This window comes from Mesorhizobium sp. WSM4816 (assembly GCF_055811535.1).
This window is the reverse complement of sequence record NZ_JBVVQR010000018.1, coordinates 1-56,407: the sequence shown is the minus strand read 5'-3', so window position 1 is coordinate 56,407 and position 56,407 is coordinate 1. Positions and strand designations below refer to the sequence as shown.

At 64.2% G+C, this 56,407-nt stretch carries 52 protein-coding genes, 1 tRNA gene, 1 pseudogene and 1 riboswitch (1 of these 55 cut by a window edge); of the genes and pseudogenes, 28 read left to right on the top strand and 26 right to left on the bottom strand.

The window, feature by feature from the left end:
• The 5 genes in view from AC0L3H_RS19550 to AC0L3H_RS19530 are tightly spaced (at most 9 nt apart) and all read right to left on the bottom strand, a layout consistent with a single transcriptional unit that may run on beyond the window.
• On the bottom strand, positions 1-1,227 hold the 5' portion of the coding sequence (locus tag AC0L3H_RS19550) for an NADH-quinone oxidoreductase subunit E (RefSeq protein ID WP_473586568.1). The gene continues 105 nt to the left of window position 1, outside the view; 1,227 of the gene's 1,332 nt are visible here — the first part of the coding sequence; it begins with the start codon at positions 1,225-1,227; its stop codon lies off the left edge, out of view.
• A complete protein-coding gene (locus AC0L3H_RS19545; RefSeq protein ID WP_473586567.1) occupies positions 1,228-2,418 on the bottom strand; it encodes an NADH-quinone oxidoreductase subunit D in 1,191 nt (396 codons plus the stop codon).
• A gap of 9 nt (positions 2,419-2,427) precedes the next feature.
• A complete protein-coding gene (locus AC0L3H_RS19540) occupies positions 2,428-3,030 on the bottom strand; it encodes an NADH-quinone oxidoreductase subunit C (RefSeq protein WP_473586566.1) in 603 nt (200 codons plus the stop codon).
• 5 nt (positions 3,031-3,035) lie between these two features.
• Positions 3,036-3,617 carry a NuoB/complex I 20 kDa subunit family protein gene (locus tag AC0L3H_RS19535; RefSeq protein WP_027156092.1) on the bottom strand — a complete coding sequence of 194 codons (582 nt, stop codon included), beginning with the start codon at positions 3,615-3,617 and terminating at the stop codon, positions 3,036-3,038.
• A complete protein-coding gene (locus tag AC0L3H_RS19530; RefSeq protein WP_473586565.1) occupies positions 3,608-3,973 on the bottom strand; it encodes an NADH-quinone oxidoreductase subunit A in 366 nt (121 codons plus the stop codon). Before AC0L3H_RS19530 ends, AC0L3H_RS19535 begins: the two co-directional genes overlap by 10 nt.
• Before the next feature lie 335 nt (positions 3,974-4,308).
• On the opposite strand from AC0L3H_RS19530, the gene AC0L3H_RS19525 reads away from it, so the two are divergent.
• From AC0L3H_RS19525 to AC0L3H_RS19490, 8 genes are all read left to right on the top strand, one after another.
• Entirely contained in the window at positions 4,309-5,508 is a 1,200-nt protein-coding gene (locus AC0L3H_RS19525; RefSeq protein WP_473586564.1) for a winged helix-turn-helix domain-containing protein, read from the top strand.
• Between the two features lie 274 nt (positions 5,509-5,782).
• A riboswitch (cobalamin riboswitch) is annotated at positions 5,783-5,984 on the top strand.
• 39 nt (positions 5,985-6,023) lie between these two features.
• Positions 6,024-6,458, top strand: a complete 435-nt coding sequence (locus tag AC0L3H_RS19520) for a DUF1636 family protein (protein ID WP_287056179.1) — start codon at positions 6,024-6,026, stop codon at positions 6,456-6,458.
• Positions 6,455-7,492 carry a cobalamin biosynthesis protein CobW gene (cobW, locus tag AC0L3H_RS19515; RefSeq protein ID WP_473586563.1) on the top strand — a complete coding sequence of 346 codons (1,038 nt, stop codon included), beginning with the start codon at positions 6,455-6,457 and terminating at the stop codon, positions 7,490-7,492. Before AC0L3H_RS19520 ends, cobW begins: the two co-directional genes overlap by 4 nt.
• Before the next feature lie 18 nt (positions 7,493-7,510).
• Positions 7,511-11,275, top strand: coding sequence for a cobaltochelatase subunit CobN (locus AC0L3H_RS19510; RefSeq protein ID WP_473586562.1), 3,765 nt, complete (start codon positions 7,511-7,513; stop codon positions 11,273-11,275).
• Complete coding sequence (gene cobG, locus AC0L3H_RS19505; RefSeq protein ID WP_473586561.1) at positions 11,272-12,771, top strand: precorrin-3B synthase; 1,500 nt, start codon at positions 11,272-11,274, stop codon at positions 12,769-12,771. The genes AC0L3H_RS19510 and cobG overlap by 4 nt, the downstream gene beginning before the upstream one ends.
• The gene (locus AC0L3H_RS19500) at positions 12,768-13,409 is read left to right on the top strand and encodes a precorrin-8X methylmutase (RefSeq protein ID WP_473586560.1); all 642 of its coding nucleotides are present in this window, start codon (positions 12,768-12,770) and stop codon (positions 13,407-13,409) included. Before cobG ends, AC0L3H_RS19500 begins: the two co-directional genes overlap by 4 nt.
• Complete coding sequence (locus AC0L3H_RS19495) at positions 13,406-14,164, top strand: precorrin-2 C(20)-methyltransferase (protein WP_473586559.1); 759 nt, start codon at positions 13,406-13,408, stop codon at positions 14,162-14,164. Before AC0L3H_RS19500 ends, AC0L3H_RS19495 begins: the two co-directional genes overlap by 4 nt.
• Positions 14,161-14,925: a precorrin-3B C(17)-methyltransferase gene (locus AC0L3H_RS19490; protein ID WP_473586558.1), complete on the top strand. Its 765-nt coding sequence runs from the start codon at positions 14,161-14,163 to the stop codon at positions 14,923-14,925. Before AC0L3H_RS19495 ends, AC0L3H_RS19490 begins: the two co-directional genes overlap by 4 nt.
• On the opposite strand, the gene AC0L3H_RS19485 is transcribed toward AC0L3H_RS19490, so the two are convergent.
• Positions 14,889-15,668, bottom strand: coding sequence for a cobalt-precorrin-6A reductase (locus AC0L3H_RS19485; protein WP_473586557.1), 780 nt, complete (start codon positions 15,666-15,668; stop codon positions 14,889-14,891). The genes AC0L3H_RS19490 and AC0L3H_RS19485 overlap by 37 nt on opposite strands.
• A 154-nt stretch (positions 15,669-15,822) precedes the next feature.
• Between AC0L3H_RS19485 and cbiE the strand changes: the two genes are divergently transcribed.
• From cbiE to AC0L3H_RS19445, 8 genes are all read left to right on the top strand, one after another.
• A complete protein-coding gene (cbiE, locus tag AC0L3H_RS19480; protein ID WP_473586556.1) occupies positions 15,823-17,052 on the top strand; it encodes a precorrin-6y C5,15-methyltransferase (decarboxylating) subunit CbiE in 1,230 nt (409 codons plus the stop codon).
• Positions 17,049-17,558, top strand: a complete 510-nt coding sequence (locus AC0L3H_RS19475) for a cobalamin biosynthesis protein (RefSeq protein WP_473586555.1) — start codon at positions 17,049-17,051, stop codon at positions 17,556-17,558. The genes cbiE and AC0L3H_RS19475 overlap by 4 nt, the downstream gene beginning before the upstream one ends.
• On the top strand, positions 17,555-18,319 hold the full coding sequence (gene cobM / locus AC0L3H_RS19470; protein ID WP_473586554.1) for a precorrin-4 C(11)-methyltransferase: 765 nt from the start codon (positions 17,555-17,557) through the stop codon (positions 18,317-18,319). Before AC0L3H_RS19475 ends, cobM begins: the two co-directional genes overlap by 4 nt.
• Positions 18,316-19,134 carry a uroporphyrinogen-III C-methyltransferase gene (cobA, locus tag AC0L3H_RS19465; protein ID WP_473586553.1) on the top strand — a complete coding sequence of 273 codons (819 nt, stop codon included), beginning with the start codon at positions 18,316-18,318 and terminating at the stop codon, positions 19,132-19,134. The genes cobM and cobA overlap by 4 nt, the downstream gene beginning before the upstream one ends.
• Positions 19,131-20,441, top strand: a complete 1,311-nt coding sequence (locus tag AC0L3H_RS19460; RefSeq protein WP_473586552.1) for a cobyrinate a,c-diamide synthase — start codon at positions 19,131-19,133, stop codon at positions 20,439-20,441. Before cobA ends, AC0L3H_RS19460 begins: the two co-directional genes overlap by 4 nt.
• 63 nt (positions 20,442-20,504) lie before the next feature.
• A complete protein-coding gene (locus AC0L3H_RS19455; RefSeq protein WP_473586607.1) occupies positions 20,505-21,284 on the top strand; it encodes an adenosylcobinamide-GDP ribazoletransferase in 780 nt (259 codons plus the stop codon).
• A 24-nt stretch (positions 21,285-21,308) separates the two neighbouring features.
• Complete coding sequence (cobT, locus tag AC0L3H_RS19450; protein ID WP_473586551.1) at positions 21,309-22,319, top strand: nicotinate-nucleotide--dimethylbenzimidazole phosphoribosyltransferase; 1,011 nt, start codon at positions 21,309-21,311, stop codon at positions 22,317-22,319.
• Between the two features lie 80 nt (positions 22,320-22,399).
• A complete protein-coding gene (locus AC0L3H_RS19445; protein ID WP_473586550.1) occupies positions 22,400-22,936 on the top strand; it encodes an MgtC/SapB family protein in 537 nt (178 codons plus the stop codon).
• Between the two features lie 130 nt (positions 22,937-23,066).
• Here AC0L3H_RS19445 and AC0L3H_RS19440 read toward each other — a convergent pair.
• Both AC0L3H_RS19440 and AC0L3H_RS19435 read right to left on the bottom strand, forming a co-directional pair.
• A tRNA-Lys gene (locus tag AC0L3H_RS19440) sits at positions 23,067-23,142 on the bottom strand.
• A 371-nt stretch (positions 23,143-23,513) separates the two neighbouring features.
• Complete coding sequence (locus AC0L3H_RS19435) at positions 23,514-24,425, bottom strand: PhzF family phenazine biosynthesis protein (protein ID WP_473586549.1); 912 nt, start codon at positions 24,423-24,425, stop codon at positions 23,514-23,516.
• 125 nt (positions 24,426-24,550) lie between these two features.
• Here AC0L3H_RS19435 and AC0L3H_RS19430 point away from each other — a divergent pair, with 125 nt between their 5' ends.
• From AC0L3H_RS19430 to AC0L3H_RS19415, 4 genes are all read left to right on the top strand, one after another.
• The gene (locus AC0L3H_RS19430; protein WP_473586548.1) at positions 24,551-25,843 is read left to right on the top strand and encodes an efflux RND transporter periplasmic adaptor subunit; all 1,293 of its coding nucleotides are present in this window, start codon (positions 24,551-24,553) and stop codon (positions 25,841-25,843) included.
• A 4-nt stretch (positions 25,844-25,847) separates the two neighbouring features.
• Positions 25,848-26,552, top strand: coding sequence for an ABC transporter ATP-binding protein (locus AC0L3H_RS19425; protein WP_287138178.1), 705 nt, complete (start codon positions 25,848-25,850; stop codon positions 26,550-26,552).
• Positions 26,553-26,554: 2 nt separating this feature from the next.
• Positions 26,555-27,772 (top strand): ABC transporter permease, encoded by a 1,218-nt coding sequence (locus AC0L3H_RS19420; protein ID WP_473586547.1) that lies wholly within the window; start codon positions 26,555-26,557, stop codon positions 27,770-27,772.
• 124 nt (positions 27,773-27,896) lie between these two features.
• Positions 27,897-28,139: a hypothetical protein gene (locus tag AC0L3H_RS19415; RefSeq protein ID WP_473586546.1), complete on the top strand. Its 243-nt coding sequence runs from the start codon at positions 27,897-27,899 to the stop codon at positions 28,137-28,139.
• A 150-nt stretch (positions 28,140-28,289) separates the two neighbouring features.
• On the opposite strand, the gene AC0L3H_RS19410 is transcribed toward AC0L3H_RS19415, so the two are convergent.
• Both AC0L3H_RS19410 and AC0L3H_RS19405 read right to left on the bottom strand, forming a co-directional pair.
• Entirely contained in the window at positions 28,290-29,006 is a 717-nt protein-coding gene (locus AC0L3H_RS19410; RefSeq protein WP_473586545.1) for a hypothetical protein, read from the bottom strand.
• Between the two features lie 12 nt (positions 29,007-29,018).
• Complete coding sequence (locus AC0L3H_RS19405) at positions 29,019-30,131, bottom strand: endonuclease/exonuclease/phosphatase family protein (RefSeq protein ID WP_473586544.1); 1,113 nt, start codon at positions 30,129-30,131, stop codon at positions 29,019-29,021.
• Between the two features lie 159 nt (positions 30,132-30,290).
• Between AC0L3H_RS19405 and AC0L3H_RS19400 the strand changes: the two genes are divergently transcribed.
• Both AC0L3H_RS19400 and AC0L3H_RS19395 read left to right on the top strand, forming a co-directional pair.
• Complete coding sequence (locus tag AC0L3H_RS19400; RefSeq protein ID WP_473586543.1) at positions 30,291-30,857, top strand: BA14K family protein; 567 nt, start codon at positions 30,291-30,293, stop codon at positions 30,855-30,857.
• 163 nt (positions 30,858-31,020) lie between these two features.
• Complete coding sequence (locus AC0L3H_RS19395) at positions 31,021-31,305, top strand: PilZ domain-containing protein (RefSeq protein ID WP_473586542.1); 285 nt, start codon at positions 31,021-31,023, stop codon at positions 31,303-31,305.
• A gap of 202 nt (positions 31,306-31,507) precedes the next feature.
• On the opposite strand, the gene ilvC is transcribed toward AC0L3H_RS19395, so the two are convergent.
• Together ilvC and AC0L3H_RS19385 are read right to left on the bottom strand one after the other, a co-directional pair.
• Positions 31,508-32,527: a ketol-acid reductoisomerase gene (gene ilvC / locus AC0L3H_RS19390; RefSeq protein WP_023798824.1), complete on the bottom strand. Its 1,020-nt coding sequence runs from the start codon at positions 32,525-32,527 to the stop codon at positions 31,508-31,510.
• Between the two features lie 138 nt (positions 32,528-32,665).
• Positions 32,666-33,319, bottom strand: a complete 654-nt coding sequence (locus tag AC0L3H_RS19385) for a TetR/AcrR family transcriptional regulator (protein WP_473586541.1) — start codon at positions 33,317-33,319, stop codon at positions 32,666-32,668.
• A gap of 178 nt (positions 33,320-33,497) precedes the next feature.
• Between AC0L3H_RS19385 and AC0L3H_RS19380 the strand changes: the two genes are divergently transcribed.
• Positions 33,498-33,926, top strand: a complete 429-nt coding sequence (locus AC0L3H_RS19380; protein WP_473586540.1) for an anthrone oxygenase family protein — start codon at positions 33,498-33,500, stop codon at positions 33,924-33,926.
• A gap of 37 nt (positions 33,927-33,963) precedes the next feature.
• Here AC0L3H_RS19380 and AC0L3H_RS19375 read toward each other — a convergent pair whose 3' ends face one another.
• The gene (locus tag AC0L3H_RS19375) at positions 33,964-34,416 is read right to left on the bottom strand and encodes a MarR family winged helix-turn-helix transcriptional regulator (protein WP_473491202.1); all 453 of its coding nucleotides are present in this window, start codon (positions 34,414-34,416) and stop codon (positions 33,964-33,966) included.
• 98 nt (positions 34,417-34,514) lie between these two features.
• Here AC0L3H_RS19375 and AC0L3H_RS19370 point away from each other — a divergent pair, with 98 nt between their 5' ends.
• The gene (locus AC0L3H_RS19370; RefSeq protein WP_473586539.1) at positions 34,515-35,276 is read left to right on the top strand and encodes a glutathione S-transferase family protein; all 762 of its coding nucleotides are present in this window, start codon (positions 34,515-34,517) and stop codon (positions 35,274-35,276) included.
• Here the strand turns inward: AC0L3H_RS19370 and AC0L3H_RS19365 are convergent.
• Together AC0L3H_RS19365 and AC0L3H_RS19360 are read right to left on the bottom strand one after the other, a co-directional pair.
• Positions 35,239-36,477: pseudogene (locus AC0L3H_RS19365) on the bottom strand (FAD-dependent oxidoreductase). The gene AC0L3H_RS19370 and the pseudogene AC0L3H_RS19365 overlap by 38 nt on opposite strands.
• An 81-nt stretch (positions 36,478-36,558) precedes the next feature.
• On the bottom strand, positions 36,559-36,969 hold the full coding sequence (locus AC0L3H_RS19360) for a winged helix-turn-helix transcriptional regulator (protein ID WP_473491198.1): 411 nt from the start codon (positions 36,967-36,969) through the stop codon (positions 36,559-36,561).
• Between the two features lie 136 nt (positions 36,970-37,105).
• Here AC0L3H_RS19360 and AC0L3H_RS19355 point away from each other — a divergent pair, with 136 nt between their 5' ends.
• The gene (locus AC0L3H_RS19355) at positions 37,106-37,996 is read left to right on the top strand and encodes an SDR family oxidoreductase (protein ID WP_473586538.1); all 891 of its coding nucleotides are present in this window, start codon (positions 37,106-37,108) and stop codon (positions 37,994-37,996) included.
• A 54-nt stretch (positions 37,997-38,050) separates the two neighbouring features.
• Here AC0L3H_RS19355 and AC0L3H_RS19350 read toward each other — a convergent pair whose 3' ends face one another.
• Positions 38,051-39,964 carry a potassium transporter Kup gene (locus tag AC0L3H_RS19350; RefSeq protein ID WP_473586537.1) on the bottom strand — a complete coding sequence of 638 codons (1,914 nt, stop codon included), beginning with the start codon at positions 39,962-39,964 and terminating at the stop codon, positions 38,051-38,053.
• 103 nt (positions 39,965-40,067) lie between these two features.
• Positions 40,068-40,808 (bottom strand): pyridoxine 5'-phosphate synthase, encoded by a 741-nt coding sequence (locus AC0L3H_RS19345; protein ID WP_473516910.1) that lies wholly within the window; start codon positions 40,806-40,808, stop codon positions 40,068-40,070.
• A 112-nt stretch (positions 40,809-40,920) separates the two neighbouring features.
• Here AC0L3H_RS19345 and AC0L3H_RS19340 point away from each other — a divergent pair, with 112 nt between their 5' ends.
• A complete protein-coding gene (locus AC0L3H_RS19340) occupies positions 40,921-41,325 on the top strand; it encodes a SpoIIAA family protein (protein ID WP_473516909.1) in 405 nt (134 codons plus the stop codon).
• Positions 41,326-41,383: 58 nt separating this feature from the next.
• Here AC0L3H_RS19340 and AC0L3H_RS19335 read toward each other — a convergent pair whose 3' ends face one another.
• The 9 genes from AC0L3H_RS19335 to AC0L3H_RS19295 form a co-directional block, all read right to left on the bottom strand.
• Positions 41,384-42,511 carry an ATP-dependent DNA helicase gene (locus AC0L3H_RS19335; RefSeq protein ID WP_473586536.1) on the bottom strand — a complete coding sequence of 376 codons (1,128 nt, stop codon included), beginning with the start codon at positions 42,509-42,511 and terminating at the stop codon, positions 41,384-41,386.
• Positions 42,512-42,645: 134 nt separating this feature from the next.
• Positions 42,646-43,047, bottom strand: a complete 402-nt coding sequence (locus AC0L3H_RS19330) for a nitrile hydratase accessory protein (RefSeq protein WP_473586535.1) — start codon at positions 43,045-43,047, stop codon at positions 42,646-42,648.
• A complete protein-coding gene (gene nthB / locus AC0L3H_RS19325; RefSeq protein WP_473586534.1) occupies positions 43,034-43,693 on the bottom strand; it encodes a nitrile hydratase subunit beta in 660 nt (219 codons plus the stop codon). Before nthB ends, AC0L3H_RS19330 begins: the two co-directional genes overlap by 14 nt.
• Positions 43,690-44,295 carry a nitrile hydratase subunit alpha gene (gene nthA, locus AC0L3H_RS19320; RefSeq protein WP_473586533.1) on the bottom strand — a complete coding sequence of 202 codons (606 nt, stop codon included), beginning with the start codon at positions 44,293-44,295 and terminating at the stop codon, positions 43,690-43,692. The genes nthB and nthA overlap by 4 nt, the downstream gene beginning before the upstream one ends.
• Positions 44,296-44,360: 65 nt before the next feature.
• On the bottom strand, positions 44,361-47,525 hold the full coding sequence (locus AC0L3H_RS19315; RefSeq protein ID WP_473586532.1) for an efflux RND transporter permease subunit: 3,165 nt from the start codon (positions 47,523-47,525) through the stop codon (positions 44,361-44,363).
• The gene (locus AC0L3H_RS19310; protein WP_473586531.1) at positions 47,522-48,754 is read right to left on the bottom strand and encodes an efflux RND transporter periplasmic adaptor subunit; all 1,233 of its coding nucleotides are present in this window, start codon (positions 48,752-48,754) and stop codon (positions 47,522-47,524) included. Before AC0L3H_RS19310 ends, AC0L3H_RS19315 begins: the two co-directional genes overlap by 4 nt.
• Before the next feature lie 166 nt (positions 48,755-48,920).
• On the bottom strand, positions 48,921-49,517 hold the full coding sequence (locus AC0L3H_RS19305; protein WP_091594246.1) for a LysE family translocator: 597 nt from the start codon (positions 49,515-49,517) through the stop codon (positions 48,921-48,923).
• Between the two features lie 83 nt (positions 49,518-49,600).
• Positions 49,601-50,176, bottom strand: a complete 576-nt coding sequence (ilvN, locus tag AC0L3H_RS19300; protein WP_091594244.1) for an acetolactate synthase small subunit — start codon at positions 50,174-50,176, stop codon at positions 49,601-49,603.
• An 89-nt stretch (positions 50,177-50,265) separates the two neighbouring features.
• Positions 50,266-52,047, bottom strand: a complete 1,782-nt coding sequence (locus tag AC0L3H_RS19295; RefSeq protein WP_473586530.1) for an acetolactate synthase 3 large subunit — start codon at positions 52,045-52,047, stop codon at positions 50,266-50,268.
• A gap of 469 nt (positions 52,048-52,516) precedes the next feature.
• Between AC0L3H_RS19295 and AC0L3H_RS19290 the strand changes: the two genes are divergently transcribed.
• Together AC0L3H_RS19290 and AC0L3H_RS19285 are read left to right on the top strand one after the other, a co-directional pair.
• Complete coding sequence (locus tag AC0L3H_RS19290; protein ID WP_473586529.1) at positions 52,517-54,319, top strand: NAD(P)-binding domain-containing protein; 1,803 nt, start codon at positions 52,517-52,519, stop codon at positions 54,317-54,319.
• Between the two features lie 160 nt (positions 54,320-54,479).
• Entirely contained in the window at positions 54,480-56,318 is a 1,839-nt protein-coding gene (locus AC0L3H_RS19285) for an ATP-binding protein (protein ID WP_473586606.1), read from the top strand.
• The last annotated feature ends 89 nt before the right edge of the window (positions 56,319-56,407 follow it).

Genomic DNA, 56,407 nt, shown 5'->3' with positions numbered 1-56,407 from the left:
GCTGAGATAGCCGTCGACCCACGCGCGCTCGGCCTTGGTCCATGACGCGACTTGCACATAGGTGAAGATACCAAGTGAATGCAGGGTGCCTTCGATATTCGGGCCGACGCCCGAGATCAGCTTGAGATCGTCGACCAGTGCCGGCCTGGCGATGCCGGCCGGACGGTTCTTGTCCTCGAGCGAAGGTTTGCCCGTCTTGGCACTGGTCGTCTTGACGGGTTTTTTGCCGGCAGCGCCGATCGGCGCTTCCTTCAACTCCGGCGCCTTGAAAGCAGCCGCTGGCTCAGCCTTGACTATCGGACCGCTGCGCTGTTTCAAAACCTTTTCGACTTCCGGCGCGGCCTTGTTGGCGTTGGCCGCCGAATGCCGCGGTGCTCTGACGCTCGCCGCCTTTTCCGTCTCCGGTGCGACCTTTGCCGGAGAAGGCGTCTCCAGCGCCGGGCTGGTTTCGGGCGCATCGGTCTTCGGCTTGCTGGCTTTCGAAGGCGCAACGGGGGCCGCCGGTGCCTGTACGGCCGGAGCCGCTGGCGTCGCGACAATTGCCGCTGGTGCAGCCGCCCTGGCGGCCTTGGCAGCTGCCTTGGCGTCCCTGTCGCGGGTGGTCTTCAGGATTGCCTTTTCGCTCTTCAGCGTCGTCAGGCCGGTGATCGGCTCGGAGGTGATGCGGCCGTTCTGCGGCCCAGGCGTCACCGAAGCGCCCTTGCCGGCATCATAGAGGTCGATGATCTCGGCAAGCCGCTCCGGTGTCAGATCCTCGAAAGTATCCTTGAAAATCATCACCATCGGCGCGTTGACGCAGGCGCCAAGGCATTCGACCTCTTCCCACGACAGCGTGCCCTTGTCGTTGGTGTGGAACTGGTCGTGATGGATTTTCGAGCGGCACAAATCCATCAGCGCTTCCGAGCCGCGCAGCATGCAGGGCGTGGTGCCGCAGACCTGGATATGCGCGCGGGTGCCGACCGGGTTGAGCTGGTACTGCGTGTAGAAGGTCGCGACCTCGAGCCCCCTGATGTAGGGCATATCGAGCATGTCGGAGATCGTCTCGATCGCCGCTTTGGTCACCCAGCCTTCCTGCTCCTGCGCCAGCATCAGCAACGGGATGATCGCCGACTGCTCGCGGCCCTTCGGATATTTCTTGATCCATTGCTTCGCCGCTGCCGCATTCGCCCGGTTAAAGGCGAAGGAGGCTGGCTGGAGGCTGGCTTCTGCGAGACGGCGGACTGACATTTATCGATCGACCTCACCAAACACGATGTCGAGGGAGCCGAGAACGGCGGTGACGTCGGCCAGCATGTGGCCGCGGCACAAAAAATCCATGGCCTGCAGATGCGCGAAGCCCGGCGCGCGCAGCTTGCAGCGATAGGGTTTGTTGGTGCCGTCCGAGACCAGATAGACGCCGAACTCACCTTTCGGCGCTTCCACCGCCGCATAGACCTCGCCGGCCGGCACGCGATAGCCCTCGGTGTAGAGCTTGAAGTGATGGATCAGCGCTTCCATCGAGCGCTTCATCGCCGCGCGCTTCGGCGGCACCACCTTGCCGTCGAAGTTCGACACCGGTCCCGTGCCCTCCTTGCCGAGCAGCAGGTCGACGCACTGGCGCATGATTTTCGCCGACTGGCGCATCTCTTCCATGCGCACGAGATAACGGTCGTAGCAGTCGCCGTTCTTGCCGATCGGAATGTCGAAATCCATCTCGGCATAGCATTCGTAAGGCTGCGACTTGCGCAGATCCCAAGCGACGCCGGAGCCGCGCACCATGACGCCGGAAAAGCCCCAGGCCCAGGCGTCGGCCAGCGAGACGGTGCCGATGTCGACATTGCGCTGCTTGAAGATGCGGTTGCCGGTGAGCAACGCGTCGAGGTCGTCGAGCGATTTCAGGAACGGGTCGATCCAGTTGCCGATATCCTCGACCAGCTGCTGCGGCAGGTCCTGGTGGACGCCGCCGGGCCGGAAATAGGCGGCATGCATGCGCGAGCCGCTGGCCCGCTCATAAAACACCATCAGCTTTTCGCGCTCGACAAAGCCCCATAGCGGCGGCGTCAGCGCGCCGACATCCATTGCCTGTGTCGTCACATTGAGGATGTGCGACATGATGCGGCCGATCTCGCAATAGAGCACGCGGATCAGCTGGCCGCGCTTCGGCACCTCGATGCCGAGCAACCGCTCGGCGGCCAGCGCAAAGGCATGCTCCTGGTTCATCGGCGCGCAATAGTCGAGCCGGTCGAGATAGGGCACGGCCTGCAAATAGGTCTTGGCTTCGATCAGCTTCTCGGTGCCGCGATGCAACAGCCCGATATGCGGATCGACGCGATCGACGACTTCGCCGTCCAACTCAAGAACCAGCCTCAAAACACCATGCGCTGCAGGGTGTTGAGGTCCAAAGTTGATGTTAAAATTGCGGACGGAGGTTTCAGCCATTCTGGCGTCTCAATTCGTCTTGGCTTTTTCGTCGCCTGGAAGGACGTAATCCGTCCCCTCCCAGGGGCTGAGAAAATCGAAATTGCGGAATTCCTGTTTCAATTCCACCGGCTCGTAGATGACGCGCTTGGCCTCGTCGTCGTAGCGCACCTCGACGAAACCGGTCAGCGGGAAATCCTTGCGCAGCGGATGACCTTCGAAGCCGTAGTCGGTCAGGATCCTGCGCAAATCGGGGTGGCCCGAGAACAGCACGCCATAGAGATCGTAGGTCTCGCGTTCGAACCAGTCGGCGCCCGGAAACACACCGGTGATAGACGGCACCACCGTCTCCTCGTCGGCCTGCACCTTGATGCGGATGCGAATATTCTGCTTCGGCGACAGCAGGTGATAGACGACGTCGAAGCGCTTGGCCCGCGACGGATAATCGGCGCCGCAGACGTCGATGATCGAGATGAACTGGCATTTTGGATCGTCGCGAAGGAAGCGCACCACCTCGATCAGATCGTGCGGCTCGAGCGAGATCGTGAGTTCGCCATAGGCAAGCACCGCATCGCCGATCCGGCCGCTCAGCTTCTCGCCGAGATAGGTCGAGAGTTCATTCAGGCTCATCATCGCGCTCACCGCTCGATCGTGCCGGTGCGGCGGATCTTCTTTTGCAACAGAAGGATGCCGTAGAGCAGCGCTTCCGCACTCGGCGGACAGCCGGGCACATAGATGTCGACCGGCACGACGCGATCGCAGCCGCGCACCACCGAATAGGAATAGTGGTAGTAGCCGCCGCCATTGGCGCAGGAGCCCATCGAGATGACGTAGCGCGGCTCCGGCATCTGGTCGTAGACCTTGCGCAGCGCCGGCGCCATCTTGTTGGTCAGCGTGCCGGCGACGATCATGATGTCGGACTGGCGCGGCGAGGCGCGCGGCGCAACGCCGAACCGCTCCGAGTCATAGCGCGGCATCGAGGTATGGATCATCTCGACCGCGCAGCAGGCAAGACCGAAGGTCATGAACATCAGCGAGCCGCTGCGCGCCCAGGTGATCAGCGCCTCGGTCGAGGTGACGAGAAAGCCCTTGTCGGCAAGCTCGTTGTTGATCTCGAGGAAGAAGGGATCATTCGCCCCCACCGGCTTTCCGGTGCTGGGGTCGAGAATGCCTTTTGGCTTCGGCGCGACGAGCGTGCCGGAATTGTCGCTCAATCCCATTCCAGCGCTCCTTTCTTCCATTCATAGGCAAAGCCGATGGTCAGCATCGCCAGAAACACCATCATCGACCAGAAGCCGAGCATGCCGATCTGGCCGAAAGACACTGCCCACGGAAACAGGAAGGCCACTTCCAGATCGAAGATGATGAACAGGATCGACACCAGGTAGAAGCGGATGTCGAACTTCATGCGGGCATCGTCAAACGAGTTGAAGCCGCATTCATAGGCGGAAAGCTTTTCCGGATCGGGATTGCGGTAGGCCACCAGGAAGGGTGCTGCAAGCAGCGCCAGGCCGACGACCAGCGCCACGCCGATGAACAGGACGATGGGCAGGTACGAACTCAACAATGCGTTCATGCTGCAGCTTTCCGTTGGCGGCCAATCCACTCTGATTACAGCACCGGACCCACTTGCGGAAGCGTGACAGTTTAACCACTGAACCGTGTTAGGGGGCTCTATGCTGCAACGCGGCGAGGGTTAGCGCAGGGCTTTCGGTGAAGCAAGTCAAACCTTGTTCAAAACACGGTGCTCGACGGCATATCCGGAAAAACTGGTCCGATCCGCTCCTGTTTGATTTCCTTCGCTTTTTACTCCACTTTTCTCTCCTGACATGGATGCCGCCAAAACCCTGCTAGCATGGCGCGGAATCATCGCTCCCACCTTTGGTCAAACGCCGACAGAGTGCCGTCTGCATGAAGGAAAAAATCTCGCTCGCCATGGCCCGGCGCATCGCGCTTGCCGCACAGGGGTTTGCCGATCCTCGCCCTAACGGCACGCCCGATCGCCGCCATCTGGCCCGTGTGCTTGGCCGGACCGGTCTGCTGCAGATCGATTCCGTCAGCGCGGTGGTGCGTGCCCATTATATGCCGCTCTATTCGCGGCTTGGCCCCTACCCGCTCGCCCTGCTCGACAACGCCGCCGTGACGCGCAAGCGCAAGGTCTTCGAATATTGGGCGCACGAAGCCTCCTTTCTGCCGGTCGAGACCTATCCGCTGATGCGCTGGCGCATGGAACGGGCCGAACGTGGCGAGGAAATGTACAACGGGCTGGCCAAGTGGGGCCGCGAGCGCGCCGCCTACATTGAAGACATTTATCGCGAGGTCGTCGAACGCGGCCCGATCGCCGCTTCCGCCCTGGAAGGCCAGAAAGGCTCCGGCGGCTGGTGGGGCTGGAGCGACGCCAAGCACGCTTTCGAATGGCTGTTCTGGGCCGGCCGCATCACCACGGCGTCACGTCGTGGCTTCGAGCGGCTTTATGATCTGCCGCAGCGCGTGCTGCCGCCGGAAATACTTGCCCTGCCGGTGCCCTCCCCTGAGGATGCGCACCGCGAATTGCTGCGCATCTCCGCCCGCGCCCACGGCGTCGCGACAGCAGGCGACCTGCGCGACTATTTTCGCCTCTCTCCCGCTGACATCAAAGGCCGCATCGAGGAACTGGTCGACGCCGGCGACCTCTTGCCGGTGACCGTCGAAGGCTGGAGCAAACCCGCCTATCTTCACAAGGACGCTCGTTTTCCGCGCAAGATCGAGGCGCGCGCCTTGCTCGCTCCGTTCGATCCGGTTGTCTTCGAACGGACGCGTACGGAAAGACTGTTCGACTTCCGCTATCGCATCGAGATCTACACCCCTGCCGAAAAGCGCCAATACGGCTATTATGTGCTGCCGTTCCTGCTCGGCGAAAGGATCGTGGCGCGCATCGACCTTAAGGCCGACCGCCCGGCCGGCGTGCTGCGGGCCCATGCCGCCTATGCCGAACCCGGCGCGCCGCCGCAAACCGCCGCCGAACTTTTTGAGGAATTGAAGCTGATGCAGGGTTGGCTCGGCCTCGAACGCATCGAGGTGACGCCTGCGGGGGATCTGGGCCACGCGCTGGCGGAAGTCGCGGTTTCGTAAGGGATTGCCGATGTCGGCGCCGCCCCTCATTGCCCTGCCGGGCATTTCTCCCCGTATAGTGACGGGGAGAAAGGACGACTTGGTTTGGGATTTCGCCAATCTACAGCGTTGTAAGGCTGGGCGCCCAGGTGCGGCCGGCTTTCCTTCTCCCCGTCACTATACGGGGAGAAGGTGCCGGCAGGCGGATGAAGGGCAGCGCCGACTCGAAAATTGCCCCGCAGCGTTTCCCTCGCCGCGTCGTAGACGTGCGTTGACACAACTGCCTCCACAAGCCTAAATCCGGTTCAGACGGTCTCCTCTCGGCAAAGGGAGGAGCCAAGAGGGAATGCGGTGCGAAATCTCGATTTCAAATCCGCGGCTGTCCCCGCAACTGTAAGCGACGAGCCAAGGCCGATAACCACTGGGAAAATCCCGGGAAGGCGGCACCAAGGCGATGACCCGCGAGCCAGGAGACCTGCCGTCTAGCGACATAAAAATCCGATCGCCTGGCGGGTTTTCCGGGCAAGGAGCCTGATTTGGAACGCGACAGCAGTTTTTCGGCTGAGACAGCGGGCGTATTGTCCGGCGATGATGATGCTCTGGCCGACGTCACCGTGATCGTCTGCGCCTCCTGCCGTGACGAGACCGGCTCCGACGGCCATCCTCGCGCCGGCGAATTGTTGGCCGAAGACACGCGCCGCGCCGCCTCTGGCGAAAATATCCGTATCCGCAGCGTCGAATGCCTCGGCAACTGCAAGCGCCGCCTCAGCGCCGCTATCCTGCGCGACGGCTGCTGGAGCTATGTCTTCGGCGACCTGACCGCGACCAGCGGCGCCGATCTCATCACCGGCGCAAAACTGTTCGCCACCTCGACCGACGGCCTCATCCCATGGCGCGGCCGCCCCGATTGCCTGAAGCGCGGCCTCGTTGCCCGCATCCCTCCCCTCGACCTTTTGAAGGACCAGATATGACCACTTCCGTCTCCCGAGTGCCCTGCACCGTCGTCACCGGCTTCCTCGGCGCCGGCAAGACGACGCTGATCCGCCATCTGCTCGAAAACGCCGGCGGCAAGCGGCTGGCCATCATCGTCAACGAGTTCGGCGACATCGGCATTGACGGCGAGATTCTTAAGGGATGCGGCATCGACACCTGCCCTGAGGAAAACATCGTCGAACTGGCCAATGGCTGCATCTGCTGCACCGTCGCCGACGATTTCGTCCCGGCGCTCGACCAGATCCTGTCGCTGACGCCCAGGGTCGACCAGATCCTGATCGAAACCTCCGGGCTGGCGCTGCCCAAGCCGCTGGTCCAGGCCTTCCAGTGGCCGACGGTGAAGAGCCGGGTGACGGTTGACGGCGTCATTGCCGTGGTCGACGGACCGGCGCTGGCCGAAGGCCGCGTTGCCAACGACATGGACGCCCTGCAGGCGCAGCGCGCGCAGGACGAGACGCTCGACCACGACGATCCGGTCGAGGAGGTGTTCGAGGACCAGCTCGCCTGCGCCGACCTGATCATATTGTCGAAGAGCGACCTGATGGACGCCACCGGCTCGGCCCGCGCCAATGCCGTCATCCGCAAGCACGCCGCCCGCGCGGTGAAGATCGTGCCGGCCTCGCAGGGCAAGGTCGATCCCTCCGTGCTGCTCGGCCTCGGCCTTGCCGTCGAGGACGACATCGAGAACCGCAAGACCCACCACGATGACGAGCTCGATCACGAGCATGACGATTTCGACTCGTTCGTCATCGACATTCCGTCGATCGCCAATCCCGAAGAGCTGGCTTTGCGTGTCGCCACGGCGGCGGAAGAAGAAAACGTGCTGCGCGTAAAAGGCTTCGTCGAGGTCGGCGGCAAGCCGATGCGGCTGTTGCTGCAGGCAGTCGGGCCGCGCGTCAACCACTATTACGACCGCGCCTGGACCGCCGCCGACGATCGCCGCTCCCGCCTCGTCGTCATCGGCCTGAAAGGGCTGAACCGCCCGGCGATCGAGCGTATCCTCGCCGGCTGACCTCAGGCACGAGCCGCGATGCACATCCTCACCACCACATCCGCCTCGCTCGACGATCTTGCCGAGCCTGTCGATCTCAGGCAGACGCCTGCGGATGTCGTGGCGCTGTCCTTCACCGACAGCGATCTGGCCGGGCTGGCGGCGGCGTGGCAGGCGGACGCGGATCGCCTGCCGTCGATGCGGTTGGCCACCTTGCGCGATCTGCGCCATCCGATGTCTGTGGATCTGTGGATCGACAGCGTCGCCCGGCACGCCAGGGTTGTTCTGGTTCGCATCCTCGGCGGTTACGACTGGTGGCGCTACGGCTGCGATCAGCTCGCCTCGACCGCCCGCGCGCACGGCATAAAACTGGCGCTGCTGCCCGGCGAATGCCGCGACGAGGATTTGCGTCTGATCGAAGGCTCGACGCTGCCGCGCCAGGAGCTCGACGGCCTGCTTGGCTATTTCCGCGAAGGCGGCCCGGAGAATATGACGGCGCTGGTGCAGAGGCTGGCAAGTCTCGCCGGATCAGATGTGGCGGTCGCGGAGCCGGTTGTCGTGCCGAAGGCGGGATTTTATAAGCCGGGATTGGGCATCGTAGAGAGGCGGGACCTTTCGAATGTCGGCGTTCGGTCACACCCCCCTCTGTCCTACCGGACATCTCCCCCGCAAGGGGGGAGATCTGCCGTCACCAACACCGGCGCATTTCCTACATCGTCGGAGCTATCTTCAATATCCGCGATTGGCGAAAGCATCGATGGCGGCACAATCTCCCCCCTTGCGGGGGAGATGTCCGGCAGGACAGAGGGGGGTGGGACGGAGCTCGACGCCGGCAATACCTACGTGGGCGCCCCCATCATCCCCATCCTCTTCTACCGCTCGATGCTGCTCGCCGCCGACGTCGCGCCGATCGACGCATTGTTTGAAGCGCTGCGGCAGCGCGGCATGGCCCCCGTGCCGATCTTCGTCTCCAGCCTCAAGGACCCGGCCTCGCTCGCCTTTGTCGAAACCGCGCTTGCCACGCTACACCCTGCCGCCATCATCACCGCGACCGCCTTCGCCTCGGGTGCTGAGCCCGGCGTCGAAACCCTGTTCGACCGCGCCGGCGTTCCTGTTTTTCAGGTCATCGTCGCGACGACACGCCGCGATATCTGGCAAGACAACCAGCGCGGCCTGGCGCCCGCCGACCTCGCCATGCATGTCGTCCTCCCCGAACTCGACGGCCGCATTCTCGCCGGCGCCATTTCCTTCAAGGGCGAAAGCGAGGTCGATCCGGCATTGGCTTTCCGCGCCTTCGCCAACCGGCCGGAGCCGGACCGCGTCGCGCAGGTGGCGAACCGTGTCGAGGCGTTCGTGCGCCTGCAGCGCACGCCGCGCGAAAAACGCAAGCTCGCCATCCTGATCCCCGACTATCCAAGCGCGCCCGGCCGCACCGGCTACGCCGTCGGTCTCGACGTGCCGTCCAGCGTGCTGGCGATGCTGCACGACCTGAGCGAACAGGGCTATGTCGTTGAAGGGATTCCGCAAACGCCGCGTGCATTGCTGGATGAGTTGGAGCGTGGTGGCGAAGGCTTGGGGCTGAAGGATTATCTCGACTTCTCGGCGGAATTGCCTGCAGCGGCCATCGCTGAGGTGACGGCCGCATGGGGTAAGGCCGAAGATGAAACAGGTTTGCGCGAGGCACCCCCCTCTGTCCAACCGGACATCTCCCCCGCAAGGGGGGAGATTGGCAGTTCGGACGCCGTCGCTCGTTATACAACGCTGGTAGTTGGCGAAAGCGGGGATGAGAGCTCGATCTCCCCCCTTGCGGGGGAGATGTCCGGTTGGACAGAGGGGGGTGCCTCGCGCCAACATCCGAGTCTGGCAAACAGCAAACGCTTCCCCTTCCGCGCCGCCACCTTCGGCAACATCACCGTAGCACTGGCCCCCGACCGCGGGCGCTCGGTCGACCGTCGCGCCGACTATCACGATCCGACCTTGCCGCCGCGCCATGCGCTGATCGCCTTTGGCCTGTGGCTGCGCAAGTCGCTCGATGTCCATGCCCTCGTCCATGTCGGCGCCCACGGCACACTGGAATGGCTGCCCGGCAAGACAGTGGCGCTCAGCGAATCCTGTTTTCCCGAGATCGTCACCGGGCCCCTGCCCGTCATCTATCCCTTCATCGTCTCCAACCCGGGAGAGGCGGCACAGGCCAAGCGGCGCATTGCCGCCGTCACCCTCGGCCATCTGCCGCCGCCGCTGACCGGCGCCGGTCCGGACAAGAACCAGCAGCAGCTCGAGCGGCTGGTCGACGAATATGCCCAGGCTGAAGGGCTCGACCGCCGCCGCCGCGACCGCCTGGCGAGGCTGATCGTCGAAACAGCTGAAAAGACCGGTCTCGCCTCCGAGGCCGGCGTCGCCGGAACCGACGCGCCCGACGAAGCGCTGCGCCGCATCGACGCCTGGCTCTGCGACCTCAAGGACTTCGCCATCAAGGACGGGTTGCACATCTTTGGCCGCTCGCCCGAGGGCGAGACCGATCCGCTGCGCCAGCAAAGTGCGGCGGCCGAGAAGTCAGCATTGATCGCGGCCCTCGACGGCCGCCATGTCGCTGCCGGTCCTGCCGGCGCACCGGCGCGTGGCCGGCGCGATGTGCTGCCGACTGGCCGCAACCTGTTCACATCGGATCCACGCACCATGCCGACGCCGACATCCTTCGATCTCGGCAGGGCGGCGTCCGACGAGGTCTTGCGCAGCTACATGCAATCGCATGGCGACTGGCCGCGCTCGCTGGTCATCGACCTCTGGGGCTCGGCCTCGCTGCGCACCGGCGGCGAAGAGATCGCGCAAGGCCTGGCGCTGATGGGCTGCCGGCCGCAATGGGATGGCGCCACCGGCCGCGTCACCGGCATCGAGGTGCTGCCGCCGGCCACCCTTGGCCGCCCGCGCGTCGATGTCACCTGGCGCATTTCAGGCCTGTTCCGCGACATGTTCCCGACCCAGATCGCCCTGATCGATGCGGCCGCCAACGCCGTCGCCGCCCGCGACGAGGACGCGACGGAAAACCCGCTCGCCGCAAAAACCCGCGCCGATGGCAAGGTCCGCCCGCGCATTTTCGGCACCTCGCCCGGCACCTACGGCGCCGGTATCGAGGCGTTGCTGTCGAGCGGCGACTGGGCGGCGCGCGAAGAAATCGGTAGAGCCTATCTCGACGCCACCTCGCATGCCTATGGCGGCGCCGAGGGCGAAGGGATTTCGTCGCCCGGCGCGTTCGAGGGTCGCGTCGCCGAGGCCGACCTCCTCGTCCATACCGGAGACGACCCCGGCCGCGACATTTTGGAAGGCTCCGCCGATGTCGCCTTCATCGGCGGTTTTTCGGCGGCGCTTGCAGCGCTTGGCAAGAACGCCGACGTCATCGTCCTCGACACCACGGATCCGCAAAAGCCGAAGCCGCGCTCGCTTGGAGAAGCCGTATCTCGGGTCGTTCGCGCCCGCGCGGTCAACCCGCGCTTCATTGCCGGCCAGATGCGGCACGGGCCGCGCGGCGCTTCGGAATTCGCCGAGACGGTCGACCGTCTCGTCGGTTTCGCCGAGACCACCCATGCCATACCAGGCACGCTGATCGAGGCCGTGCACGACGCCTATCTCGGCGATCCCGAGGTGCGCGCCTTCATCCTGCGCGAAAATCCGGCGGCCGCGAAAATCATCGCCGAGCGTTTTTTGTCGGCGCGGCGGCGCGGTCTCTGGCACCCGCTGCGCAATTCCGTCGACGACGACCTCGCCGCCCTGATCGCCGAAGCCCGCGCGCTGGGGGTGGCGGCATGAACGCCTTCTCCCGACGCGGCGCCTGCCCTGCTTTGTCCGCGCCGATGCAGACCGGCGACGGGCTTCTGGTGCGGCTCAACCCGGTCGCTGGAGGACTCTCGCCGAAATCCTTGATCGGGCTCGGTGAATCCGCCTTGCGGCATGGCAACGGCATCATGGAAGTGACCGCGCGTGGCAGCCTGCAGATCCGCGGCCTGACGCCGGCCAGCGCCCGGCTGCTGGCAATGGAGGTCGACGCGCTCGGCATCGCAGTGCGCACCGGCGTTCCGGTCGAGACCGGACCGCTGGCCGGGCTGGATCCGCAAGAGATCGCCGACCCACGCCCGCTGGCGGAGCGGATTCGAAAAGCGATTGCTGAAGCCGGGCTGGCACAGCGCCTTGGCCCGAAGGTTTCTGTCATTGTCGACGGCGGCGGACGACTTGGCATGGATGTGGTGACAGCCGATGTCAGGTTGGCTGCGGTGCGGATGGACGCGGCAATTCAGTGGAAGATGTCCGTTGCCGGAGACGGTCAGAGTGCGAAATCCCTCATCACGGTCGAGGAGGATTCGGCCCGTGATATCGCCGTCGCTATTCTAAGGATGGTTGCTGAAAAAGACCGCGAAGCCCATGCAAGGGATTTGACGGAGAGGCAGTTAGTATCCCTCGCAAGCTGGCATTCCTTCACACCCCCCTCTGTCCTGCCGGACATCTCCCCCGCAAGGGGGGAGATTGAGCTCTCATCACCGCTTTCGCCAATCACTGGCGTTGCAGGACGAGCGGCGGCGTCGGAACTGCCGATCTCCCCCCTTGCGGGGGAGATGTCCGGCAGGACAGAGGGGGGTGCGCAGGATCGCCTGCCTGTCAAATTGTCCGAACCAATACGTTCGCCGATCGGCCTCTTTCCTCTCGCCAGCAACACGGCCGCCCTCGGCATCGGCCTGCCCTTCGGCAGCATGCCGGCGCAAAAACTCATCGGCCTCACGCAACACGCCCTCACCCTAGGCGCAACCGAAATTCGCCTTGCCCCTGGCCGCGCGCTGCTTTTCCTCGGCCTCTCCCCGACCGCCTGCCATTCGCTCCAGCAGGCCGCCGCCCCCCCCGGCTTCGTTACCGACGCTGCCGACCCGCGCACGAAAATCGCCGCTTGCCCCGGTGCGCCGGCCTGCGCCTCCGGCCGGATCGCCGCGCGCGACATCGCCGAGACCGTCGCCGCCGAGTACCGCGACCTCCTCGATGCCTCCGTCACCCTCCATATCTCTGGCTGTGCCAAGGGCTGCGCCCATCCCGGCCCGGCAGCGCTGACACTGGTCGGCGGCGATAACGGAGCCGGGCTTGTCGTGGACGGGACGGCAAAGGCCCTTCCTGCCGGATACAGGCCAGGCTATGACGCCGCGCGCGGCGTTGGCCGCATTGCCGCAGCGATCCGCGAAGCACGATTTCGAGGCGAGACCACCGCCGCCTGCCTGACAAGGCTTGGCGCGGCCGGTGTCACCGAACCCTACCGACAGGAATGAACATGCCCGCCCCCTACGACTACATCCATGACGGCACGGCGATCTACGAGCGCTCCTTTGCCATCATTCGCGCCGAGGCCGACCTGTCGCGCTTTTCCAATGCCGAAGCCGATGTTGCCGTCCGCATGATTCATGCCTGCGGCCAGGTCGAGGCAAGCAGGCACTTTGTTTTTTCGCAAGCTTTTGTTGCCGCCGCTCGCACGGCGCTGGCTGCCGGCGCGCCGATCTTCTGCGATGCCGAGATGGTCTCGCACGGCGTCACCCGCGCCCGGTTGCCGGCCGGCAACGAGGTGGTCTGCACGTTGCGCGACCCGCGGACGTCCGACATAGCGAAAAAGATCGGCAACACCCGTTCGGCCGCAGCCATCGACCTGTGGGGCGAGCGCATGGCCGGTTCGGTCGTCGCCATCGGCAATGCGCCGACTGCACTTTTCTACCTGCTGGAAAGGCTGCGCGACGGTGCGCCGAAACCGGCTGCTATCATCGGCATGCCGGTCGGTTTCGTCGGTGCTGCCGAATCGAAGGACGCGCTGGCCGAGAATTCCTACGGCGTTCCCTACGCGATCGTGCGGGGCAGGCTGGGCGGCAGCGCCATGACCGCGGCCGCCCTCAACGCATTGGCGAGGCCGGGCCTGTGAACGCGATTGTAAAAGGCAGGCTTGTTGGCGTCGGCACCGGTCCCGGCGACCCCGAATTGCTGACGCTCAAGGCCGTGCGCGCGCTGGCCGAGGCCGACGTCGTTGCGCATTTCGCCAAGCGCGGCAACAACAGCAATGCGCGCGCCATCGTCGGCGCGCATTTTCGTCCTGATTTGATCGAGTTGCCGCTGCTCTATCCCGTGACCACAGAAATCGACAAGGATCACAGCGGTTACCGGTCGCAGATAGCGGATTTCTACGAAGAGTCGGCCGAAAAGGTCGCCGAGCATCTCAGCGCCGGCAGGATGGTCGCGGTGCTCTCGGAAGGCGACCCGCTGTTCTACGGCTCCTACATGCACCTGCATGTCAGGCTGGCGCACCGCTTTCCAACAGAGGTCATTCCCGGCGTCACCGCCATGTCCGGCTGCTGGTCGGCGACCGGAACGCCGATCGTCCAGGGCGACGATGTATTGACCGTGCTGCCGGGCACGATGAGCGAATTCGAGCTGACGCGCCGCCTCGCCGACACCGATGCCGCTGTCATCATGAAGGTTGGCCGCAACCTGCCCAAGATCAGGCGCGCGCTGGCGGCGACCGACAAGCTGGCGCGTGCCGTCTATGTCGAGCGCGGCACCATGCCAGGCGGCGTTTCGATGCGGCTGGCCGACAAGCAGGACGACAACGCGCCCTACTTCGCCATCGTGCTGGTCGCCGGCTGGTCAGGCCGGGCCGCCGCACTGGGAGCCGAAGCATGAGCGGCCGCCTGACCGTTATCGGCCTTGGGCCCGGCAATGCCGACCAGGTGACGCCGGAAGCGAGCCGCGCCGTCGCCGAGGCAAGATTCTTCTTCGGCTACAAACCGTATCTCGACCGGCTCGACCTGCGCCTCGACCAGACCCGCGTCGCCTCCGACAATCGCGAGGAGCTGTCCCGCGCCAAGGACGCGCTGGCAATGGCTGCGCAGGGCCACAATGTCGCCGTTGTCTCGGGCGGCGACCCCGGCGTCTTTGCCATGGCGGCAGCCGTCTGCGAGGCGATCGAGGCCGGCCCGGCCGAATGGCGTGCCGTTGACGTTTCGATGCTGCCCGGCATCACCGCCATGCTCGCGGTCGCGGCCCGGATCGGCGCACCGCTCGGCCATGATTTTTGCGCCATCTCGTTGTCCGACAATCTAAAGCCATGGGATCTCATCGAATTGCGGCTGCTGGCTGCGGCCGGCGCTGGCTTCGTCATCGCGCTCTACAATCCGATCAGCAAGGCACGCCCCTGGCAGCTTGGCCGCGCCTTCGAATGCTTGACCGCGATCCTTCCGGGCACCACGCCGGTCGTCTTCGGCCGCGCTGCCGGCCGTCCCGACGAGCGCATCGAGGTTGTTCTGCTGGCGGACGCCGATGCGGAAAAGGCCGACATGGCGACCTGCATCATCATCGGCTCGCCGGAAACCAGGATCATCAAGCGCGGCGAAAAACCGGCGCTGGTCTATACGCCGCGTTCGGCAGCGGACCCAAGAAAATGACCGACCAGAAAATGATCGACCATCGCGGCAAGGGCTTCGACGGTTTCAGCCGACGCAACGTCCGGCAGCGTCGGCCTGCGGATCATGACCACCTCGACGCCGAGCGCCCGCGCTGCGGCGATCTTGCCGTAGGTCGCCTCGCCGCCGCTGTTCTTGGACACGACGACGTCGATGCGGTGTTCCCGAAGCAGTGCCTGTTCGTCGGCTTCCCGGAACGGCCCGCGCGCCAGGAGATAGGTCGCGTCGGGCACAGCGAGCCTTGGCTCGACCGGATCGACGCTGCGGATCAGATAATGATGCTGGGGCGCCGCCTCGAAGGCGGCGACCTCCTGCCGGCCAAGCGCCAAGAAAACGCGGCGCGGCGCAGTGGCCAGCGCCGTCACCGCGCCGGCAACATTGTCGACCAGCGTCCAGCGGTCGCCTTCGGCAGGCTCCCAGCCCGGGCGCCTGAGCGCAACGATCGGCACGCCGGCCTCTCGCGCCGCTGCCGCGGCATTGGCCGAGATTTGCGCCGCATAGGGATGCGTGGCGTCGACCAGCAGCTCGATGCGGGTCTCGTGAAGAAAAGCAGCCAACCCGTCGGCGCCGCCGAAACCGCCTACCCTCGTCGGCACACCTTGCGCGACGGGATTTTCGGTGCGGCCGGCCAGCGACAGCGTGAGCGAGACATCGGCGCGCGCGGCCAGCTTTCCCGCCAGTTGCCGGGCTTCGGTGGTTCCGCCGAGGATCAGAATGCGCTTCATTGGCACCACGTCAGGCCACGCCGAGCTGCCCCTCACCCTTACCCTCTCCCTGTGAAGGACGGGGAGAGGGGGACGCCAGCGTTGCGGCCAGTTCCCTTCTCCCCGTCACTATACGGGGAGAAGGTGCCGGCAGGCGGATGAGGGGCGGCGCGGCATGTCAAACAATAAACAGCCAACACCAAAATGGCTCACAATCGTCGGCATCGGCGAGGACGGTGTAGCGGGTCTCGGCGACGAGGCCAAGCGGCTGATCGCCGAGGCCGAATTCGTCTTCGGCGGCACGCGCCACCTTGCGCTCGTCGTGTCGCTCGCCAAAGGCGAAGCCCGTGCCTGGCCGACCCCTTTCGATGCCGAGATGCGCGACGTGCTGGCGCTTTCCGGCAGGCGAGTCTGCGTGCTGGCGTCGGGCGATCCGTTCTTCCATGGCGTCGGCGTCACCCTTGCTCGCAAAATTCCTCCCCAGGAGATGCAGGTGATTTCAGCCGCTTCTGCCTTCTCGCTGGCCGCCGCCCGCCTCGGCTGGGCGCTGCAGGATATCGAGACCATTTCGCTGCACGGCCGCTCGCTCGACCTGATCCGGCCGTTGCTGCATCCGGGCAGCCGCATCCTTGCGCTGACCTCGGACGGCGATGCGCCAGCGGCGATTGCGCGCCTGCTGGCCGAACTCGGCTTCGGTGCCTCGCAGCTGACGGCACTTGAGGCGCTGGGCGGCCCGAACGAAAGGTTTCGCTCGGCGCGGGCGGACGCCTTTGACCTGCAAAAAATCAATCCGCTCAATGTGCTGGCGGTCGAAGTTGACTCAACTTCGGAAGCACGCATCCTGCCGCTGACATCGGGCCTTGCCGATCATTTGTTCGAGCATGACGGCCAGATCACCAAGCGCGAAGTGCGCGCCATCACCCTGTCCACCCTCGCCCCCAGGCGCGGCGAGTTGCTGTGGGACATCGGCGCCGGCTCCGGCTCGATCGGCATCGAATGGATGCTCGCCCATCCGACGATGCGCGCCATTGCCATCGAGGCCGATCCAACCCGCGCCGCCCGCATCCGCCGCAACGGTTCCGCCTGCGGCGTTCCCGGTCTTGCCGTCGTCGAAGGCTCGGCGCCGCAGGCGCTCGCCGGATTGGAGACGCCGGACGCGATCTTCATCGGCGGCGGCGGCAGCGATACCGGCGTGCTGGATACTGCCCTCGAGGCCCTGCGTGCTGGCGGCCGGCTGGTCGCCAATGCGGTGACGCTGGAGATGGAGGCGCTGCTTCTCGCCCGCCACGCGTCGCTCGGCGGCGATCTCACCCGCATCGCACTATCCCGCGCTTCGCCGGTTGGCTCGATGCAGGCCTGGCGGCCGGCCATGCCGGTCAGCCAATGGAGCTGGGTCAAGCCATGATGGTCGCGGGCATCGGCAGCCGCAAAGGCGTGAGTGTGCAGGACGTTCTTGCCGCCATAGAAGCCGCGCTTGAAGTTCATGGGCTGGCGATGACGGCACTGTCTGCCTTGGCGACGACCGAATTCAAACGCAGCGAAGTGGCCATTCTTGATGCCGGCCGTAAACTCGATCTCCCGGTCATAGTGGTGGATGTTGCTGGCTCTGAACCGTCGCGCCCCCTCACCCGGCCTCCGCTTCGCTCGGCCGACCTCTCCCCGAGGGGAGAGGAGATCACGCACGCTGGCGCCAGTCTCTTCTCCCCAGCGGGGAGAAGGTGGCCCGAAGGGCCGGATGAGGGGGCCGCTTTGCTCAGCCGTTCCGATCTGTCGCAGGCGCATGCCGGCACGCCGTCGGTTTCCGAAGCCTCGGCGCTTGCCGCCGCGGGCCAAGGCGCAAAACTGCTCGGGCCGCGCACCGTGCTTGGCCCGGTCACCTGCGCCATCGCCATCAGCGGAGACGCCGCATGACCGTTCACTTCATCGGCGCCGGTCCCGGCGCGGCCGACCTCATCACCTTGCGCGGCAGCCGGCTGCTGGCAAGCTGCCCGGTCTGCCTCTATGCCGGCTCGATCGTCGCCCCGGAATTGTTGCAGCACTGTGCGCCCGGCACGAAACTGATCGACACCGCGCCGATGTCGCTCGACGAGATCGAAGCGGAATATGTGGCGGCCCACCAGGCCGGCCACGATGTCTCCCGCCTGCATTCCGGCGACCTGTCGGTGTGGAGCGCCGTCGCCGAGCAGATCCGCCGCCTGGAGAAGCACGGCATCGCCTATACGCTGACGCCGGGCGTGCCCTCCTTCGCGGCTGCTGCGGCAGCGCTGCGCCGCGAGCTGACCATTCCCGAAGTCGCGCAAAGCCTGGTGCTGACCCGCATCTCCGGCCGCGCGTCCAAAATGCCGCCTGGCGAGACGCTGGCCGGCTTCGGCCGCACCGGCGCGACGCTGGCCATCCACCTTGCCATCCACGCCATCGACCGGATCGTCGCCGAGCTGACGCCGTTCTATGGCGCCGATTGCCCGGTAGCGATCGTCTTCCGCGCCTCCTGGCCGGACGAGCGCGTGCTGACCGGCACGCTGGCGACGATCGAGGCGCAATTGGCCGCCGACCCGATGGAGCGCACGGCCATCATCTTCGTCGGCCGCTCGCTGGCGGCGGAAGGCTTTGGCGAGAGTTCACTTTACGACGCCCACTACCAGCGGCGTTTTCGCGGACGGGACGGATTGTGAACGACGGCACCGGAAACAGCGGTGGAAACACCGAGATCGAACAGGCTTTGGCCCGGCTGAACTTCAAGCCGCGCCAGCTTGAGCCGGGCCATGTCTGGCTGGCCGGCGCCGGCCCCGGCGATCCCGGCTGCCTGACGCTGGAAGTGCTGGCCGCACTTGGGCAGTGCGATGCCCTCGTCTACGACGCGCTGGTCTCTCCCGATATCGTCGCCGTCGCCGCGGGCGCCGAGCTGTTTTACGCCGGCAAGCGCGGCGGCCAGCCGTCGATGAAACAGGACGACATCACCGCTTTGCTGGTGCGGCTGGCGCACGAGGGCCGCCGCGTCGTCAGGCTGAAAGGCGGCGATCCCTATATTTTCGGCCGCGGCGGCGAAGAGGCGCTGGCGCTGGCGCGCGAAAACATCCCGTTCCGCGTGCTGTCCGGCCTGACTTCGGGCCTCAGCGCGCTTGCCGGGGCCGGCATCCCGGCCACCATGCGCGGCATCAACAAGGCGGTGATCCTGGCCACCGGCCACGCCGCCGGCACCGACGACGACCTCGACTGGAAAGCAATCGCCCGCACCGGCCAGCCGGTCGTCGTCTATATGGGCATGGCCAATCTGCCGCTGATATCAGCCTCGCTGCTTGGCGGCGGCCTGCCGCCTTCGACGCCTGCTGCGGTGATCGTCGCCGCGACGACGCCGCAGGAGCGCATCGTCGTCGCCACGCTTGCCACCATCGCCGAGGAGGCGGCCGCCGCCGGGTTGACCGCGCCGGCGCTGATCGTCGTCGGCGGCATCGTCGCGATGCGCGCGGCATTGGCGGGCGAGCCATGACCCGCGCGATCATCATCGGCGCGCCGCGCTCGGGCTCGGGCAAGACCAGCGTCACCATCGGGATTTTGCGCGCGCTCGCGCGGCGCGGCCTCAAGGTGCGCGGCGCCAAGTCCGGCCCCGACTATATCGACCCCGGCTTCCACACCGCCGCGACGGGCCTTTCCGGCGTCAATCTCGACAGCTGGGCGATGCCGCCTGCTTTGCTCAACGCGCTGGCCGGCGACGCAACTGAAGATGCCGATTTCATCTTCCTCGAAAGCGCCATGGGCCTGTTCGACGGGATTCCGGCTGCTCCAGGCCGCACCGGCTCGGCGGCCGATCTTGCCCGGCTCTACGGCCTGCCGGTGCTGCTGGTGCTCGACGTTTCCGGACAGTCGACCACGGCGGCGGCCGTCGCCAAGGGTTTTGCCAGCTATGACCCTGATGTGCGCATGGCCGGCGTCGTGCTCAACCGGCTGGGCAGCGAACGTCACCGCCGTCTCTGCGGCGACGCGATCGAGGCGATCGGCCTGCCGGTGGTCGGCGCGATCCTGCGCGATCCCTCGCTCAACCTGCCGGAGCGCCATCTCGGTCTCGTCCAGGCCGGCGAATATGAGAATTTGATGGCGCATCTCGACCGCCTGGCCGACATGGTCGAACGCTCGCTCGACCTCGACGCCATCATGGCGCTGGCGGCGCCATTCGCACCCGCTCCCGGCAGTTTCGACGACGCGCTGCCGCCGCCCGGACAACGCATCGCACTGGCAGAGGATGCCGCCTTCACCTTCCTCTATCCGCATGTCGCCGCGCATTGGCGCAAGGCAGGGGCTGAAATCATCCGCTTCTCGCCGCTTGCCGACGAAGCGCCCGGCGAAAATTGCGATGTCTGCTGGCTGCCCGGCGGCTATCCCGAGCTTCACGCCGGCCGCCTTGCGGCGGCTGCGAATTTCAGGGCCGGCACCGAGGCGTTTGCGGCAACACGGCCGGTGCATGGCGAGTGCGGCGGCTTCATGGTGCTCGGCGAAGCGCTGGAGGACGCATCGGGCGAGACGCACGCGATGCTCGGCCTGCTCGGTCACTCGACCAGCTTTGCCAAGCGAAAGATGAACCTCGGCTACCGCGAGGCGCGGCTGCGCGCCGATTGTCCGCTGGGAGACCGAGGCGCGCTGATCCGCGGCCACGAATTCCACTATGCGCAGATGATTGCCACCGGCAGTGACGAACCCTTGGCCGACCTCGCTGACGGCCAAGGCAATCCGCTCGGCGCCTCCGGCTACCGCCGCGGCCATGTCAGCGGCACGTTCTTCCATGCCATCGGGAGAGGCTAGAGCATGATCCCGAACCGGAGGTCCGCGCCAGCGAAAAGTGGGAACCGGTTTTCGGAATAGATGATGCTCAAACTCGAGAACATGCCCCCTTCGCTTCGCCAGGCGCTCGATGACATCGCGCTCTGCGTCGTCTTCTTCACTCGGCTGCCGCTGCCGGTCGTCGATTTTCGGGACCGCAGCCTTGCTGCCGCGATCTGGGCGGCGCCGGTCGCCGGCCTTGCCGTCGCGCTGATCGGCGGCTTGGTTTACGCGGTCGGGACCTGGCTCGGCCTTGCCGCCGGCCCGGCAGCAGCCCTTGCCCTTGCCGCGACCTTGCTCGCCACCGGCTGCATGCATGAAGACGGGCTATCGGATGTGGCCGACGGCTTTGGCGGCGGCAGGACACGCGAGAAAAAACTGGAGATCATGCGCGACAGCCGCATCGGCGCCTATGGCACCTGCGCGCTCGCCCTGTCGCTGCTTATCCGCTGGAGCGTGCTTTCGGAATTCGCCGGCCCGGCCCAGATGTTCTGGGCTCTGATTGCCGCGCATGCCGCCTCGCGCGGCTTGTTCGGCGCTTTCATGCATCTGTTGCCGCCGGCGCGCAGCGACGGCCTCTCGGCCGATGCAGGCCCCGTCTCGGCCGAAACCGCCATTGCCGGCGCCGCGCTCGGCGCCGTCGCGCTGCTGGCGCTAGGGTTCGGTGGCGCGGTCGCCGCGCTTATCCTGCTCGGCCTGTTGTTTGCCGGCTTCCGTATGCTGTGCCGCAGCCAGATCGGCGGCCAGACCGGCGATACGGTCGGCGCGCTGCAGCAGTCTGGCGAAATCGCAATCCTGCTCGTCGCTTCCGCTTGCCTTTCCTGACTCTGTTTCGGAGATTTTTGCCCCATGCCTTTCAAATCGCTTGATGAATTGCGAGCGGCCTGCCTCGATCTGCCTGCCGGCAGCGACGCCGCGGCAAATGCTGTCGCCCGCCGCCAGGACACGCTGACCAAGCCGCAAGGCAGCCTTGGCCGATTGGAAGCCATAGCCGCATGGCTGGCCCGCTGGCAGGGCCGCGACATGCCGCAGCTCGACCGCGTCAAAGTGTTCGTCTTTGCCGGCAACCACGGCGTCACCGCACAGGGCGTGTCGGCCTTCCCGTCGGAGGTCACCGTGCAGATGGTGGCGAATTTCGCCGGCGGCGGCGCCGCCATCAACCAGCTTGCCCGCATTGCCGGTGCGGAGCTCGATGTCATTCCGCTCGACCTCGATTATCCGACCGGCGATTTCACGCAAGTGCCGGCAATGGACGGCGAAGCCTTCCTCGCTGCCGTCTCGGCCGGCTATGGCGCGGTGACGAGAGACCTCGACCTCGTCTGTTTCGGCGAAATGGGTATCGGCAACACCACGCCGGCGGCGGCCATATCGGCCGCTTTGTTCGGCGGCGGCGCGGAAAAATGGACCGGGCGCGGCACCGGCGTCGACGATGCCGGCCTGGTGCGCAAGATCACCGCCATCGAGGCCGGCCTCAAGCGCCACGCCGAGGTGCTTGCCGACCCGCTGGGGATGGCAGCAGCCCTTGGCGGGCGCGAACTCGCCGCCATCCTTGGCGCGACGCTGGCGGCGCGCCATTCAGGCGTGCCGGTGCTGCTCGACGGCTTCGTCTGCACCGCCGCCGCCGCGCCCTTGGCAAGATTGCACCCCGCCGGCCTCGCCCACACCCTTGCCGCCCATGTCTCGGCCGAATCCGGCCATCGCCGGCTGCTCGAGGCGCTCGGCCTGCCGCCGCTGCTCGACCTCGGCATGCGGCTCGGCGAAGGCTCCGGCGCCTGCCTCGCCGTCAACATCGTCCGCTCGGCGCTCGAATGCCATGCCCGCATGGCAAGCTTTGCCGAGGCCGGTGTTTCAGAGAAGTAATCTCGTCAACCTGGAATCAAGTCTTGCCCTGGGAACCTGGCCGGCCCGAGCACGTTGTGGCCGGTCAGCCCGGGTTACGCATGCAACAGCTTTTCCAGGAATTCGGCCATCCGACATACGTCCCGTTTCCCGTCATTGCGGCGAGGCTTCTGCTGGCGTCGATCTTCGGTGCGGCGATCGGCTTCGAACGCGAATGGCGAAATCGGCCTGCCGGGCTTCGCACCCATATCCTGGTCTGCGTGGCAGCGGCTACCTTCGGTATTCTGACGATTGAAATCATTCACGCGCCGATGTTTCAGCAGGATTCCGTAAGGGTCGATCCGATTCGTGTTGTCGAAGCGGTCACCGCCGGCGTCGCGTTCCTTGCTGCCGGAACGATCTTGTTTTCGAAGGGCGAGGTTCACGGGCTGACGACCGGTGCAGGCATGTGGCTGTCCGGGGCAATTGGCGTGGCCTGCGGGCTCGGTCTGTGGCAAGTGGCAGCACTCGGCACGCTTTTGGTGCTGGTCGCGGCAGGCCTTCTCTACAGTTTTGCCGCCAAGTCCGGAATTGGCGAGAAAGCCGGACCAGAAAAGCCCATGTCGGAAGAAGACGTGTCCAAGCCGCCCAAAGGCTGAGGCTGCAACTGGGGCTGAGGCTGCAACTGGAACCGAACGCGAATTGGAAACCAACCGTCGGGATTGGGAACCACTATGTTCGCCACACTCTTTTCAGGTAGCGAAAAGCGAGTAATATCAACGGATTAAATGGTGGGTGCGACAGGGATCGAACCTGTGACCCGCTGATTAAGAGTCAGCTGCTCTACCAACTGAGCTACGCACCCACTCGCCGGTAAAACCAGCGTCGGCGGGCATATAGCCGCCGCCATCCGCCATGTCCAGCCCTGCCGGATTCATTTCCCGACAAATCGCGCCGGGTTTCGTCATCCTAGGGCGGAGCGAACGCGAAGCGGAGCAGAGGCCCTAGGATCCATGCCGTAACAGTCGCCCAAAATGCAGCGGTGTAGAATGCGCTCCTGCGCACAAGAGCCGCACGGTTTCGATCTGAGAGCCCACCACTGCAGAAGACGGACGGCTGCATGGAAACCTAGCCCGCACCGCCGGAGCACGGCCGCTCGGTTACGGCATGGATCCTAGGGGTCTCCGCGACGTCGCTTCGCTCCTGCTACGCCCTAGGATGACGAAGGATGGTGTGTCAGACGAACAGCTTGCCTTCCGCCACCTTGACGGCATGGCCGCCGATGCGGGCGGCGGCGAGTTTGCCGCCTTCGACATTCAGTTCGAGGCGGATGCGCGAAGGCCGCCCCATCTCCAGCCCTTGTTCGATCCAACGCTGGGAAACACCCTCTCTCGGACCGTCGAAATGCATGATCGCGCCGGCGAAGGCGGCCGCCGCCGAACCGGTCGCCGGATCTTCATAGGATGGATTGCCCGGCACGATCATGCGGACATGAAAGGCGCTGTCGTGGTTCACCGTCTCGCGGCAATAGACATACGGGCTGGCGAGGGCCCAATCGCTCTTGCGGGGCGCCAGTTCCGACCACGCCTGGTTGTCCAGCCTTATCCGGGCCGCCGCCTCCAGATCGGCGACCGGAATGGTCACGTAGGGCACGCCGGCCGACCAGAACGAGACGCGGTGGTTTTCGAAGCCGATTTCGTGCGGCCCCAGGCCAAGTGCCGCCCCGATCGCCTCCGGGTCGGCGGACAATTCCAGCTGCTCCGGCAGTTTGGCCAGGTCGAACTCGGCAAAGCTGGCGCCAGCGTGCTTGCTGACGGCGCAGCGCACCGGGCCGATATTTTCTTCCAGCACAAAAATGCCGGCGGTGTCGCCATCGCCAGCCATTTCGGCAAGCGCAATCGCAGCGCCCACCGTCGGATGGCCGGCGAACGGCATCTCATAGTCGGGTGTGAAGATGCGGATGCGGGCGCGGTGCTTGGAATTGTCGGGCGGCAGCAAGAAAACGGTTTCCGACAGGTTGAACTCGCGCGCGATGGCCTGCATCGCCGCCGTGTCCAGCCCTTTGCTGTCGAGCACGACGGCAAGCGGATTGCCGGCCAGCCGGTCGGTGGTGAACACGTCGTAAAGCAAGTAATTCCGGGTCAGCATTGTAGAAAGCCTTCTGCCTCAATCCAATATGGGCCCAAACATGGGCGAAATTTAATTTGATATTTGAACCATTCGGCCTGATCAGTGCACCGGTTGGGACATCACTGGTATAATAGGGGTCCGGCGTGGACCAGATTGTCAATCTGCCAAAGACGGAATCCACTTCCGACATAAAGACGGCACTCGGGCTCGACCGCCTGGGTCTGAAGAAGAAACGGCGTCGCGGCTGGCTTTATGGCCTGCTTGTGCTGGTCGTCGTCGCCGCAAGCCTGGCGGGGTACCAATGGTATGCCGCGTCTCCCGCCAAGATCGACTATACCACTGTGCCGGCCGCCGTCGCCGATCTCACGGTCGAAGTATCGGCGACCGGCACGCTGCAGCCCCTCACCCAGGTCGACATTTCGAGCGAACTGTCCGGCGTCGTCCGCTCGGTCGCGGTCAACGAGAACCAGCAGGTGAAGAAGGGCGATGTGCTGGCGGCGCTCGACACCGCCAAGCTGGAGGTGCAGATCGAGCGCGCCGAGGCTTCCGCCAAGGCGGCGGCCGCCAATGTCGAGACCGCCACCGTAACCCTCACCGAAAACGAAAGGGCGGTTGTGCGTGCGGCGGCGCTCACCAAGCGCGGCATGGCGACGGACCAGTCGCTTGAAGCGGCGACAGCGACGCGCGACCGCTCAAAGGCAGCGCTCGACAGCGCCAAAGCCAATCTGGCCATCGCCAATGCCGATCTCAAGGCGCAGCAGACGGACTTCGCCAAAAGCACCATCTATGCGCCCATCGACGGCATCGTTCTGACGCGCTCGGTCGATCCCGGCCAGACGGTTGCCTCCTCGCTGCAAGCGCCGGTGCTGTTCGTCATCGCCGCCGACCTCAGGAACATGGAATTGAAGGCAGCGGTCGACGAGGCCGACATCGGCGCGGTCAAGCCCGGCCAGCATGCCCGCTTCACCGTCGACGCCTTTCCCGAGCGGCCGTTCGATGCCGAGATCCGCGACATCTCCTATGCCTCGGTCACCACCGACGGCGTCGTCACCTACGACGCGCGGTTCGAGGTCGACAACAACGAGCTACTGTTGCGGCCTGGCATGACTGCCACCGTTTCGGTCGTCACCAGAGAGGCAAAAGGCGTGCTCACCGTACCGTCGACGGCTTTCCGCTACCGGCCGGCGGCATCTGCTGCCCGAGCGTGGAGCCTGAGCGACCTGTTCACGGGCCGTATGGGCCGTCCACGCGGCAACCGCCAGCGCCAGGCGACGGCGCAGCCCACCGACGGCTCGCGCACGCTCTACGTGCTGGAGAATGGCCGGCCCCGGCCGGTCAACGTCAAGGTCGGCTCCACCGATGGCGAGCTGACCGAGATCACCTCCGGTCTCGCAGAAGGTGCGCAAGTCATCACCGCAGCGCAGCAGCGGAGCTGAAATCATGTCAGGCTCGCTGCTCATCACCTTCGACAAGGTCTGGAAAAGCTATGGCCAGGGCGAGGCCACGGTGCATGCGCTGGCTGGCGTCGATCTTGCCATCCGCAGCGGTGAATTCGTCGCCATCATGGGTCCGTCCGGCTCGGGCAAGTCGACGGCGATGAACATCATCGGTTGCCTCGACACACCGACGGCCGGAACCTACAGCTTCATGGGCATCGATGCTGGCCGCCTCGACCGCAACCGCCGCGCCATGCTGCGCAATCTCTATGTCGGCTTCGTCTTCCAGGGCTACAATCTCCTGCCGCGCACCACCGCGGTGGAGAATGTCGAACTGCCGCTGATCTATCGCGGCGTCGCCGCCCGCGAGCGTCACGACCTCGCCATGAAGGCGCTGGCCGAGGTCGGCCTTGTCGGCCGCGAGCACCACACGCCGGCCGAGCTCTCCGGCGGCCAGCAGCAGCGCGTGGCGATCGCGCGCGCCATCGTCACCAGGCCGACCCTGCTCGTCGCCGACGAACCGACCGGCAATCTCGACACCGCACGCACACACGAGATCATGGAACTTTTGACGCGGCTGAACACCGAGCTTGGCCTGACCATCGCCATGGTCACCCACGAGGCCGATGTCGCTGCTTATGCCGAGCGCACAATTCGCTTCCTCGACGGCCACGTCGCCTCCGATGCCATGAACCTTGAGGTGGTGTAACCATGATCTGGGAAACCGTCCGCCTCTCGCTGCTTTCAGTGCGCCGCAACGTGCTGCGCTCGTTTCTGACGCTGCTCGGCATCGTCATCGGCGTTGCCGCCGTCATCGCCATGCTCACCATCGGCTCGGGCACCACCGAAAAGGTAAAGGCCGACATTTCCAAGCTCGGCAGCAATTTGCTCGTTGTCCGCCCCGGCCGCCCGGCCGGGCCCGGCGGACCGGGAGGGCTCGACCAGGCCACACGTCCGCTCGGCAGCAAGGAACTTGCCGCGCTTGTCGCACATTTGAGCGGCGCCCGCGCCATCTCGCCCGCCTCGCAAAAGCAGGTCCGCGTCATCTTCGGCACCGAAAGCCTGACGTCGGGTGTCACCGGCACCGACAGCGCCTATCTCGATGCGCGCGACTGGAAGCTGATCTCGGGCCGACCGTTCAGCGATTCGGAAATCCGCTCGGGCACCGGCGTCTGCCTGATCGGCGAAACCGTGCGCCAGCAGTTCTTCGGCGCCGGCGACCCCGAAGGCGAGATCATTCGCGTCAACCGCACCTCGTGCAAGATCATCGGCCTGCTCGAGCCAAAAGGCTATACCGGCTTCGGCCAGGACCAGGACAATGTCGTGCTGATGCCGCTCGCCGCCTACCAGCGCCGCATCGCCGGCAACCGCGACATCGACTCGATCTACGTCGCCGCCGACGACAGGGCGGCGACCACCGAGCTGCTGCCGCGCGTCGAGGACATCTTGCGCGATGCACGCCGCATCCCGCCCGACCGCGAAGACGACTTCTCGATACGCGACATGACCCAGATCGCCGACGCCATGGCGAGCGCCACCACGACGATGACCGGCATGCTGGGCGCGGTCGCCGGCGTCAGCCTGTTGGTCGGCGGCATCGGCATCATGAACATCATGCTGGTGTCGGTCACCGAGCGCACCCGCGAGATCGGCATAAGGCTGGCCATCGGCGCGCATGAAAAGCACATCCTCATCCAGTTCCTGGTCGAGGCCACCGTGCTGTCGCTGCTCGGCGGCATCATCGGCATCCTGATCGGCCTGGCGCTGGCCGGCCTCGCCTCGCTGACGCTGGCGATCCCGTTTGCGCCAAGCCCGGCGGTGATCCTGCTCGCCGTCGGCTTCTCGGCGCTGATCGGCATGGTGTTCGGCTTCTTCCCGGCGCTGCGCGGCGCGCGGCTCGATCCGATCGACGCGCTGAGGCATGAATAGCGCGGCGCAGCGTGCGTCGCCTTCAGATGTCCCCAAAATATTGACGCGGCCGTCGCCCTGCCCCTGTCACGGAACTGCCCGCGGTGCTAGCAATCGCCTTGGGGGATATGGGGGGAATAGTGGGATGAGCAAGAAAGAGCGAGCGGCGTTGGTGACGGTGATCATCGAGGCCGCATTGGCGGGCTTTTGGTGGTATTTGGCCAGCTATGGCATGGCCAACCCCGATCATGTCACCGCCGATTTCCAGCAGGTTGTCGGTCAGACGATGGGAACGACGATGGGTGCGCTGCTGGGTATCGGCGTCATGCTGTTTTTCGTCGCCGCCCGCAACGACCGCAAAACCATCGAAAACAAAATGCGTCATTAGAGCGACGTGCGTCCACTTGGACGCACAAAGTACGCTCTAACACTTCGAAACAGCGACGTGCGTCCACTTGGACGCACGAAGTACGCTCTAACACTTTGAATCTGCGCAACGTGCTTTCCGAAAATCGATTCCGATTTTCGGCCCGATGCGTTAGTCCTTGCCGGCAAAATGCCACTCGATCAGTGGCTTCATGTGCGGCATCAGCCCGTCCGGCAGGTCATCGGCACTGCGGATGATGACAGGCCCGTCGATCTCCGGCTCTACCTCGGTGGCGACAAAGGCGCTGATGCGCTGCGCGACCTCGTCGGCGGATGCAATCTCGCGATAGCGGCGAAAGATCACCGTGCCGGTTGCCGTCGACAGGGCATAGTAGCGCCTGCCGCGCGCCGCGCCGGCAAGGTCGAGGCCGGTTTCTTCCCGCACCTCGCGGATCATGTTGAAGTCGACATCGACAAGGCCGTCGCGGAAATCGGTTGGCTCGAACGAGCCGGCGGCGAAGTAGACGCGACCGGCATTGACGGTGTGCGACGCCATGCGGATCGCCACCAGCGCATTGTCGCCGGCGACCAGCATGGCATGGGCATAGGCGTGCTCGGCCCCCGCCACCTGGCGATTGCCGCGCCAAAGCATGAAGGTCGAGTAGCGCACCGCATGGCAGCGGCCGACGAGGCTGCTGTCGCGATAGCGGAGCGCCGAAAGCAGCACCACGGTGCCGTCGAACAGCGCCGGGTTGGCTGCGGTCTCGCGCCGCCAATTCTCGGCGATCGCTTGCGCATTATCGCGTTCGAACGGATGCGGGCCGGGGTCGAGCCTGACATCGACGGCGTCGACCGGAAGGATGATGTTGCGCGGCAGGTCGAAGCTCAACGAAAACGATCCTCAGGTCATTTCAAGGGTGATCGCCACAGGACAGTGGTCCGACGCCTTCGGCCGGTCCCAGCCGCAACGCGGAAACCGGTCCACCTCCTGGCCTGCCGGAAAGATCGTGCGCCAGGGCTGGCCGTTGCGGACGATGTCGGGAACGGCGGTCGCGTTCCTGGCTGCCAGTGCCTTCGACAACAGGATGTAGTCGAGCTGGCACAGATGCCGCTCCTGCGGCCCGCGCGTATGGTACAAGGTCCAGCGGTCCATTTCCGGGCGCCGCTCGACCGCATTCTCGCAAAAGCCGCCGGCGGTGAGCACGTTGAGGCAGGACTGGCTCTCATCGATCACCTCGAAGCGGTAGCCGTCAAAGGCGTCGCCGGAGATCTTCACGCGCTGCCGATAGTCGTTCATGTCGCCGCAGATTGCCCAGTATTTGTCGGCGGCGTGATCCCCACCGAAACGCTCCTCGATGATCCGGCGCACCGCTTGCGCCTCGGCGATGCGCAGCGGCATCGTCGCCTGGCGCCCGTCGAGACCGTTGCGGGGCGCGCCCATCGACTTGAAATGCACCAGATAGAGCGTCAGCGGCACGCCGCCAACGGTCAGGTCGATTTCCAGGCAGTCGCGCCGGAAGATGCGCTGGTTGGCCTGATGCCCGAACGCTGCCAGCTCCGGCGTGTGCAGGCCGAACTGCTCGAACGTGACATAGGCGTGGCTTGTCATGCGCACGAATTCGATCGGCTGGCCCTGCGCGGTCTCGTTGCGCATCATCACGGCGACGTCGATGCCGCGCGAATCATTGCCGGCGGTGGTGTATTTCTGGCGGTAGCCATGCCCGACCATCCTGAACAGATAGCCGTGTTCGAAAGCCTTCAGCGCCTCGATATTGTCGACCTCCTGCATGCAGATGATGTCGGCGCGGCTGGCGGCGATGGCCAATGCCGTCAGCTGGCGCGTATCGTCGGATTGCGCGATCGCCCGCGCCTGCTCCAGCATCTTGTATTCGGCCTCGCTCTGGATGTCGAAGAGCGCCAGCGTGCGATCCTCGTTGAGCTGGTTGCGGTATCCGGAAAAATCGAACCTGTTCATCAGGTTTTCGACATTGAAGGTGGCGAGGCGCAGCGACATGGCGGTGACCTTTGCCCACAAGCGCGGCCGAAAACAAGGGCCCGCCCTGCCGGTCATGGTTGACGAAACCTTTCCGTTCATCCTCCGTTCAGGCGCGAAGCTGCATGAATGACATTCTTCATCGCCGGGCGTGGGGCCTGAGATCTCTTGGAGAGTGCAATGAACCCGCTCTTTTCTTTTTCTGTCAGATCCGGGCTGCTGGCTCTGGGTCTGATGGCCGGCCTGTCGGCCCCCGCGTTCGCCGGACCGATTGCCAAACCCGTGCTACCGATGCCGGCCAACGCCGTCGCCGCCGAGATTGTGCCGGTCCGCGAAAGCTGGGCCGGTGGCAACGACAGGCGGAGCGAATGGCGCTGGCGCAATCGGCATGGCGGCCGGGAGTGGCGCGGGGGCAATGATCGGAGATGGCGCGGTCGCGACGAAGCCTGGAGATGGCGTGATCACGACGACCGGCGCTGGCGCCACCGTCGTCATCACCGCCGTCACTTCAATGATTCCGCGATCTATTTCGGCCTGGGTCTCGGGCTGCCCGCCTACAACTATTATAGCGGGCCGAGCTATTATGAGCCGCGCTACTACCCGCCTCGGCGTCAGTATCGCACGGAGCGGCTTTCCAGCGCCCATGTCCGCTGGTGCTACGACCGCTATCGGTCCTATCGCGCCTGGGACAACACGTTCCAGCCCTATGGCGGTCCGCGCCAGCAGTGCTGGTCGCCCTACAGCTGAGCGGAGCCCCAGATGAACTCCAACGGCGCCGCGCCGCGCGGCGCCGTTTTTCATCTGACCCACCTTCTTCTGAAGCCCTTTGCGTCCTTTTCTGCGCGACGATAACGCTATGTTTATCAGGCGGGCCTAATTATCCTGCCGATCGCACCAGGGATTATGCGCGATGGATGAAGACGAAAACAGGGACAAACGCAGGCAGCGCGTCTTCAAGGGCGCGACGATCCTGACCGGCATCACCAGGTCCGAGGTCACGTGCACGGTGCGCAACATGCATGACGGCGGCGCCGAATTGATGGTCTCGATCGACGCTCGCGTGCCCGACGAGTTCCTGCTCTATGTGCCGACCGACGGCATCGCCTACAAGGCGGTGGTCCGCTGGCGCCGCGAGGACCGCATCGGCGTGATGTTCACCGGCACCGAGCCAAAGCCCTCCTGGCACTACGGCTAAATCCTCTGAACCGCATTCTCCAACCAGCCAACCACACGGCCTTCATGTAAAAAGCCGGCGGAGCGCTCCGCCGGCTTTTTCCTGTGCTAAATTGCGGATTTCGGTCAGTTCTTGGCCTTGTCGACCAGCTTGTTCTTCGAAATCTCCGCGCGCCCGCAGGGCGAAGCCCGAGGACGCGCAAGGAAACGAACGTGGATTTCGATCAGTTCTTGGCCTTGTCGACCAGCTTGTTCTTGGAAATCCACGGCATCATCGCGCGCAGCTTGGCGCCGACTTCCTCGATCTGATGGCTGTCGTTGTTGCGGCGGATGCCCTTGAAGCGCGACATGCCGGCGCGATACTCCTGCATCCATTCCGAGGTGAACTTGCCGGTCTGGATGTCCTTCAGCACGCGCTTCATCTCGGCCTTGGTCTCGGCGGTGATGATGCGCGGGCCCGAAACATATTCGCCCCATTCGGCGGTGTTCGAGATCGAGTAGTTCATGTTGGCGATGCCGCCTTCGTAGATCAGGTCGACGATCAGCTTGACCTCGTGCAGGCACTCGAAATAGGCCATTTCCGGCGCGTAGCCGGCTTCCACCAGCGTTTCGAAGCCAGCGCGGATCAGCTCGACCAGACCGCCGCACAGGACAACCTGCTCGCCGAACAGATCGGTTTCGCATTCCTCGCGGAAATTGGTCTCGATGATGCCCGAACGGCCGCCGCCGACGCCGCAGGCATAGGACAGAGCCAGATCAAGCGCATTGCCCGAAGCGTCCTGGTTGACCGCGACCAGGCACGGCACGCCGCCGCCCTTCTGGTATTCGCCGCGCACCGTGTGGCCAGGCCCCTTCGGCGCGATCATGACGACGTCGACCGAGGCCTTCGGCTCGATCAGGCCAAAGTGCACGTTGAGGCCGTGGGCGAAGGCGATCGCCGCGCCATCGCGAATGTTCGGCGCGATCTCGGACTTATAGATGTCGGCCTGCAGCTCGTCCGGCGTCGCCATCATCATCAGGTCGGCCCATTTGGCGGCGTCCGCCACGCTCATCACCTTGAGCCCGTCGGCCTCGACTTTCTGGGCGGTCGCCGAGCCGGCCTTGAGGCCGATGGCGATTTCCCCAACGCCGGAATCCTTGAGATTGAGCGCATGCGCCCGGCCCTGGCTGCCATAGCCGATGATGGCGACCTTCTTGCCCTTGATCAGGTTGAGATCGGCGTCGCGATCGTAGTAGACACGCATTTTTCTTCCTTCCCGTTTTTGAATTCAGAGCATGATGCCGAAAAGTGTGAAGCGGTTTTCGGACGACATCATGGTCTATCTCTTTGATTTAGAGCCGGATTCAGATTTCAGGTCGACTTGACCTGAAATCATCCGGCTCTAGGGGCCTTGCGGCCCCGTTTTTGCTCCGTGAAGAGCGAGAAACTGCTGCGTCGCCCGGACGGCATCGCCGCCGATCGCCGCATCAGTCAATTTTAGCCGGTCGCCGAGCAGCAGGCGGATCTGCACGTCGCGGGCGACCAGCCCGAAAAAGGTTCGGAATGCCTCTTCGGCATCCGAGAACTCGAGAAGCCCGGCCTGCCGACCGGCCTCCAGCACCGGCTTCAGGCGCCGGGCCAGCGCGAAGCGCCCGTTCTCCAGCACGATGGCGCCAAGATCGTCGTTCCCCGACCCGGCACGGCCAATGGCGACGCGGTTCAGCGCGATCGATGTGTCGCTCGAAATCACCTTGAGCCAGTCCGAAGCGAAACGTGCGAGGCTCACCGTCAGCGAAGCAAGGTTAAGCCCCTTGCCGTCGACCGGCACCACCCGCACCTTGGAGGCCTGCCATTGAACAATTGCCGTCAACAGCCCGTCGCGATCGCCGAACCATTTGTAGAGCGTTTCCTTGGAACAGCTTGCCCGCCGCGCCACCGCGGTCATGGTCAACTGATCGCCCTCCTCGACCAGCAGGCGAAGTGCGGCGTCGAGCACGGCTTTCTGCCGCTCGGTCAGCGCTTCGCTGGTGTCGATGTCGACGCTTGCCTGCAACAAACTCTTTTCCTGCTCGATAAAGGCGGCATCCAGGGCCGTACCGTACGTTACGGTTCGGCGCGTCTATGACGTATTGTCGGACCCGGTGCAAGCCCTATCTCCGCTTTTTGACACTTCCAGGCCGGAACGGCCACCGCTCGTACGGCCACCGCTCGTACGGCTTATGGCGGAGAGAAAAATGCTCGTCGGCCTGCTTGCATTGACTGTTGCCGCCGCTTTCGCGGGCGCCGCCATCTATATCAGCGTTGCCGAGCAACCGGCGCGGCTTCGCCTCGACGACCGTGCACTGCTGCAGGAATGGCAGCCTTCCTACAAGCGCGGCGCCGCCATGCAGGCGTCGATTGCCGTCGTCGCCTGTGTTCTTGGTGTCGTTGCCTGGTGGCAGACCGGCAGTCTCGCCTATTTCACGGGGGCGGTGCTGATCATCCTGCCATGGCCATGGACGCTGATCGCAATGATGCCGACAAACCGGTTGCTGGAGGCGATGGACGCGGCCGCCGTCAATCTGCAAGCGAGGGCGCTGATCGTCAAATGGGGCAATCTGCATCTGGTTCGCGTCATGCTTGGCGTGCTGGCGGCACTGGCATTCCTCCGGGGAAGTGTCTGACGTCGCTGCAACGATCTTCGGCGCCAGCCGGACCACATCACTCCGGCATCGCCGGATGACGCAGCCGCCCGAGCAGAGCCGACAAGGTTTCCAGATCATCATTGGAGAGCCTGGCGCCGACCAGCTCGGCGATCGATTGTCCGTAGACGGCCCACATCCGGCGGCGCATCTCGCGCCCCTTGCCGGTGATGCGGACCGTCTGTCCGCGACCGTCATCGGCAACCCTGAGCTTCTCGACCAGCCCGTCCGCTTCGAGCCGCGCCAGCAGCCGCGAGACGTTGTACTGCGCAAACAGCGTGCGCTCGATCAGCTGGAACGGCCGCAAGCCGCCCTCGCCGGCTTCGGCAAGCTCATGCAGCACGTCGTACCAGGCAAGCGGCGGCAAGCCGGCGTCCTTCAGCGCGTCTTCGGCTCGTTCCAGCAACTGGCGCGAAACGCGCATCAGGCGCGCCCAGGCTTTGATGGCCGCCGGCGAGGGATTCTCCGTCATGATGCAGCATAGATGATAGATGCAATTGCATCAAGCTTGCCAATGGATGCAAATGCATCTATATAGATGCAACTGCATTTATATCGGAAGGCACTGCCATGGAACATGAAATCTGCGAGATCGTCGACATTCCGGAGACGGGCGGCCTGGTGACCGGCAAGCTCGTTCTCGTCAGCCACCACCTTTGTCCCTATGTACAGCGCGCGGCGATCTCGCTCTGCGAAAAGGACGTGCCGTTCGAACGCCTCACCATCGATCTCGCCAAAAAACCGGACTGGTTCAAGGCGATATCGCCGCTCGGCAAGGTACCGCTGCTGCGCGTGCAGCAGGACGGCGAGGAAACCGTGATCTTCGAATCGGCGGTCATCCTCGAATTTCTCGAGGAAACGCTGGCCAACCCGCTGCATCCTGCCGACCCGCTGGCCCGCGCCCGGCATCGCGCCTGGATCGAGTTCGGCTCGGCCATTCTCAACGCCATTGGTCGGTTCTATTCCGCTCCGACCGAGGCCGCCTTCCTTGCCGAAAACGAAGCTCTGTCGGCAATGTTCGATCGTCTCGAAATAGAACTGGCGGCTGGCCGGGCTGGGCCATGGTTTGCTGGCGAGCACTTTTCACTGGTCGATGCAGTCTATGGGCCAGTCTTCCGCTATTTCGACGACTTCGATCGGATCGGCGCGTTCGGCATCCTGAGCGGAAAGCCGCGTGTCGAGGCCTGGCGAAAGCGATTGCACGAACGCAAGTCGGTGAAGGACGCCGTCACCCCGGACTATCCACAGCGCCTTCATGCATTCCTGCAAGCGAAGGGTTCGCACCTTTCGAAACTCATCCGCCGCAGCGAGGCGGCCACTGCGCTTCCTTGATACCGATCCGCCTGAACGGATCGACCACGGTTCCAGCCACCATCGAGGCAAGGATGTTTGGCGCCGGCGGGATTCTTACCACCGACGCCACCAGCCTGTCGCGGACGAACGGCATCACGGTCGAATCCGACTGGTAGAACGGCGTCAGAATCAGCGACAGCGCCTGAAAGACCCGGACATGCCATCGCCGCGCCTGGACATAGACCTCCAGCGCAGTATCGACACGATCCGTTCCTATGAGCGCATAGTTGAGCGCCGCTGCGTCGAGCAGCGCCATGTTCGCCCCTTGCCCGAGCTGCGGGCTGGTCGAATGTGCCGCATCGCCGATGATCGCCCATCGCCGTCCGGCCGGCACCTTGAGCGTGTGATGGCCGTAACGCGCCAGCGAAAGCTGATCGAAACTGTCGATCTGGCGCGTGAACGCCTCGCATTCGGGCCACAGCCGAACCAGCCTCGCCTTCCAGGCGTCGAGGCCTGTCGCCCTGACTTGCTCTGCGTCCGCCGGCTTCAGGCTCCAGAAGAACGCCGCCATCTTCTCGGCGCCCGGTTCCGGCCTGCCGATCGGCAGCACGCCGATCATCACGCTCGCTCTGTCGTAGCGCTGCAGCAGAGCGTGCTCGTCAAAACCGTCGCCGCGCCAGCCGAGCGACGCCCAGAACGCGCCATAGGCGAGCGGCCGCGGCTCCCCGGGCTCCCTACGCGCTGCCGCAATCTGGAGCGCGAACCGCTGGCATCGACGACCAGATCGAACGGCCCTATCCTTCGCCCGTTGCCGCAGATCAGCGTTGCCCGTTCGCCGGTCTCCAGCGTCTCGAGCTCGACGCCGGTTTCGATGGCGATCGCCTGGCGCCGGACGGCGCCGAAAAGCACGCCGAACAAGGCCGCCCGGTGCACCGGCCAGCCCGAAACGACTGCGGCGCTGCGCAGCATAGCGGACGTCGAGCACGGTGCGGCCGGTTTTCGCGTCGGCGCCATGCAGGCGGTCGATGCGGCTGCCCAGCGCCAGGATGTCGTGGAGCACACCAAGATCGGCAAGCACCGTCAGCCCGGTCGGCTGCAGGATCAGCCCGGACCCGACCGGCTTTGGCTCGTCGAAGCGCTCGAAGATGGTAACCCGATGCCCGGCACGCTTAAGATAGAGCGCCGCGGCCAGCCCGGCCGGGCCGGCGCCGGCAATCGCGATGTCCAGAGAATTGCCCATTGCCGCCGAATCGTCTCGCCCAGGCCGGACAATCCTTCAGCGCTATCGGCAAATCAAGCCATCGCTCCTGGTATCGATGAGTCAGGTCTCGGCGGCGTCGAAAGCGTTCCGCGCAGCGCGCACCGCGCCATGATTGAGCTCGGCCCATTGGAGCAGCTGATGCAGGGGCCCGAACATCGAGCGTCCGAGATCGGTCAGACTGTATTCGACGCTCGGCGGCTTGGTCGGGAAGACCTCGCGATGGACATAACCGTCGCGCTGCAAATCGTGCAGCGTCTGGGTGAGCATGCGCTGGGAAATGTCGGGCACCAGCCGCCGCAATTCGCCGAACCGGTACGGCTTTTCGGCCAGCGCCATCATCAGCAGCGAACTCCATTTGTTGCTGATGCCCTGGATCACGTCGCGCACCGGACAGTCGGCAATGTTGCCCCCGCCGCTGCACGCTTTGTAAATCTCAAGCTTCGACTTCAGACTGATGACTTTGCTGTCCATCGCTGGTTCCCTGCGCCTGCCTACCTCCCGCAAAACTGCCTTCTTTACGAGGGTCGGTCAATTCCTATTTTAGTGCTGGTCTCTTTTTGAGACTTATACAAGCACCCGCCGCTCCGGCGCAACGACAGGACTTCCCATGACCGATACCCTTCTCGTCACCGGCGCCTCCGGCCAGCTTGGCCGCGGCGTCGTCGATCATCTGCTGGACACCCTCAAGGTTCCGCCCGCACGGATCATCGCCGCCACCCGCAATCCGGAAAACCTCGCCGAGATGGCAGCGCGCGGCGTCATCATCAGGCAAGCCGATTTCGATGACACCGCGTCGCTTGTCGAAGCATTCAAGGGCGCCGGCCGGGTCCTGATCATCTCGACCGGCGAGCTCGATCTTCGGGGCAAGCGGCTCAAGCAGCATGAGAATGCCGTCGCAGCCGCGAGGCAGGCCGGCGTTTCGCATCTGCTCTACACCTCGATGCCCAATCCTGAGCCGGGATCGCCGGTGCTGTTTGCGGGCGATCACTACGGGACCGAGCAGGCGATCAAGGCGAGCGGCATCCCCTACACGATTTTCCGCAACGGCTGGTATCAGGAGAACCTGTTCATGTCGCTGCCGCACGCCATTGCCTCGGGACACTGGTATACATCCGCGGCCGACGGCCGCATCGCCCATGGCGCCCGCGACGACATGGCCGCGGCGATCGCTGCCGGCCTTGCCTCGGGCGCCAGCGAAAGCACGACATACACGCTGACCGGTCCGCAGGCCCATACCGTCGCCGAGATCGCGGCCCTGGTGACCGACGTCACCGGCAAGCCGATCGAGGTCATCCAGCTTTCGGACGAGGCGTTGACCAAGGGCCTGAAGGCTGCCGGCGTTCCCGAGGGCTTTGCCCCAATCGTCACGTCCTTCGACACCAACACGCGCTCCGGCCGCATCGGCATGGTGACCGACGCGATCGAGACACTGTCGGGCAGGAAGCCGCAATCGCTGAAGCAGTTTCTTGAAGCGAACAAGGCAGCGCTGGCCAGCTGAAGGCCGCAGAGATTCTGACAAAGGCCGTGCCTTTTGACAGGCACGGCCTTTGGTCTAGATAGCCACCTGCGTTCCGATCTCAACCACACGTCCAGTCGGGATCTGGAAATACTCGGTCGCATCGGCTGCCGTGCGCGCCAAGCCGATGAACAGCTTGTCCTGCCACACCGGCATGCCGGAGTTGGGTGACGCCTTGAGCGAGCGCCGCGACAGGAAGAAGGATGTCGTCATGATGTCGAACTTCCAGCCCTGCTTGCGGCAGATCGCCAGCGCACGCGGGATGTTGGGCTGTTCCATGTAGCCGAAGGTCAGTGTCACCCGCATGAACAGATCGTTGATGGTTTCCATCTTGACCCGGTCGCTGTCGGGCACGACAGGCTGCTGCGCCGTCACCACCGAGAGGATGACGTTCTGTTCGTGCAGCACCTTGTAGTGCTTCAGGCTGTGCATCAGCGCGGTCGGCGCGCTGACCGGATCGCTGGTCAGGAACACCGCCGTGCCGGACACCAGCTGCGGTTTCTTCTTCAACAAATTGGCGGCAAGGAAATCGAGCGGAATCTCGTTCCTGCGCGTCTTGTCGAACAGATAGCGGCTGCCGCGTATCCAGGTCCCCATGATCAGCCCCATGATGCAGGCCACGGCGATTGAAACCCATCCGCCTTCAACGAATTTGACGATGTTCGCCAGGAAGAAGCCGGTGTCTATCGTGCCAAACAGCAGCGCCAGCGCCGCAGCGAGCGCGGTCTGCCATTTCCATTGCCACCGCATCACCACGAACAGCAAAATGGTCGTCATCAGCATCTCGCCTGTCACCGAAATCCCATAGGCGGAAGCCAGCGAACTCGAACTGCCAAAGCCGACGACCAGCAGCATCACGCCGAGCGCGAGAATAAGGTTCACGCGCGGCATGTAAATCTGGCCAAGCTGCATCTCGGAAGTATGCTGAACCTCGATCCTGGGCAGAAGATTGAGCTGCACCGCTTGCCGGGTCAGCGAAAACGCCCCGGAGATAACGGCTTGACTGGCGATGACAGTCGCTGCTGTTGCGAGCCCGACCATCGGTATCAGTGCCCACTCCGGCAGCATCTGGAAGAACGGATTGTCGGGCACGCCCCCATGAGCGAGAACGAATGCGCCTTGCCCAAAATAGCTGAGCAGCAGGCAGGGAAAGACGATCCAGAACCAGGCCAGCACGATTGGACGGCGACCGAAGTGTCCGAGATCGACGTAAAGCGCTTCGGCACCGGTAACCGCCAGAAAAACCGCACCGACGGTGAGAAACGCACCCGCTTTGGCTTCGGCAAGATAGGCGACTGCATAGTAGGGATTGATTGCCAGGAGGACGGAGGCATCGTCGAGGATATGCACCAATCCGGCAATGCCGATCGCCAGAAACCAGAGCGCCGTCACCGGCCCGAAAACCGAGGCCACTCTGCCGGTCCCGAAGCGCTGCACGGCGAACAAGACGGCAAGAATCACCAGTGTAATGGGAACGACATATGGGTCGAACGCCGGGGTCACGACGCTCAGCCCTTCCACCGCTGAAAGCACCGAAATGGCCGGCGTTATGATCGCGTCGCCGAAAAACAGTGCGGCTCCGCACAGACCGATGACAAGAATGATGCCGGAACCAGCCGGATAGGCTTTCCGGGCCAGCGCCATAAGCGACAGGGTACCGCCTTCACCCTTGTTATCCGCCCGAAGCACGAAGGCGACATACTTTATGGTCACGATAATCGTCAGTGCCCAGACGATCAGCGACAGAATGCCCAGGACGGCACTGCGCGGTTCGGTGCCGGACGACGCATGCAATGCTTCGCGAAGCGCATAGATAGGGCTGGTGCCGATATCGCCATAGACCACGCCGAGGGCGCCCAGCATCAAGACCTTGGTGCTGTGCTTTTCGACCTCAGGATGGCTGGACTGTTCGACTGGTTCTGCCTCACTACCACTGTTGGTAAGGGCCATGGACGACACTCCGATAAGCGCGCGGTGCTCTACGCTTGCTGCGATGCAATATCAAGTGCCCCAACGTGATGGCTGCCATGTCCGCAAAGCGACGCTTCCATCTCTACCACCCACAGGCCTTCAGAAATCTTTTGACCGTATTGGCCATGCCATACTCCAACGCATCGGCTGTCAACCCATGTCCGATCGACACTTCAGCCAATGCCGGGATGCGTTTTGCCAATGCCGGCAGGTTGTTCACCACCAGATCGTGGCCGGCATTGACCTGAAGTCCGGCGGCAAGCGCTGCATCCGCGGTTTTTCCCAATCTTTCCAGCTCATTCGCCGCTTTTGCCGAATCGGAATGAAAGCTGCCATACGGCCCCGTGTAGAGCTCGATCCGGTCGGCGCCGGTGTCGCGCGCGGCATTCATGCCCGACGGATCCGGGTCGGAAAACAACGACACGCGAAAGCCCCCCTTTTTCAGCCGTTTAACGATCGGTGTCAGGAACGCCGCCTCGGCGGCAAAGTTCCAGCCATGGTCGGAGGTGGCCTGGGCAGGGTCGTCGGGCACCAGCGTCACCTGCTCCGGCTGGTGCTTTTCCACGAGCGCCAGGAAATCCTCGCTCGGATAGCCCTCGATGTTGAACTCCGCCTTGGGGAATTCGTCGTCGATCAGCGCCCTGATCTCCGGCAGGTCGGAATGCCTGGTGTGCCGCTCGTCGGGCCGCGGATGCACGGTCAGGCCATGCGCGCCCGCGGCCAGCGCCAGGCGACCGAGCCCGATGACGCTTGGCCACGGCAGGTCGCGCCGGTTGCGCAGCATGGCGATGGCATTGAGATTGACGGAGAGTTTTGCAGGCATGGCTTTTCGGGTCCGGATATAATCGCGGCCATCTATACCGCCTTTGGCGGGAACAGACAGGGGGTTTCCGGTGTTCCAGAGGGACGTATAACATCCAGCAAGAGGAAGACCCGTGAATTATCTTGAAGACGTGCCGGCGGTTCGCCGCATCGACACCGACCGCGACGACCTGTTCGCCATCGACGTCGTCGGCCATGTCACGGCGGCCGATGCGGAAAACCTGTTCGGATTGCTGGAGGCGGCCTACGCGCTGCACCCGAAAATCGATGTGCTGGTGCGCCTGATCGATCATGAAGGCGTCGATTGGGCCGATGTGTCGGACGAAACGCTTGAACAGGGCACGGCCCATGCCGTGGAACATGTCGGCCGCTGCGCTGCGGTCGGCGAGCCGAACTGGGTACCCAGCGCGCAGAGCTTGCTGCCTGCTTCCTCATCCGTCGAGCTCAGGCATTTCGAGGCAGAGGACGAAGCATCCGCCTGGGAATGGCTCGGCGCCACACCGCTGGCCCCACGCTGACGCAGGTCGACCCCGTGCCAGTCCCGGATTCCTGGTCAATGGGAGCAGTTCGACCGGCCTATCTGACGATCGTCAGCCGTTCCGCCGCGCGCGTGATTGCCGTGTAGAGCCAGCGCTGGCGGGTTTCCTTGAACGCCCAGCTTTCGTCGAACAGCACGATCTCGTTCCACTGCGAGCCTTGCGCCTTGTGCACGGTCAGCGCGTAGCCATAGCCGAAATCGTCGAAGCGTTTTTTCTGCTGCCAGGGAATGTCGGCGTCCGGGTCCTCGAACGCCGCTTTGAGCAGCTTGATCTTGGCGACGCCGCGGTCCGGATCGTCCTCTTCCGGGGAGACCAGCAGATTGATGCCGGGTTTCACCGTCTCGCGCGACGAGGTCATCACCTTCCACAGCGAACCGTTGAGCAGTCCCTTGGCCGGGTCGTTGCGCAGGCAGACGAGCTTATCGCCGGCCTGTGGACAATCGGCATTGAACCCCTTCAGCTCGCGCAACCGGTGATTGTAGCGGCGCCGCGTCCTGTTGGTGCCGACCAGCACCTGGTCCGCCTTCAGCACCAGCTCCTGGGTGACGTCTTCCTTGCCGATCACCTGCGCTGCGCCATAGTCGCCGCGCATGAATTCGCGGCCCTCGCGCACGTCGAGCGCCAGCCGGATGATTGGGTTGTCGCGCGCCTGCCGGTGGATCTCGGTGAGCAGAATATCCGGTTCATGCTCGGTGAAGAAGCCGCCGCCCGAGATCGGCGGCAACTGGCCGGGATCGCCGAGAACCAGGATTGGCGTGCCGAAACTCAAGAGGTCGCGGCCAAGCTGCTCGTCTACCATCGAGCATTCGTCGATGACGACGAGCTTGGCCCGCGAGATCGGGCTTTGCCGGTTGAGCGAAAAGGTCGGCGACATCGACGTCTTGCCGGTCACCTCGTCCGCCACCGATTCCTCGCCCTTCGGCCGATAGATCAGCGAATGGATGGTGCGGGCATTGACCGCGCCCTTGGAACGCAGCACCTGCGCCGCCTTGCCGGTGAAGGCGGCGAACTGCACCTGGCCGTCGACATGCTCGGCGAAATAGCGCGCCAACGTCGTCTTGCCGGTGCCGGCATAGCCGAACAGCCGGAACAGCTGCGGCTTTCCGGTCTTGAGCCAGGTGGCGACCGCCTTCAGCGCATCGTCCTGTTGAGGAGAGAATTCCATCAGCGCGAGAGACCGGATTCGCGAGGGAAAGACAAGGCGCAACGATCATCGGCGGCGGGCCGCACCGCCTGCAATGACGCAATTTGTCAGGCAAAGATCAGAACGTAAAGAGAACGAGCACGGTTCGAGACGGTCTAGCCGGTCGGGCCGCCACGACCTTCGGTCGGGCCGCCACGACCTTCGGCCGGTCCGGGATCGTTCTCGAGCAGGATCGGCTTGCCGTGCGGCGTTGCATGCGCGGCGCGTTCCCAGGCGGCAGCGAGCGCATCGACGTCGCCCTTGCCGGCAACCCCTTTTGCCGACAGCAAATTTTCCAGCGCCGCCAGCCAGTGCTCGTAATAATCGTGGCCATCGCTTGCGGCACCAGGCTGCTTGACCTCGGCGGACAAGGCGTCCGCCCATTCGCTCCAGGAGAACACGCCGCTGTCGTGCAGCGCGACCGTCATGGCGAAGGCTTCCGCCTGCCACGGCTCGGCGAATGCCTGCGCATCCGCCGGCAGCGTGGCGGTGGCTGACTTCGCCTCACGCCGGCTCAAGATAGCTCTCCCAGGCATCGATCGACACGGTCAGCGTCGGGTCGGCGCCCTCGCCCCAGATCTCGGCGCCGTCAAAAACCACCGTATAGACCCATTGCGGGTTTTCGCCTTGGCCATGTGCATTGGTGTCAGGGAAGACAAAACCAGCGCGCACCGCCTCGATCGTTCCCTGCTTGCCGCGTGCGTAGCGTGGCAGCCTTGTGTGGCCGGTCGGATGGAAATTCTTCGTCCGCACCATATCGCCTGCCTTGAACCGGGCCGGCGCGGCGATCGGCCGGTCGCATGGGCCGCCCTTGGCCAACACTGCCGGCACGTTTTCGCCCTTCAGCACCCGCTTTGGCGTCGCGGCAGGGTCGACCGCCTTGCCCGCGGCCAGATCGCGGTCGCTGACAAAACCATGTCGCTTCAGCAAGGTTTCGAGCGCCTTGATCCAGATCTCGTAGTAGCTGGAGCCATAATAGTCGGCGGGATGCAGCAATTCCCGCGCATGCCGGCTCTCGTCGATGGTCCAGGCGCCCATGGCGCCCGCGCACAAGGTCACGCCAAGCGCCCGCCTTTCCCAGGCGGCATGGAAACAGGGCTCGTCCTTTTCGGGTGCGACCGGCCCGAACCCCATCTGCCCGCCGAGATCCTGCGGCCCGTTCATGCCGGCTCCCGCGGCAGTCCGGTGCCGATCATCGCGTCGCGCGTCACCAGATCCGCCAGCCGCTCCTCGCTCCAGCTGTCGGTGCCCTTCGGCCGCATCGGCACGACCAGGTAACGCAGCTCGGCGGTAGAATCCCACACCCGGATCTTTGTCGTTGCCGGCAAGGTCAGCCCGAATTCCCCGAGCACGCCGCGAGGATCGATGACCGCGCGCGAACGATAGGGCGGCGCCTTGTACCAGACCGGCGGCAGGCCGAGCACCGACCACGGGTAGCAGGAGCACAGCGTGCAGACGACGAGGTTGTGCGTGTCCGGCGTGTTGAACACGGCCTGCATGTGCTCGCCCTGCCGGCCGGTGTAGCCGAGCGAGCCGATCGCCGCCGTCGCGTCGCGTTTCAGCAAAACGGCAAAGTCCGGCTCGACCCACGCCTTCGCCACCACCTTGGCGCCGTTGCGCGGACCGATCTTTGTCTCATAGGTGTCGACGATCACGTCGATCGCGGCCGGATCGATCAGCCCCTTCTGGGTGAGGATCGTCTCCAGTGCGCGCACCCGGGCGGCAAAAGGATCAAGCTCGTTGTCGTGATTATGATCGTGGGACATGGCCGTAAATTACGGCTGCAAGCGTTCCACCGCAAGCGCCACGGCTTGGGCCAGCCCGTCGGCTTCTATTCGGCCGCCGCCTTGTGCGGCTCGCCCTGCAACGCTTCTCCGTTCTCGAACAGCGACGGCTGGTCGACGGCCTCGACAGGTGGCTGCTCGTGCCGGCGCTTCGGCCACAGCCCGACAAGCCAGCCCGAAAAATGCTCCATGTAGACATAGATGACCGGCGTGACGAACAGCGTCAGCGCTTGCGAAGCGACGAGGCCGCCGACCACCGCCACGCCGAGCGGCTGGCGCAGTTCGGCGCTGGCGCCGGTGCCGAGCGCGATCGGGATCGTGCCCATCAGTGCCGCCAGCGTCGTCATCATGATCGGCCGGAAGCGCATCAGGCAGGCCTTGTGAATGGACTCGAGCGGCGACATCCCCTCGCGCCTGAGTTCGAGCGCGACGTCGATCATCATGATGCCGTTCTTCTTGACGATGCCGATCAGCATCAGGATACCGATGACCGCGATCACCGACAGGTCCATCCCCGCAAGCCGCAGTGCAACAAGCGCGCCGAGCACCGCCGACGGCAGTCCAGTCAGGATGGTGAGCGGATGGATAAAACTCTCGTAGAGGATGCCGAGGACGATATAGATGGTCAGGATCGCGCCGGCGATCAGCAGGCCCTGGTTCGCAAGCGAATCCTGAAAAGTTTTCGCCGTGCCCGAAAAAGTGGTCGAGATCGTCGCTGGCATGCCGATCTTCTCCTTCAGCGCATCGATGCGGCTAACGCTGTCGCCGAGCGCGACGCCCTGCGGCAGGTTGTAGGAAATGGTCACCGCCGGAAGCTGGCCGAGCTGATTGACGGTCAAGGCGCCGGCGGTCCGATCGACGCGGGCAAAGGCGCCGAGCGGCACCAGGCTGCCGCTGGCCGTCCTTACCTTGATCGCCAGCATCCTTTCCGGCGACCACTCGATCCTCGGGTCGAGCTCCATGATCACCTCGTAGCTGTCGGCCGAACCGAAGATGGTCGAGACCTGCTCGGTGCCGAAACCGCCATAGAGGCTGGAGCGCAACGTATCGGTGTCGACGCCGAGCGTCGCCGCCTTGTCGCGGTCGACCACCAGCGACGCCTGCAGGGCGTTGTTCTGCAAATCATTGGTGACGTCGGTGAAGGCGCTACGGTCGGCGGCCATCGCGTCGGTGAGCCTCTGCGCCCAGCTGTCCGCCGCGCCGATGTCGAGGCCCTGCACGACCAACTGATAGGCGCTGGCCGAAGCGCGCGCGCCGAGCCGCAGGTTCTGCACCGGCTGCATGAAGGTCTCGATGCCGGGGACATTGGCCAGCTGCCGCCGCAGATCCGAGAGCACCTTGTCGATATCGGGGCGCTGGTCCTTGTCCTTCAACTGCACATAGAGCCGGCCCTGGTTGAGTGCGTTGTCGCCGCTGCCCACCGACCACCCGACATGCGAGACATAGGGTGAATGGGTAAAGACATCAGCCACTTGCCCCTGCAGCTTCACCATGGCGTCGAACGAGATGTCCTGGCGCGCGGTGGTCGTCACCGAAATCTGGCCGATATCCTCCTGCGGAAAGAAGCCCTTCGGCGAGGTCTGGATCAGCCAGGCCGACAGTGCGGCCGTGCCAACGAAGACGAGAAGAACCAGGAAACTGTGCCGCAGGCAAACTGTCAGCAGCCAGTCATAACCCCGCATGAAAAAATTGTGCCTGTGACCTTCGCCCTGCGCTGCTTCGCGCTCAGCCCTCGAAACCGACAAGAGCCGCGAGCACAGCATCGGCGTCAGCGTCAGCGACACGAACATCGAGGCCAGGATGGCGACCGTCACCACCACCGCGAATTCGTTGAAGATGCGGCCGATCACGCCGCCCATCAAAAGCACGGGGATGAACACAGCGACCAGCGAGATCGAGATCGAGATGATGGTGAAGCCGATTTCACGCGCCCCCTTGAGCGCCGCGTCGAAGGCCGAGAGACCCTCCTCCTCCATGTGGCGAAAAATGTTCTCCAGCATGACGATCGCGTCGTCGACGACAAGGCCGACCGCCAGCGTCAGCCCCATCAGCGAGATGTTGTCGATGGAAAAGCCGAACAGGAACATGGCGCCGAGCGTGGCGATCAGCGAGATCGGCACCGCCACCGCCGGGATGATCGTCGCCGTTACCCGGCGCAGGAACAGGAAGATCACCATCACCACCAGCGCGATGGTCAGCAGCAGCGTGAACTGCACGTCGTCGACCGCCTCGCGGATCGACGTCGAGCGGTCGTTGAGCAACCGGATGCTGGCCGCCGCCGGCATCTGATCCTGGAAGGACGGCAGCATCGCCTTGACCCGGTCGACGACGTCGACGGTGTTGGCATCGGGCTGGCGCTGCACCGCCATGATGATCGCGCGGGTGCCGTCGTACCAGCTTGCCGTCGTCGTGGTCTCGACGGAATCGATGACGCGGGTCACCTCGCCGAGCCGCACCGGACGGCCGTTCCTGGTGGCTATGATGATGTTGGAAAATCCCACCGCGTTGTTCAGCTGCGTATTGGCGGTGATCGTCAGCTGCTGCTTGTCGTTCTGCAGCACGCCGAGCGGCGTGTTGCTGTTGGCCGAGGCGATCGCCGTCTGCAGCTGGTCGATCGAAATACCGCGTGCGGCGAGCGCCGTCGGATCGATCTGGACGCGCACCGCGTATTTCTGCTGGCCGAAGATCGAGACCTGCGCCACGCCTTCGATCGTCGACAGCGACGGCGAGATCACATTCTCGGCAAAAGCATCGAGATCGGTTAGCGGAACCGTGTCGCTGACCAGCGACATCAGCAGGATCGGCGCATCGGCCGGATTGACCTTGCGGTAGCTCGGCGGGCTGGTCATCTCGGGCGGCAATTGCCGCTGCGTTCGCGCGATCGCCGCCTGCACGTCGGCGGCGGCCGCATCGATATCGCGGTTAAGCACGAACTGGATGGCGATCGAGGTCGAGCCGAGCGAGTTGGTGGTCGAGATCGAATCGATGCCGGCGATGGTGGTGAACTGCTTGATCAGCGGCGTTGCCACCGAGGTCGCCATGGTTTCCGGCGAGGCGCCGGGCAGCGAGGCCGAGACGTTGACCACCGGAAACTCGGCGCTCGGCAGAGCGGCCACCGGCAGGAACTTGTAAGCGAACAGCCCGCCCAGCACGAGCGCAAACGACATGAGCAGGGTGGCGACAGGCCTGCGGATGCAGAATTCGGAGATCATGGCCGCGTCCCATCCGCCTCGCCAGCCTCGGCAACCTTGGGAGACGCCTGATCTCCGGCCTCGCCTACGCGGACCGGCGCGCCGTCCTTCAGCCTTGCCTGGCCTTCGACGACGACATTTTCGCCGCTTTTCAGCCCCTCGCCGATGGCGCTGTTATCGCCTTCGGTCAGTGCGACCTGGACGGGCCGCACCTCCACCGTGTTGTCGGGCTTGATCACATAGACGAACGGCCCCTTCTGGCTAGGCTGCACCGCTGCCGTGGGAACCGACGTCATTTGCGGCATGATGCCGGCGTCGAGCACGACATTGACATATTGGCCCGGCCACAGCGAAAGATCGGGGTTTGGCACGCTGGCCCGCGTCGCAATCGTGCCGGAGGCGGTGTCGACGCTGGAATCGACGAAATCGAGGGTCCCCTTGCCGATCGGGGTCGGGTCGCCGTCCCTAGTCAGCGTGACTGCGGCTTGCCTTGGCGCCGCCAGCGCTTTGTGCAAAAGGGCAAGATCGCTTTCCGGAAGATTGAAGTCCACCCGCAACGGGTCCATCTGGGTGATGGTCACCAGCGGGGCCGACGTGCTGCTGCCGCTGTTGGTGGTGACGAGATCGCCGATCGCGACGCTGACCGCACCCAGCCTGCCGGAAATCGGCGCCGTGATCGTGGCAAAGCCGAGCTGGATCTCGTCCGCTTCGATCGTTGCTCTGTCGGCATCGACCGTGGCCGCAGCGGACTTCTGCGCGGCGATCGCCTGGTCATAGGTCTGCTGCGTGCCGGCCTGCCTGGCGACAAGAGCCTTGGCACGCTCAAGATCGGCCGTCGCACTGGCAAGCAGCGCCTGGTCCTTGGCGAGCGTCGCCTGGTCACGGGCCAGTTGCGCCTTCAGCGCGCGGTCGTCCAGCGAGAACAGAAGGTCGCCGGCCTTCACCATCTGCCCGTCCTTGACGGCGATCGATGTGATCTGGCTCGAGATCCGTGCATTCACGCTGACCACGGCGGGCGAGGATACAAAGCCGATGGCGTAGCGCCGGATCGGGAAGTCGGCCGTCGAAGCGGTGGCGGCAACCACCGCGGTCGCACGTGCGGCATTCGCGGCGGCCGCCGGTTTGTCAGGCGCCGCCTGACCCGCTGACAGTATCTGCCGGACCTTGTCCGTTGCCGCGGGCGAAAGATAGAGCCCAGCCGTGACAAGGCAGGCGACCGCAAGCATCGCAAGCACGATCTTTCCCCGCATCGTCAAAGACCTTCCATCCGACACGCCGTGGTTCGGTGGTCATGTCTGGGTATAACTCGCAGCCTCGTGCCGCGGTTTCACCAATAGATAGAGGGCGCCGAGGGCAAAAAAGGGCCAAAACCCGGGATTACGAAGATTTAATGTGCAGTGCACAATGAAACGGCAGCTACCGCAGCATCGGCCACAGTGTCGCTGCCAGCAGCACGCCCATGGCGATGTTGAACCATTTCAGCCGCACCGGGTCCGACAGAAAACCGCGCAGCGCCGTGCCGAAACCTGCCCACACCGAAACGCTCGGCAGGTTGACGACGGTGAAGGCTATCGAAACCAGCGCCACCGACAGAAATGGATGCTCCGGAACGGCATAGACGGCCATGGCGGTGATCGCCATCACCCACGCCTTGGGGTTGACCCACTGGAACGCTGCCGCATCGATGAAGCGCATCGGTCGCGCCTTGGCCTCGCCCTTGCTGCTGAGCGAACGCGACATGGCGATCTTCCAGGCGAGATAGAGCAGATAGACGCCGCCAGCGATCTTCAATGCAGTGTCGAGAACCGGAAACGCAATCAGAACCGCGCCAAGACCGAAGCCGACGGCAAGCAACAGCACGAGGAAGCCGATGCTGATGCCCAGCATGTGCGGAATGGTTTTGGCAAAACCGAAATTCACGCCGGAAGCCAGAAGCATGAAGTTGTTCGGACCCGGCGTGATCGAAGTCACGAAGGCATAGACCAGCAGGGCAAGGAATGCATCGAAAGACATTGGCTTCCTTCCAGTCGACTCAACACGTTCCGGCATGAGGCTGACGATCAGGATCGCCAGCAACGCGACACGTTTGACGCTGCCTACATCCCTTGCGGGCCGCGATTCATCGCCGCCACGCCGGTACGGCAGATCTCGACGAGGCCGAGCGGCTTCATGATGGCGATGAACTGGTCGATCTTGGAGCCCTTGCCGGTGATCTCGAAAATGAAATGCTCGGTGTTGGCGTCGATGACGCTGGCGCGGAAGGCATCGGCCAGCCTCAGCGCCTCGACGCGGCCCTCGCCGGTGCCGGCCACTTTCACCAGCGCGAGTTCCCGCTCCAGCGGCCGTTCCTGGCCGAGTTCATGCGAGCGCACGGTGAGGTCGACGACACGGTGCACCGGCACGATGCGCTCGAGCTGGTGCTTGATCTGCTCCAGCACATGCGGCGTGCCGCGCGTCACGATGGTGATGCGCGACAGATGCTTCTCGTGCTCGGTTTCGGACACGGTCAGGCTCTCGATATTGTAGCCGCGGCCGGAAAACAGGCCGATGACCCGGGCAAGCACGCCCGGCTCATTGTCGACCAGCACGGAAAGCGTGTGGATTTCCGGTCTTTCCGTCTCCTTGGCGATGAAGTAGGCGGAACCCGTGGGTTGAAGGTGCTGTGCGTTCATGACATGAATCTCGTTTTCAAACTTTGAGCTGTTTTTCTGTTTCCGCACGGCTTCTTCCGACAGCCCTGCCTCGGCTCGGGCGTTAGGGGTTACACCAGTTCCCTGCCCTTGGCGTCGATGGCGTTGGCCACCGCCTCGTCGGTCGCCTCGTCCGGCAGCAGCATCTCGTTATGCGCCTTGCCCGACGGGATCATCGGGAAGCAGTTGGCAAGCGTGGCGACCCGGCAGTCGAAGATCACCGGCTTCTTCACCGAGATCATCTCCTTGATGGCGTCGTCCAGCTCGTCCGGCTTCTCGCAGCGGATGCCATGGCCGCCATAGGCTTCGGCGAGCTTGACGAAATCCGGCATCGCCTCGGTGTAGGAATGCGACAGCCGGTTGCCGTGCAGAAGCTGCTGCCACTGCCGCACCATGCCCATGTACTGATTGTTGAGGATGAATATCTTGATCGGCGCCTCGTGCTGCACCGCGGCACTCATCTCCTGCATCGTCATCTGCACCGAGGCGTCGCCGGCAATGTCGATGACCAGCGCATCCGGGTGCGCAATCTGCACGCCGAGCGCCGCCGGCAGGCCGTAGCCCATCGTGCCGAGCCCGCCGGAGGTCATCCAGCGGTTCGGCTTCTCGAAATGATAGTGCTGCGCCGCCCACATCTGGTGCTGGCCGACCTCGGTGGTGATGTAGGTGTCCATGTCCTTGGTCAGCGCATAGAGCCGTTGGACGGCATATTGCGGCATGATGACGTCGTGGTTCATCTTGTAGGCAAGCGAATCCCGCGCCCGCCATTTCGCGATCTGCTCCCACCACGGGTGCAGCGCCTTCTTGTCGGCCCTGGCGGTCGCCCGCCACAGCCGCACCAGATCCTCCAGAACCCGGCCGACATCGCCGATAACAGGCACATCGGTGTGGACGTTCTTGTTGATCGACGACGGATCGATGTCGATATGAATCTTTTTCGAATTCGGCGAGAACGCGGTGAGCCGGCCGGTGATGCGGTCGTCGAAGCGCGCGCCGATGCAGACCATGACGTCGCAATCATGCATCGCCATGTTGGCTTCATAGGTGCCGTGCATGCCGAGCATGCCCATCCAGTTCTTGCCCGAAGCCGGATAGGCGCCAAGGCCCATCAGCGTCGAGGTGATCGGGAACCCGGTCAGGTCGACCAGTTCGCGCAGCAAATGGCTGGCTTCCGGGCCGGAATTGATGACACCGCCGCCGGTATAGAGGATCGGCCTTTTCGCGTTGGCCATCAGCTCGACCGCCGCCTTGATCTTGTCCAGGTCGCCCTGGACCTTGGGCTGATAGCTGGTGCGCGGCGCCGTCTGCGGCGGCACATAGATGCCCTTGGCGAACTGCACGTCCTTCGGGATATCGACGACGACCGGACCGGGGCGTCCTGTCGTCGCTACGTGAAAGGCCTCATGGATGATCGCCGCGAGATCGTTGACGTCCTTCACCAGCCAATTGTGCTTGGTGCAGGGCCGCGTGATGCCGATCGTATCGCACTCCTGGAACGCATCCGAGCCGATCAGCGAGGTCGGCACTTGCCCGGTCAGGCAGACCAGCGGGATCGAATCCATCAGCGCATCCTGCAGCGGCGTGACCGCGTTGGTGGCGCCCGGCCCCGATGTCACCAGCATGACGCCGGCCTTGCCGGTCGAGCGCGCATAGCCTTCCGCCGCATGACCGGCGCCCTGCTCGTGACGGACGAGGATGTGCTCGACCTCGTCCTGCTGGAAGATTTCATCATAGATCGGGAGAACCGCGCCGCCCGGATAGCCGAAAACATGCTTGACGCCATTGTCCTTCAGCGCCTGCACCACCATTTCGGCACCGGTCATTTCGCGCCGCTCGTTCTGTCCACTGCTCATCGGTCTGGTCCCGTATTGTCCGCCATCGGGCGATTGCTGGTCGTTTAGTCGTGTTTCAGGCAATAAAAAAGGCCCCCGAGGGAGCCTGTGTCTGCGCATGGGGGGGGTTCGCCCGGCGGTTACACCGCCTTGCCCATACGCTTTCCTACTACGAGAATGAGTGCCGTTTTCATGGTGGCGGACAATAGAATTGGTTTTGCGCCGCTGTCAACGGCGAATATGCACAATGCCGGGCGGTTCGAGTTGACCGTATCCGGCGGGCCCGGTTGCGCCCATCGCCTCGAACCACCGTTCCGGTACGACCGCCAGCAGGGCCAGTGCCCGCAATCTTCGCTATAAGCCATTGAAACCGCGCCAAACTATTTGACGACGTGACGCGGCACGCAGTTTGCCGCGATACTCCGGTCGACCGGCCTGGGAGGGTCCGGCACGCCGCGATGACGACCAGCACTTCACGGGAGGAAATTCGATGCTCGACAAGGCCCCAGCCAAGAAACTATCCGACCTGCTCGACCAATTCAGCGCAGCGCTCGCCGTCGGCGACATCGACGGAGCGGTCGGGTGCTTTCAGGAAGACTGCTACTGGCGCGACCTGGTGACCTTCACCTGGAACATCAAGACCATGGAAGGTCGCGACCAGGTGCGCGATATGCTGATGAGCCAGTTGGCGACGATAAAGCCATCGAACTGGGCGCTTGCGAAAGGCGAAGACGCCACGGAGAGCGACGGGCTGCTCGAAGGCTGGATCAGTTTCGAAACGGAGGTTGCGCGCGGCTTCGGCCATATCCGGCTGAAGAACGGCAAGATCTGGACACTGCTCACCACCATGGTCGAGCTGAAGGGCCATGAGGAACCCGCCGGCTTCGCCCGGCCGATGGGTGCCAAGCACGGTCACGGCAAAAACCGGCCGACCTGGAAGGAGGAGCGCGAAAAGGAGGCGACTGAACTCGGTTTTGTCAATCAACCCAACACGCTGATCATCGGCGGCGGCCAGGGCGGCATCGCGCTCGGTGCCCGGTTGAGGCAGCTCGGCGTGCCTACCATCATCGTCGAGAAGAACGAGCGTGCCGGCGATTCATGGCGCAAGCGTTACAAGTCGCTCTGCCTGCACGATCCGGTCTGGTACGACCATCTGCCCTATATCGACTTTCCTCGGAACTGGCCGGTCTTCTCGCCCAAGGACAAGATCGGCGACTGGCTGGAAATGTACACCAAGGTCATGGAACTGAACTATTGGTCCTCCACGCCGGCCAAGAGCGCCACCTATGACGATCAGAAGAAGGAATGGACGGTCGTCGTCCATCGCGACGGCAAGGACATCACGCTGAAGCCGAAGCAGCTTGTGCTGGCCACCGGCATGTCGGGCCGGCCCAACATCCCGCAGTTCAAAGGCATGGAGAATTTCAAGGGCGATCAGCACCATTCCTCGAAACATCCCGGTCCAGACAGCTGCTTTGGCAAGAAAGTCGTCGTCATCGGGTCGAACAATTCCGCGCATGATATCTGCGCCGCACTCTGGGAAGCCGGCGTCGACGTCACCATGGTGCAGCGATCGACCACGCACATCGTCAGATCCGACACGCTGATGGATATCGGGCTCGGAGCCCTTTATTCGGAGCAGGCCGTGCAAAACGGCATGACCACGGCCAAGGCCGATCTCATCTTCGCCTCGCTGCCCTACAAGATCCTGCACGAATTCCAGATCCCGCTCTACGAGAAGATGAAGGAGCGTGATGCCGCCTTCTACGAGGGCCTGGAAAGAGCTGGCTTCATGCTCGACTGGGGCGACGACGGTTCGGGCCTGTTCATGAAATATCTCAGGCGCGGTTCCGGCTACTATATTGATATCGGCGCCTCCCAGCTGATCATCGACGGCGCCATCAAGCTGAAGAGCGGCGTCGACGTGACCGAGATCAAGCAACATTCGGTCCTGCTCAGCGACGGCACCGAGCTGCCGGCCGATGTCGTCGTCTATGCCACCGGCTACGGTTCGATGAACGGCTGGGCGGCGGAGCTGATCTCGAAAGAGGTCGCCGACAAAGTCGGGAAATGCTGGGGGCTCGGCTCGAACACCACCAAGGATCCCGGTCCCTGGGAGGGCGAGCAGCGCAACATGTGGAAGCCGACGCGACAGGAAGCGCTGTGGTTCCACGGCGGCAATCTGCACCAGTCACGCCACTACTCGCAGTTCCTGTCGCTGCAGTTGAAAGCACGGCACGAGGGCATCGCGACGCCGGTCTACGGCCTGCAGCAGGTCCATCACGCGGGATAGAAGTTCAAGGCTGTCGCCGGGACTCGCCGCCGGTCGGTTCAATTTTCGCGACCGGCTTAATCGTCCCTACACCATCCGACCTCACCCCCCCTTAACCGCGTCGGCGTAAGGTCGATCGCCTTGGGGAAAATGGAAATGGGAAATGGGGAACAGCCTGTCCATGTTCGTCGACCGCGACGCCTCCGTTGGAGAGCCGACTTTGCAGGAGCGCCGCAAGGCGGAGCAGAGCGACAAGCGCGTTCTGGGCAATGTCGTCCAGTGCGACGGCGCGCGCGCCACCATCAGCGCCCATGCCGCCGATATCGTAGGCACGGTCACCGGCCATTGGAGCGTCGGCAAGATGATCTCCATCAACCTTGGCAACACGCGGACCGTCGGGCTGGTCTACGCGGTCGCCAAGTCGGATCGCGCCTGGCACGATGAGGGCCAGAACCCGATCGAGGTCAGTATCGAGCTCATCGGCGAGGTGCGCGACGGCGCCGAGCCCGGCGCCAAACCGGTTTTCGACCGCGGCATCACCACCTATCCGCATATCGGCGCCATCGCCCACCGCATCCGCAGCCGCGACCTGCAGGCGGTCTATGACCTCGCCGGGCGTCACTCGATCACCATCGGCACGCTGTCACAGGATGAGGCGATCGACGCCAACATCGCTATCGACGACACTCTGGCGCGCCATTTCGCCATTGTCGGTACCACCGGCGTCGGCAAATCCACCGCCGTCTCGCTGCTTTTGCGCAAGTCGATCGCCGCTCGACCCGACCTGCGCGTTCTCATCCTCGATCCGCACAACGAGTTCGCCGCGTCCTTGCCAGAGCACTGCGTCAGGGTCGATTCGGCGACGCTGGACCTGCCCTTCTGGATGTTCAAGCTCGAGGAGTTTGCCGAAGTGCTGTTTCGCGGTCGAGAGATCGTGCCGGAAGAGGTGGACGCCTTGCGCGATCTTATTCCCGCGGCCAAAAACCTTTATCGCAACCCGAATTCGGGCACGTATCTCAGGCGCGGCAGCGATGCGCTGACCGCGGACACGCCGGTGCCCTATCGCATTGTCGATCTCATCAAGCAGATCGACGAGCGCATGGGACTGCTGGAAAGCAAGAACGACCGCCCCACCCTCAAATCGCTGAAGACGCGCATCGAATCGGCAGCCTCCGATCCGCGCTACCGCTTCATGTTCAACTCGCGGCTGATCGAGGATACCATCCACGAGACGATCGGCAACATCTTCCGCGTACCGCATCACGGCCGCCCGGTGACCTGCTTCGAGATGGCAGGCATGCCTTCGGAAGTGGTCAATTCCGTCTGCTCGGTGCTGGCGCGTCTGGCCTTCGACCTGGCGCTGTGGAGCGAAGGCCGGCTGCGGCTGCTTTTGCTGTGCGAGGAAGCGCACCGCTACATGCCGGCCGATCCGCGCCTTGGTTTCGCGCCGACCCGGCACGCGCTGTCGCGCATCGCCAAGGAAGGCCGCAAATATGGTTGTTATCTCGGCATCGTCACCCAGCGCCCGGGCGAACTCGATCCCACTATCCTGTCGCAGTGCTCGACCTTTTTTGCGATGCGGCTCGCCAACGAGCAGGACCAGGCGATCATCCGCTCGGCGATCGCCGATTCCTCGGCCTCGACACTGGCATTCCTGTCTTCGATGGGCCAGCGCGAAGCCATCGCCTTTGGTGAAGGCGTGGCGACGACCATGCGAATGAAATTCGAAAAACTGTCCGAGGGCCTGATCCCGGGCACGGGCAAGCGCGAGGAAGCCTTGCCGTCCAAGCTTGGCAATGATGTCGATCTGGTGGCGATCGTCGAAAGGCTTCGCAACGTGCCAAAACCGCAGCAGGCGATGGCCTTCGCCGAAGTCGTCGATTCGAGCCGGCAGGCCGGCGATCCCGACTATCGCAAGCCGCCCTCCCCGACTGTCGCACGCGCCCAGCCGGACGACGATTTCGACATGCGTTATGGCCTGAAACCCGCAACCTTCGGCCTGCGCTCGCAGAACGATTGAGCCGGGCGGCTTTAGAGCGGGATGAATTTAGGTTGGCGCATAACCGGCCTCGATGAAGTAGTTTGTGCATTCGGTTGAGGTGACAGTGC

Coding starts and splice junctions, on each gene's coding strand:
- AC0L3H_RS19545 (WP_473586567.1), bottom strand. CDS start 2,418: ATGGCTGAAACCTCCGTCCGCAATTTTAACATCAACTTTGGACCTCAA.
- AC0L3H_RS19540 (WP_473586566.1), bottom strand. CDS start 3,030: ATGATGAGCCTGAATGAACTCTCGACCTATCTCGGCGAGAAGCTGAGC.
- AC0L3H_RS19535 (WP_027156092.1), bottom strand. CDS start 3,617: ATGGGATTGAGCGACAATTCCGGCACGCTCGTCGCGCCGAAGCCAAAA.
- AC0L3H_RS19530 (WP_473586565.1), bottom strand. CDS start 3,973: ATGAACGCATTGTTGAGTTCGTACCTGCCCATCGTCCTGTTCATCGGC.
- AC0L3H_RS19525 (WP_473586564.1), top strand. CDS start 4,309: ATGAAGGAAAAAATCTCGCTCGCCATGGCCCGGCGCATCGCGCTTGCC.
- cobW (WP_473586563.1), top strand. CDS start 6,455: ATGACCACTTCCGTCTCCCGAGTGCCCTGCACCGTCGTCACCGGCTTC.
- AC0L3H_RS19510 (WP_473586562.1), top strand. CDS start 7,511: ATGCACATCCTCACCACCACATCCGCCTCGCTCGACGATCTTGCCGAG.
- cobG (WP_473586561.1), top strand. CDS start 11,272: ATGAACGCCTTCTCCCGACGCGGCGCCTGCCCTGCTTTGTCCGCGCCG.
- AC0L3H_RS19500 (WP_473586560.1), top strand. CDS start 12,768: ATGAACATGCCCGCCCCCTACGACTACATCCATGACGGCACGGCGATC.
- AC0L3H_RS19490 (WP_473586558.1), top strand. CDS start 14,161: ATGAGCGGCCGCCTGACCGTTATCGGCCTTGGGCCCGGCAATGCCGAC.
- AC0L3H_RS19485 (WP_473586557.1), bottom strand. CDS start 15,668: ATGAAGCGCATTCTGATCCTCGGCGGAACCACCGAAGCCCGGCAACTG.
- cbiE (WP_473586556.1), top strand. CDS start 15,823: ATGTCAAACAATAAACAGCCAACACCAAAATGGCTCACAATCGTCGGC.
- AC0L3H_RS19475 (WP_473586555.1), top strand. CDS start 17,049: ATGATGGTCGCGGGCATCGGCAGCCGCAAAGGCGTGAGTGTGCAGGAC.
- cobM (WP_473586554.1), top strand. CDS start 17,555: ATGACCGTTCACTTCATCGGCGCCGGTCCCGGCGCGGCCGACCTCATC.
- AC0L3H_RS19460 (WP_473586552.1), top strand. CDS start 19,131: ATGACCCGCGCGATCATCATCGGCGCGCCGCGCTCGGGCTCGGGCAAG.
- AC0L3H_RS19455 (WP_473586607.1), top strand. CDS start 20,505: ATGCTCAAACTCGAGAACATGCCCCCTTCGCTTCGCCAGGCGCTCGAT.
- cobT (WP_473586551.1), top strand. CDS start 21,309: ATGCCTTTCAAATCGCTTGATGAATTGCGAGCGGCCTGCCTCGATCTG.
- AC0L3H_RS19445 (WP_473586550.1), top strand. CDS start 22,400: ATGCAACAGCTTTTCCAGGAATTCGGCCATCCGACATACGTCCCGTTT.
- AC0L3H_RS19435 (WP_473586549.1), bottom strand. CDS start 24,425: ATGCTGACCCGGAATTACTTGCTTTACGACGTGTTCACCACCGACCGG.
- AC0L3H_RS19425 (WP_287138178.1), top strand. CDS start 25,848: ATGTCAGGCTCGCTGCTCATCACCTTCGACAAGGTCTGGAAAAGCTAT.
- AC0L3H_RS19420 (WP_473586547.1), top strand. CDS start 26,555: ATGATCTGGGAAACCGTCCGCCTCTCGCTGCTTTCAGTGCGCCGCAAC.
- AC0L3H_RS19415 (WP_473586546.1), top strand. CDS start 27,897: ATGAGCAAGAAAGAGCGAGCGGCGTTGGTGACGGTGATCATCGAGGCC.
- AC0L3H_RS19405 (WP_473586544.1), bottom strand. CDS start 30,131: ATGTCGCTGCGCCTCGCCACCTTCAATGTCGAAAACCTGATGAACAGG.
- AC0L3H_RS19400 (WP_473586543.1), top strand. CDS start 30,291: ATGAACCCGCTCTTTTCTTTTTCTGTCAGATCCGGGCTGCTGGCTCTG.
- AC0L3H_RS19395 (WP_473586542.1), top strand. CDS start 31,021: ATGGATGAAGACGAAAACAGGGACAAACGCAGGCAGCGCGTCTTCAAG.
- ilvC (WP_023798824.1), bottom strand. CDS start 32,527: ATGCGTGTCTACTACGATCGCGACGCCGATCTCAACCTGATCAAGGGC.
- AC0L3H_RS19380 (WP_473586540.1), top strand. CDS start 33,498: ATGCTCGTCGGCCTGCTTGCATTGACTGTTGCCGCCGCTTTCGCGGGC.
- AC0L3H_RS19375 (WP_473491202.1), bottom strand. CDS start 34,416: ATGACGGAGAATCCCTCGCCGGCGGCCATCAAAGCCTGGGCGCGCCTG.
- AC0L3H_RS19370 (WP_473586539.1), top strand. CDS start 34,515: ATGGAACATGAAATCTGCGAGATCGTCGACATTCCGGAGACGGGCGGC.
- AC0L3H_RS19360 (WP_473491198.1), bottom strand. CDS start 36,969: ATGGACAGCAAAGTCATCAGTCTGAAGTCGAAGCTTGAGATTTACAAA.
- AC0L3H_RS19355 (WP_473586538.1), top strand. CDS start 37,106: ATGACCGATACCCTTCTCGTCACCGGCGCCTCCGGCCAGCTTGGCCGC.
- AC0L3H_RS19350 (WP_473586537.1), bottom strand. CDS start 39,964: ATGGCCCTTACCAACAGTGGTAGTGAGGCAGAACCAGTCGAACAGTCC.
- AC0L3H_RS19345 (WP_473516910.1), bottom strand. CDS start 40,808: ATGCCTGCAAAACTCTCCGTCAATCTCAATGCCATCGCCATGCTGCGC.
- AC0L3H_RS19335 (WP_473586536.1), bottom strand. CDS start 42,511: ATGGAATTCTCTCCTCAACAGGACGATGCGCTGAAGGCGGTCGCCACC.
- nthB (WP_473586534.1), bottom strand. CDS start 43,693: ATGAACGGGCCGCAGGATCTCGGCGGGCAGATGGGGTTCGGGCCGGTC.
- nthA (WP_473586533.1), bottom strand. CDS start 44,295: ATGTCCCACGATCATAATCACGACAACGAGCTTGATCCTTTTGCCGCC.
- AC0L3H_RS19315 (WP_473586532.1), bottom strand. CDS start 47,525: ATGATCTCCGAATTCTGCATCCGCAGGCCTGTCGCCACCCTGCTCATG.
- AC0L3H_RS19310 (WP_473586531.1), bottom strand. CDS start 48,754: ATGCGGGGAAAGATCGTGCTTGCGATGCTTGCGGTCGCCTGCCTTGTC.
- AC0L3H_RS19305 (WP_091594246.1), bottom strand. CDS start 49,517: ATGTCTTTCGATGCATTCCTTGCCCTGCTGGTCTATGCCTTCGTGACT.
- ilvN (WP_091594244.1), bottom strand. CDS start 50,176: ATGAACGCACAGCACCTTCAACCCACGGGTTCCGCCTACTTCATCGCC.
- AC0L3H_RS19295 (WP_473586530.1), bottom strand. CDS start 52,047: ATGAGCAGTGGACAGAACGAGCGGCGCGAAATGACCGGTGCCGAAATG.
- AC0L3H_RS19290 (WP_473586529.1), top strand. CDS start 52,517: ATGCTCGACAAGGCCCCAGCCAAGAAACTATCCGACCTGCTCGACCAA.
- AC0L3H_RS19285 (WP_473586606.1), top strand. CDS start 54,480: ATGTTCGTCGACCGCGACGCCTCCGTTGGAGAGCCGACTTTGCAGGAG.